45 protein-coding genes (1 of these 45 cut by a window edge) are annotated in these 57,671 nt (G+C 58.5%); 31 read left to right on the top strand and 14 right to left on the bottom strand.

Annotated elements, in window-relative coordinates:
- The first annotated feature begins 46 nt into the window (after window positions 1–46).
- A complete protein-coding gene (locus AO242_RS04510) occupies window positions 47–820 on the top strand; it encodes a response regulator transcription factor (protein ID WP_099267839.1) in 774 nt (257 codons plus the stop codon).
- A gap of 10 nt (window positions 821–830) precedes the next feature.
- Here AO242_RS04510 and pbpC read toward each other — a convergent pair whose 3' ends face one another.
- Window positions 831–3,155 (bottom strand): peptidoglycan glycosyltransferase PbpC, encoded by a 2,325-nt coding sequence (gene pbpC, locus AO242_RS04505; RefSeq protein WP_099267847.1) that lies wholly within the window; start codon window positions 3,153–3,155, stop codon window positions 831–833.
- Window positions 3,156–3,388: 233 nt separating this feature from the next.
- Between pbpC and AO242_RS04500 the strand changes: the two genes are divergently transcribed.
- Entirely contained in the window at window positions 3,389–3,682 is a 294-nt protein-coding gene (locus tag AO242_RS04500; RefSeq protein WP_027898425.1) for a hypothetical protein, read from the top strand.
- 109 nt (window positions 3,683–3,791) lie between these two features.
- On the opposite strand, the gene AO242_RS04495 is transcribed toward AO242_RS04500, so the two are convergent.
- On the bottom strand, window positions 3,792–8,732 hold the full coding sequence (locus AO242_RS04495) for an alpha-2-macroglobulin family protein (RefSeq protein WP_099267838.1): 4,941 nt from the start codon (window positions 8,730–8,732) through the stop codon (window positions 3,792–3,794).
- An 832-nt stretch (window positions 8,733–9,564) separates the two neighbouring features.
- Here AO242_RS04495 and AO242_RS04490 point away from each other — a divergent pair.
- Window positions 9,565–10,923: an MATE family efflux transporter gene (locus tag AO242_RS04490; RefSeq protein WP_099267837.1), complete on the top strand. Its 1,359-nt coding sequence runs from the start codon at window positions 9,565–9,567 to the stop codon at window positions 10,921–10,923.
- Here AO242_RS04490 and AO242_RS04485 read toward each other — a convergent pair.
- The 5 genes from AO242_RS04485 to AO242_RS04465 form a co-directional block, all read right to left on the bottom strand.
- Window positions 10,895–12,304 (bottom strand): contractile injection system protein, VgrG/Pvc8 family, encoded by a 1,410-nt coding sequence (locus AO242_RS04485; protein ID WP_099267836.1) that lies wholly within the window; start codon window positions 12,302–12,304, stop codon window positions 10,895–10,897. The two genes, AO242_RS04490 and AO242_RS04485, sit on opposite strands and share 29 nt — an antisense overlap.
- Window positions 12,305–12,666: 362 nt before the next feature.
- Window positions 12,667–14,580, bottom strand: a complete 1,914-nt coding sequence (gene speA / locus AO242_RS04480; protein ID WP_027901374.1) for an arginine decarboxylase — start codon at window positions 14,578–14,580, stop codon at window positions 12,667–12,669.
- Window positions 14,581–14,726: 146 nt separating this feature from the next.
- Entirely contained in the window at window positions 14,727–15,098 is a 372-nt protein-coding gene (locus AO242_RS04475; RefSeq protein ID WP_027901373.1) for a translation initiation factor Sui1, read from the bottom strand.
- A gap of 380 nt (window positions 15,099–15,478) precedes the next feature.
- The gene (locus AO242_RS04470) at window positions 15,479–16,015 is read right to left on the bottom strand and encodes an NUDIX hydrolase (RefSeq protein WP_099267835.1); all 537 of its coding nucleotides are present in this window, start codon (window positions 16,013–16,015) and stop codon (window positions 15,479–15,481) included.
- 3 nt (window positions 16,016–16,018) lie between these two features.
- The gene (locus tag AO242_RS04465; protein ID WP_099267834.1) at window positions 16,019–17,098 is read right to left on the bottom strand and encodes a DUF2333 family protein; all 1,080 of its coding nucleotides are present in this window, start codon (window positions 17,096–17,098) and stop codon (window positions 16,019–16,021) included.
- Window positions 17,099–17,607: 509 nt separating this feature from the next.
- Between AO242_RS04465 and AO242_RS04460 the strand changes: the two genes are divergently transcribed.
- From AO242_RS04460 to AO242_RS04390, 15 genes are all read left to right on the top strand, one after another.
- Window positions 17,608–18,108 carry a BRO-N domain-containing protein gene (locus AO242_RS04460; protein WP_099267833.1) on the top strand — a complete coding sequence of 167 codons (501 nt, stop codon included), beginning with the start codon at window positions 17,608–17,610 and terminating at the stop codon, window positions 18,106–18,108.
- Window positions 18,109–18,233: 125 nt separating this feature from the next.
- Window positions 18,234–19,892, top strand: coding sequence for a diguanylate cyclase (locus AO242_RS04455; protein WP_099267832.1), 1,659 nt, complete (start codon window positions 18,234–18,236; stop codon window positions 19,890–19,892).
- 247 nt (window positions 19,893–20,139) lie between these two features.
- Window positions 20,140–21,927, top strand: coding sequence for a protein-disulfide reductase DsbD (locus tag AO242_RS04450; protein ID WP_257153371.1), 1,788 nt, complete (start codon window positions 20,140–20,142; stop codon window positions 21,925–21,927).
- 129 nt (window positions 21,928–22,056) lie between these two features.
- Window positions 22,057–22,509 (top strand): type II 3-dehydroquinate dehydratase, encoded by a 453-nt coding sequence (aroQ, locus tag AO242_RS04445; protein WP_095101818.1) that lies wholly within the window; start codon window positions 22,057–22,059, stop codon window positions 22,507–22,509.
- 81 nt (window positions 22,510–22,590) lie between these two features.
- Window positions 22,591–23,043: an acetyl-CoA carboxylase biotin carboxyl carrier protein gene (accB, locus tag AO242_RS04440; protein WP_099267830.1), complete on the top strand. Its 453-nt coding sequence runs from the start codon at window positions 22,591–22,593 to the stop codon at window positions 23,041–23,043.
- 17 nt (window positions 23,044–23,060) lie between these two features.
- Entirely contained in the window at window positions 23,061–24,407 is a 1,347-nt protein-coding gene (gene accC / locus AO242_RS04435) for an acetyl-CoA carboxylase biotin carboxylase subunit (protein ID WP_095101822.1), read from the top strand.
- A 155-nt stretch (window positions 24,408–24,562) separates the two neighbouring features.
- Window positions 24,563–25,024, top strand: coding sequence for a hypothetical protein (locus AO242_RS04430; RefSeq protein ID WP_099267829.1), 462 nt, complete (start codon window positions 24,563–24,565; stop codon window positions 25,022–25,024).
- 115 nt (window positions 25,025–25,139) lie between these two features.
- Complete coding sequence (prmA, locus tag AO242_RS04425) at window positions 25,140–26,018, top strand: 50S ribosomal protein L11 methyltransferase (RefSeq protein WP_027901365.1); 879 nt, start codon at window positions 25,140–25,142, stop codon at window positions 26,016–26,018.
- Between the two features lie 28 nt (window positions 26,019–26,046).
- Window positions 26,047–27,369, top strand: a complete 1,323-nt coding sequence (locus AO242_RS04420) for a DUF3426 domain-containing protein (protein ID WP_099267828.1) — start codon at window positions 26,047–26,049, stop codon at window positions 27,367–27,369.
- Window positions 27,370–27,680: 311 nt separating this feature from the next.
- A complete protein-coding gene (gene dusB, locus AO242_RS04415) occupies window positions 27,681–28,694 on the top strand; it encodes a tRNA dihydrouridine synthase DusB (protein WP_027901363.1) in 1,014 nt (337 codons plus the stop codon).
- The gene (fis, locus tag AO242_RS04410) at window positions 28,691–29,011 is read left to right on the top strand and encodes a DNA-binding transcriptional regulator Fis (RefSeq protein WP_027901362.1); all 321 of its coding nucleotides are present in this window, start codon (window positions 28,691–28,693) and stop codon (window positions 29,009–29,011) included. Before dusB ends, fis begins: the two co-directional genes overlap by 4 nt.
- Window positions 29,012–29,093: 82 nt before the next feature.
- Complete coding sequence (gene purH / locus AO242_RS04405) at window positions 29,094–30,701, top strand: bifunctional phosphoribosylaminoimidazolecarboxamide formyltransferase/IMP cyclohydrolase (RefSeq protein WP_027901361.1); 1,608 nt, start codon at window positions 29,094–29,096, stop codon at window positions 30,699–30,701.
- Between the two features lie 169 nt (window positions 30,702–30,870).
- Window positions 30,871–32,163, top strand: a complete 1,293-nt coding sequence (gene purD, locus AO242_RS04400) for a phosphoribosylamine--glycine ligase (protein WP_099267827.1) — start codon at window positions 30,871–30,873, stop codon at window positions 32,161–32,163.
- Between the two features lie 150 nt (window positions 32,164–32,313).
- Window positions 32,314–35,103 carry a hybrid sensor histidine kinase/response regulator gene (locus AO242_RS04395; protein ID WP_099267826.1) on the top strand — a complete coding sequence of 930 codons (2,790 nt, stop codon included), beginning with the start codon at window positions 32,314–32,316 and terminating at the stop codon, window positions 35,101–35,103.
- Window positions 35,104–35,173: 70 nt separating this feature from the next.
- Entirely contained in the window at window positions 35,174–35,770 is a 597-nt protein-coding gene (locus AO242_RS04390; protein WP_087269679.1) for a MarC family protein, read from the top strand.
- A gap of 10 nt (window positions 35,771–35,780) precedes the next feature.
- Here AO242_RS04390 and AO242_RS04385 read toward each other — a convergent pair whose 3' ends face one another.
- From AO242_RS04385 to cobG, 7 genes are all read right to left on the bottom strand, one after another.
- Window positions 35,781–36,422, bottom strand: a complete 642-nt coding sequence (locus AO242_RS04385; RefSeq protein ID WP_099267825.1) for a hypothetical protein — start codon at window positions 36,420–36,422, stop codon at window positions 35,781–35,783.
- The gene (locus AO242_RS04380; RefSeq protein WP_099267824.1) at window positions 36,419–37,096 is read right to left on the bottom strand and encodes a hypothetical protein; all 678 of its coding nucleotides are present in this window, start codon (window positions 37,094–37,096) and stop codon (window positions 36,419–36,421) included. The genes AO242_RS04385 and AO242_RS04380 overlap by 4 nt, the downstream gene beginning before the upstream one ends.
- A gap of 53 nt (window positions 37,097–37,149) precedes the next feature.
- Window positions 37,150–37,947 (bottom strand): hypothetical protein, encoded by a 798-nt coding sequence (locus AO242_RS04375; RefSeq protein ID WP_099267823.1) that lies wholly within the window; start codon window positions 37,945–37,947, stop codon window positions 37,150–37,152.
- Window positions 37,948–38,444: 497 nt separating this feature from the next.
- Window positions 38,445–40,148 (bottom strand): precorrin-3B C(17)-methyltransferase, encoded by a 1,704-nt coding sequence (cobJ, locus tag AO242_RS04370; RefSeq protein ID WP_099267822.1) that lies wholly within the window; start codon window positions 40,146–40,148, stop codon window positions 38,445–38,447.
- Window positions 40,148–40,882 carry a precorrin-2 C(20)-methyltransferase gene (locus tag AO242_RS04365; protein ID WP_373562190.1) on the bottom strand — a complete coding sequence of 245 codons (735 nt, stop codon included), beginning with the start codon at window positions 40,880–40,882 and terminating at the stop codon, window positions 40,148–40,150. The genes cobJ and AO242_RS04365 overlap by 1 nt, the downstream gene beginning before the upstream one ends.
- The gene (locus tag AO242_RS04360; RefSeq protein WP_027901353.1) at window positions 40,879–41,505 is read right to left on the bottom strand and encodes a precorrin-8X methylmutase; all 627 of its coding nucleotides are present in this window, start codon (window positions 41,503–41,505) and stop codon (window positions 40,879–40,881) included. The genes AO242_RS04365 and AO242_RS04360 overlap by 4 nt, the downstream gene beginning before the upstream one ends.
- Window positions 41,498–42,850, bottom strand: coding sequence for a precorrin-3B synthase (gene cobG / locus AO242_RS04355; protein WP_099267821.1), 1,353 nt, complete (start codon window positions 42,848–42,850; stop codon window positions 41,498–41,500). Before cobG ends, AO242_RS04360 begins: the two co-directional genes overlap by 8 nt.
- Window positions 42,851–42,967: 117 nt before the next feature.
- Here cobG and cbiE point away from each other — a divergent pair, with 117 nt between their 5' ends.
- The 13 genes from cbiE to AO242_RS04290 form a co-directional block, all read left to right on the top strand.
- A complete protein-coding gene (cbiE, locus tag AO242_RS04350; protein WP_099267820.1) occupies window positions 42,968–44,170 on the top strand; it encodes a precorrin-6y C5,15-methyltransferase (decarboxylating) subunit CbiE in 1,203 nt (400 codons plus the stop codon).
- Window positions 44,170–45,267: a cobalt-precorrin-5B (C(1))-methyltransferase gene (locus AO242_RS04345; protein WP_099267819.1), complete on the top strand. Its 1,098-nt coding sequence runs from the start codon at window positions 44,170–44,172 to the stop codon at window positions 45,265–45,267. The genes cbiE and AO242_RS04345 overlap by 1 nt, the downstream gene beginning before the upstream one ends.
- Window positions 45,264–46,001, top strand: coding sequence for a cobalt-precorrin-6A reductase (locus tag AO242_RS04340; RefSeq protein WP_099267818.1), 738 nt, complete (start codon window positions 45,264–45,266; stop codon window positions 45,999–46,001). The genes AO242_RS04345 and AO242_RS04340 overlap by 4 nt, the downstream gene beginning before the upstream one ends.
- Window positions 46,002–46,361: 360 nt before the next feature.
- Window positions 46,362–46,832, top strand: a complete 471-nt coding sequence (locus AO242_RS04335) for a copper chaperone PCu(A)C (RefSeq protein WP_099267817.1) — start codon at window positions 46,362–46,364, stop codon at window positions 46,830–46,832.
- A gap of 359 nt (window positions 46,833–47,191) precedes the next feature.
- Window positions 47,192–50,299 (top strand): hypothetical protein, encoded by a 3,108-nt coding sequence (locus AO242_RS04330; RefSeq protein ID WP_099267816.1) that lies wholly within the window; start codon window positions 47,192–47,194, stop codon window positions 50,297–50,299.
- 199 nt (window positions 50,300–50,498) lie between these two features.
- Window positions 50,499–51,764 carry an urea ABC transporter substrate-binding protein gene (gene urtA / locus AO242_RS04325; protein ID WP_099267815.1) on the top strand — a complete coding sequence of 422 codons (1,266 nt, stop codon included), beginning with the start codon at window positions 50,499–50,501 and terminating at the stop codon, window positions 51,762–51,764.
- 166 nt (window positions 51,765–51,930) lie between these two features.
- Window positions 51,931–53,502, top strand: coding sequence for an urea ABC transporter permease subunit UrtB (gene urtB, locus AO242_RS04320; protein WP_099267814.1), 1,572 nt, complete (start codon window positions 51,931–51,933; stop codon window positions 53,500–53,502).
- The gene (gene urtC / locus AO242_RS04315) at window positions 53,502–54,581 is read left to right on the top strand and encodes an urea ABC transporter permease subunit UrtC (RefSeq protein ID WP_099267813.1); all 1,080 of its coding nucleotides are present in this window, start codon (window positions 53,502–53,504) and stop codon (window positions 54,579–54,581) included. Before urtB ends, urtC begins: the two co-directional genes overlap by 1 nt.
- On the top strand, window positions 54,578–55,438 hold the full coding sequence (urtD, locus tag AO242_RS04310) for an urea ABC transporter ATP-binding protein UrtD (RefSeq protein ID WP_027901343.1): 861 nt from the start codon (window positions 54,578–54,580) through the stop codon (window positions 55,436–55,438). Before urtC ends, urtD begins: the two co-directional genes overlap by 4 nt.
- 119 nt (window positions 55,439–55,557) lie before the next feature.
- Complete coding sequence (urtE, locus tag AO242_RS04305) at window positions 55,558–56,256, top strand: urea ABC transporter ATP-binding subunit UrtE (RefSeq protein WP_099267812.1); 699 nt, start codon at window positions 55,558–55,560, stop codon at window positions 56,254–56,256.
- 64 nt (window positions 56,257–56,320) lie between these two features.
- The gene (locus AO242_RS04300; protein WP_099267811.1) at window positions 56,321–57,160 is read left to right on the top strand and encodes an urease accessory protein UreD; all 840 of its coding nucleotides are present in this window, start codon (window positions 56,321–56,323) and stop codon (window positions 57,158–57,160) included.
- 147 nt (window positions 57,161–57,307) lie between these two features.
- Window positions 57,308–57,610, top strand: coding sequence for an urease subunit gamma (locus AO242_RS04295; RefSeq protein ID WP_027902525.1), 303 nt, complete (start codon window positions 57,308–57,310; stop codon window positions 57,608–57,610).
- Window positions 57,611–57,636: 26 nt separating this feature from the next.
- Window positions 57,637–57,671, top strand: the 5' portion of a protein-coding gene (locus AO242_RS04290; protein WP_099267810.1) for a GNAT family N-acetyltransferase. Its footprint extends 508 nt past the window's final position; only the first 35 of its 543 coding nucleotides appear in the window; its start codon is at window positions 57,637–57,639; the stop codon falls past the right edge of the window.

The following is a 57,671-nucleotide window of genomic DNA, read 5'->3' as shown; positions in this document are numbered from 1 at the left end:
TTTTGACTCTGACAACGCTTTGTATTTCGCAGACAGGGAGTAGCGCGTGAACATAAATTCTTCAGTGAAAGTACTAGTCGTCGACGACCAGCCTTCCGTTGTAAACGAGCTAAGCGGTTTTCTACAAAGCAACGGCTACGAATGCACTGGCAGTTATTCAAGCAAAGAAGCACTCGAACAATTTCGCAACGATCCTGCAATCGGCATCGTCCTTTGCGAGCTGAATATGCAAGCACCCGACGGCCTTGAGCTGGTTCAGGCACTCAAGCTGGCCGCCGGTAAAAAGCGGGTATTCGAAACCATCGTCCTGACCGTCAACGACGATAAGCAGGATGTGATCAAAGCGCTGCGTGCCGGCGTTGCTGATTACTTTCAGAAACCGGTGAATCTCCGGGAGGTGCTCGAAGGCGTCCAGCGCCAGGAAGCCGTGTTGCATGAGCGGCAAAAGAGCTACCGCCAACTGGGTGAACTCAACGAAAAGCTGCGGTTTCTTGCCGCTTCCATTGATGGTCTATACGAAGATCTGGACCAGCTCCGTCGTCCGCTACTGACCACTGCCAGTGCCGAGGAAGACGCCGAGAGCGAGATGGACCTGTCGATGCTCTTCGCGCCCCTCTCCCCTCGCCAGCAAGACGTAGCCAAGCTGGTCGCCAAAGGTCATACCAACTATCAGATCGGCTGCAAGCTGGGCATCACTGAGAACACCGTCAAACTGTACGTATCGCAGGTGCTGCGCCTGACCCACATGCATAACCGCACGCAACTGGCATTGGCCATGTCGCCGAGCGGGGCAAGTCGGCAACGGGACACGGCTCATTGATGTCTGTCGCTCAATCGACGGTATCAAACACAACCCGTGCAGTCTGACCGCTTTCATCCAGCACGCTTAGCTCATAACGACCGAGGCGTGTGAGGGTCGGGCTGAAATGGGCCTGATTGTCGGTGTCGGCCATCGGCACGCCATCGACAAACCACCAGCGACGACCACTGCCGCCCAAGGCGGAAAGATTCAGGCGCAGCGCCTGCCGACTGCCCGCCGGCAAACGTAGATGATCGCCCTCGCGAACGCCGACGATCGACAGGGGCGGTGCCAGATTCAGACCTTGAGGCGGGCATGTGGGATCGACTGCGGGCAAGCGCGCTTCCCTGCGTTCGTCACGCGCCAGCCAGGGTTCGAGGGCGGCGGGCCATAGAACCAGATCCTGCGCCTTCGCCTCTGGACAACCCGCCCCAACCCGCAGGCCCTGAGCATTGACCCAGATTTTTTCCTGCAGCCCCAATCCTAATGGTTGATCAATGGCCTGCAACGTTGGCGGCGTGGTGCCTTCCAGCGTCCAGGCAAACCGCTGCCTGCGACAGTTCGGATCGTTCTTGTTCATGGGCTGGCCCAACGGCCAACAGATCGCTGCCACGCCCACGCTCGACGGGACAGGCTGAATCGGCGCGGAGATACCTCGCTGACTGTCTCTATTGGCCAGCACGTCATGAACCTGCAACATCAAAGGTGCGGCCGAAGCCAGGCCAAACTGCCCCGGCACCGGCGTGCCGTCGGGACGACCGATCCACACCCCGACCAGAAAACGCGGCCCGACACCAATGGCCCAGGCATCACGAAAACCGTAACTGGTGCCGGTCTTCCAGGCCAGCTGTGGCCGCTGCACCAGTTCAGCGTGAGGATCAAGATCCGGGCGCGACTGGCCACTGAGTATCTTGCGAATAATCCACGCCGCGCCCGGTGACATCATGCGTCGTTCCCGCAGCGGAGCATCGGGTTGCAAGCGGATATCAGCGCTGCGCCCGCCCCGCGCGAATGCGCTGTAACCACCGACCAAGTCTTCCAGACGGCTACCAACGCCGCCGAGGATCATCGCCAGATTGGGTTCGGCCAGCGGCGGCAGGGTCAACGGCACGCCGCCGTTGCGCAACTCGGCGGCAAAGCGTTTCGGTCCGTAGGCTTCCAGTAGTTGTACCGCGGGCAAGTTGAGGGACATCGACAACGCTGAACTGGCCGCCACCGCCCCGCTGAACCCCGCCGCAAAGTTACCCGGCCGATAATCACCGTAATGGCGTGGCACGTCCTGCATCAGGGATTCGGAATGGATCAGCCCCGCATCCATCGACAGCCCGTACAGAAACGGTTTGAGAGTCGAACCTGGCGAACGCAGGGCGCTGATCATGTCCACATGGCCAAAACGTTTGGCATCGTTAATGTCCACCGAACCAACGTATGCGCGTACCGCCATGTTTTGCGCCTCGACCACGAGGATCGCCGCCGAGGTGCGCTCCGGCAATCGGGCACGCCAGCCCAGCAGTAAATCCTCAAGACGACGCTGTAGTCCGGCATCCAGCGTGGTGCGAATCAACGGCGGGCTGTCCGGACGGTTCAAACGCCGCGCCAGCAGTGGAGCGAGGCTTGGCTCCTGACGCGGGGCCAGCAGTAACGGCTCCTCCAGAGCCTCGTCGACTGCCCGTTGCGGCCAGACCTGAAATTGCGCCAGACGTTTGAGTACCTTGTCCCGTGCAACCTGCGCCCGTTGTGGATGACGATCAGGCCGCAGCCGACTCGGCGCTTGGGGCAACACCGCCAGCATCGCCGCTTCGGAGCGGGTCAATTGTTGCGGCGACTTGCCCAGATAGGCCCAACTGGCAGCGGCAACACCCTGCAAGGTGCCGCCAAACGGTGCGCGATTGAGGTAAATGGCCAGAATCTCATCCTTGGACAGGTGCCATTCCAGCTGCATCGTACGCCACAGTTGTCGCACCTTGCCGGGCAGGGTTCGCGCATGCGGGTCGAGCAACCGCGCGACCTGCATCGACAACGTGCTGCCGCCCGACACCACCCGCGCGCCCTTGAGGTTCTGCCACGTCGCCCGCACCAGCGAGAGCGGGTTGACCCCGGGATGGCTGTAAAACCAGCGATCTTCGTAAGTCAGCAATGCTTCGATGTAATACGGCGATACCTGGTTGATCGACACCGGATACCGCCACACACCGTCAGCATCGGCGAAACGCCAAAGCGGCGTCCCGTCTTCGGCCAGCACCACACGCGCCAGATCGTCCTTCGGTAATGGCAGCGGCCAGAGGCGGTCGGCGAGCCAGAGCAGGGTGATGATCAGCAGCACGGTGCACAGCAGCCAGCGCCCGGCACGACAGATCCCTGGTAGGAGCGAACTTGTTCGCGAGGGCGGTGAGTCAGTCGACGGAGATGTCGAACCCAACCACAGCTTCGCGAACAAGTTCGCTCCTACCGGAGCAGGTCTCTTTAGAAATCGTGACAATATTCCCGGTTTCAAGGCAAAACGCCCTTACACTCCACGGAACTCGCCGCGCCAATTGATAGCCAAAGCGAACAGTCGCCTTTTCCCATGACCTTCATCAGGACGCACATATGCAGGTAGAAAGCTTTTTCGAATGGCTGGGCCAGGCGCTCGGCGCGGTCATCCGCTTTATCGTCGATGGACTGGAATGGTTCTTCAATCTCTTCGCCAGCGCGGGCGGAAATTTTGTTGATGGGTTGTCCCGCACTTTGGGCATGGACACTTCACTGGTCAGCATCCTGGCGTTAATCGTCGGTTTACTGTTCCTGTACTCGGCGATCCGCGCCTTTATGCGCGCTTCAATCATCATGGGCATCATCTGGCTGGTGCTGGGCTTGTGGTTGCTGAGCTGGATTATTCATTGACAGAAAATTTGTTGGAGCGAGGCTTGCCCGCGAAGGCATTCCGCCAAACACCCAATTGGGTGCATGACACAACGCCTTCGCGGGCAAGCCTCGCTCCAACAGAAACCTCTTACTTACCCTTCACCACCATCTGCGCCGCCGCTTCACCCAGCGCCTGCCAGTTCGGCCGATACATCGACTCCACTTGCGGCGGCGGTACACGGTAGATACCCGGCGTTACGGCACGAGCCAGGTACAACAAGTGCACCGTGTTGTAGCCGTTCAAATCCAGCGCAGCAACGAAGCGGTCACCGCGGTATTCCTGATGTTTGATACCGGCATTCTCCATCGACTGACGCCACTCTTTCACGGACTCGCTGGCGTCTTCCAGGCTGGCAGCGCTTTGCGCCAGATTCTGGTTTTCCAGCTCAAGCCCGGCCGGGAGCAAATCCACAACCAGTGCGTCCGGCACCCGTTGCTGAGCTTTGACCTCGATGTGCACCAGCAATAGCTGGCCGCTTTTCAACGCGTTGAGGTTGGCAGGTTCGCCATCAAGGCCAAGGTACTCGCGACGAATACTGAGGTTCTCGCCTCCAGCCACCGGTGCCTGAGTCGGATAACCCGACAGCGTCAGTTGCTGATAAAGCGTCGCACTGCCCTGATTCTGTACCGACATCGGAGAAGCCAGCAGTGGCCCGTCAAGCTTCAAGCCCGGCTGCTCGTTACTCAGCTCGCGACTTTCAGCGCCCGCATGAAGCGTCGCAGTCCATTTACTTTCCGGCTTACCCAACAGATCGCGTCCCGCAAGGAACAGCGCATTGCGCTCCTGGGTGGACAGATAGCGGCTTGCGGCCACTTCATCGGCCAGGGCAAACAGGCGATGGTCGCGCTTGTCGGCAGCCAGATTGTTTTCCTCAAGCAGCGCCAGGATCAACGCCTGATCACGCAACGGACTGCCGTAATCAGCCAGCCATTCGTTGCCTTTGCGGCCTGCTGCCAGACCGGCCAGCATCGCTTGATCGGCACGCGGCTTGTCGCCCATCTTCTCCAGCGCTACCGACAGCTGCACCAGCGGTAAACCAGAGCGGGCATCGGTTCGACGATCAAACAGACTGCGCAAGGCGCCCAGAGGAGCTTGCTGACTGCGGGACAACACCAGTCCCGCGTAGGCCTGCACGGCAAAACGTGTGTGCTCGGCGTTCTGGCTGTAGCTGACTTCGATCTGATTGCGCTCTTGCAGATAACGCAGCAAGCGCTCGTTGGCTTTTTTCAGCGCATCAGGCGGCACCGCAAAACCCTGATCACGGGCACGCAGCAGGAAGTCGGTGACGTAAGCCGTCAGCCAGTATTCTTCCTCACCATCAGCGTTCCACAACCCGAAGCTGCCGTTATGGCGCTGCATGCCAAGCAGCCGCTCGATGCCCAGCTCGACTTTGCGCTTGCGCACTGGATCGGTTTCGCCTTTGATGCCCAGGCGCTTGAGGGTGGCTGCATCCGCATACAGCGATGGATAAAGCCCGCTGGCGGTCTGTTCGAGGCAGCCATAAGGGTAGGCTTCCAGGGCGCGAATCTGCTCACCCAGATTGAGCGGCGGACGGCTCGACACTGACAGCATAGCTTCGCGACCGGCAGGTTCGAACGCATCAAGCGCGCCTTCAGGCAGGTTCCACGGCTGCTCGTTCAGCGTTGTTCGGTAATGCTTGAGCATCGCCGGGTAAACCGGACGCACGCCGATAGTCCACTCGCGAGAGAACGGCGGCAGATTTTCGCCCGGTAACACCAAGCCGTTTACCACGACTTTGAACTTGCCCTGCCCCAGCCCGCCCTCGGCGCGCACCGGAATGCGTAACGTTGTACGTTGACCCTGGGCCAGTTGCACGCTCTGGCTGAGCGCGCCATTGGCGAGGCTCAACTGACCTTCAGCGGTGGCTTGCACCGTGAGCTTCTGCGCCTGACCGGACAGATTCGAGAGGTCCAGCGCTACCGTAGTCTGATCACCACCGGCAAGGAAACGCGGTGCCGACAGCTCGGCAATAATCGGTGCGGCCACCACGGTTTTCGCTTCGGCCATGCCATAGCGCTCACCGGTCCAGGCCTGCGCCATGATGCGCAACTCACCGTTGAAGTCCGGGATGTCGACGCTGACTTCACCTTCGCCCTGCTCGTTGAGCGTCACTGGCGCGCTTTGCAGAGCCACGATCGTCACCGAGGTATCAGGACGCTTGCCGCCCTTCGCCAGGGCGTCACCACCGAAGGCCAGACTTGCCAGGCGGTTGCGACCGGCTTCGATCAGTTGCCCGTAAACATCCAGTTGATCCGCACCGTACTCTTTGCGACCAAACAGACTGGCGAATGGATCCGGCGTGGCGTAACGGGTGATATTGAGGATGCCCACGTCCACCGCAGACACCAGCACGTGGACTTCTTTCGGCACGCTGCCATCGGCATTTTTCGCCGCAACCTTGAGTTTCAATGGCTGTTTGGGACGCATTTTTTCCGGAGCAGTCACGGTCAGCGCCAGCTTGCGTGGCGAGCGATCCAGCGGCAGATGCAGCACGCCGACGGCACGTTTAGGCGTGACGTTGGCCTTGCGCTCACCGGGACGAACCACCAGTGCACTCACGTACAAATCATGCCGCGCCCATTGCTTGTCCAGCGGCACTTCGAAAGTCTTGCCCTCGGCAGGCACCTCTATCTCCTGCCACCACAACGGCCCGTCGCTGGACTCAACCAACAAGTAGCCTTTGCCTGCTGCAGGCGGCGTGACCGTTACTTTGGCCGTATCGCCATCGTTGTAACCCGGTTTATCCAGCGCCAGCTTGACCTGATCGGGACGCACCGCACCGCCTTCAGCGTTATCCTGCCAGCGATAACCCGCCCAGAAACGCAGGCTGCTGATCAAGCCGGTTTGAGGATCTTCGACTTCAACCCGGTACGGGCCCCATTCCACCGGGAACGTGACCTTTGCGGTTGAGCCCTGCTTGATGTTGATGGTTTCTTCGTTGAGGTTGAGGAATTTCTCGTTGAAGTGATAACTCCAGCCTTCGCTGTCCGAGTAGTTCCAGTAGTAGTCGCGACGCTCACGAACCAGCCGGACTTTGACGTTCTCGGCGGCCAGCTTGTTACCTGCGTAGTCGGCGACCAGTACTTCGAACTCAACCGGGCCATCGCCATCGGTCTGGGGCATGCCGCTGGCTTCATCGTATTCATCGTCGCTGCCCGGATTGCTGCCGAACAATGGGCGCAGGCCTGGCATCTGCTCCGCAGGCCACACCGGCTGCACCAGACGCCGAGTGATCGGGCGTCCACCGGACTCTTGCAGGCTGGCTTGCAGGATCAACTGCACCGGCGATTTCGCGTTCGACCATGTGCTTTCAACATCCAGGCTCAGCTTGCCCTGTGCGTCCAGGGTGCTGGCTTCGATCTCCAGATCCTGCTTGAGCTCCGGCTCGGTAATCGAACCAAACTGATAACCCGGCAAGCCCGGCACCGCGTCACGCAACGGCCTCACATAGAGCAAACCGGTCAGGTTATTGCCAGACGCCGGAGCGCCGTAGAGGTAACGACCAGTGATATCGAAAACCGCGTTGTCGGTCGTTGCGATGGGTGTTTCACTGCCTTTGATTTCCAGCGCCAGTCGTTCAGGCAGGAAATCTTCGACCTGAAACTCATACAGCTGGGGCTTGCCGTCACCCAGGTCGAACACCAGCTGCCAGCGCCCTGTAGGTGCCTCGTCTGCCAGTTGCAGCTGATATTGATACAGGCCGGACTTGTCTGCTTCCCAGACAAACTTGCGACTGACTTGCTCATCCGGTCGACGCACTTCGACGGTAATCGGTTGAGGTTTTACGTCTTTGCCGTCGTTATCGCGCAGCAAGCCGTTAAGCAGCACGGTTTCCCCCGGGCGATACAGGTCCCGTGGGCCAAAGATGAAAAACTGCAACGGGTGGGCTTGCGGCCCGGTGATGTCGAACTCGGCCAGATCCAGCGCCGAGCTGTCCAGACGCAACATGCTGGTCTGCTCGTCTTTATGCGCCAGCAGCACGGCAGCCTTGGCCGGCAGCGGTAATTCGGCATGGCCGGCGGAGTCGGTTTTCGCCTGACCCACAACTTTGCCATTGCTGTCGTAAAGCTCCAGCTCTACTCCGCTCAGGGCTTTGCCGCCCTCCAGCGCTTGGGTGAACGCATCCAGACGGTTGGCGTAGCGATGCACCGACAAACCGATGTCGCTGAGGGTGAACAGGGTGGCGGGGTTGGCGTAGGTGTAAGTGCCAGAAGCGCGCATCACCGCCAGATAAACCCCTGGGCCTTGCAGCGCTTTGATCCCGGCAATCGGCAACAACAGGGTTTCCCGGGTGTTGCGCGCCGGGTTAAGGTCGAAGCGGCCTTCGTAAACCAGATCGGCCTTGTCCAATAGCTCTTTGGATTCGTAATACTCGATGCTCGACCCGCCGCGCCAGCTACTGAGAAAGGCTGGCAACGCATCGGGCTTGACCCGGAAGAACTCGACATTGACCTTGTCGACGTTCAGCGCGATGACCGGCAAACCCTCAGCCAGGCGAGTCGGCAACAGGCTGCCACGGCTGGCGAAACCGACGGTCGGTTGCAGGTCGGCGGTCTCCAGGCGGCTGATGAATTCCGCTGCGAGTTTCGCCTTGTTGACGCCGACGAGACCGGCATCAATGGTCAGAACCAGTTTGCGCTTGGGTTCCAGATGCCGCAGACGCAGTTCCATGAGGTTGTCGGACAGCTCCCATGCGCCGTCGACCTTGCCATTCTTGCTGTCCACCAGATGCAGTTTTTCAGCGAACTTCTGCTCTGGGTCCAGTGGCACGGAAAAGCTCACCGACAAGGTGCTCGCTCCGTCCACCTGAATCTCCGAAACGTCCACGACGGTCAGGTCGCGGCCCTCGTAACGTTTGCTCAACGCGGGAAGGTCCACCGCTGGCTTGGGCTTACTCGACTCCACCGCGACAGGCTGTGAAGCCGGGGCAGGTTTGTCCGGAGCAGAAGAATCACAGGCGCTCAGCAGCACAAGCGCGCAAGCCAGAAACAGTCCTTTGTTAAACATGGGGCACTCATCGGGGCAGGTTGAGAGAGGGTAACTATATAGCAGGCAAATGACCGCAGAGGTCAGAGCGCGAGAATAGACAGCCGGTTTGAGACTTTGTTCTCAGGGGCTGCGTAGGAAAAGAGCATAGAGATTGTAGGGCCGCAGGCTTAAGTGTGGGACGGTACTTGCCTGCGAGAGGGTTGGTGCCGTGTCAGGCAGGAGGCAACTTGTTGGCGAGAGGGTTTACGCGGTGAATCAGGCATGACGCCGTGTCAGGTAGGAGGCAACTTGTTGGCGAGAGGGCTTACGCGGTGAATCAGGCATGACGCCGTGTCAGGTAGGAGGCAACTTGTTGGCGAAAGGGTTTACGCAGTGAATCAGGCATGACGCTGTGTCAGGTAGGAGGCAACTTGTTGGCGAAGGGTTTACGCGGTGAATCAGGCATGACGCCGTGTCAGGCAGGAGGCAACTTGTTGCCGAAGGGTTTACGCAGTGAATCAGGCATGACGCCGTGTCAGGTAGGAGGCAACTTGTTCGCGAAGGGTTTACGCGGTGAATCAGGCATGACGCTGTGTCAGGTAGGAGGCAACTTGTTGGCGAAGGGTTTACGCGGTGAATCAGGCATGACGCCGTGTCAGGCAGGAGGCAACTTGTTGGCGAAAGGGCTTACGCGGTGAATCAGGCATGACGCCGTGTCAGGTAGGAGGCAACTTGTTGCCGAAGGGTTTACGCAGTGAATCAGGCATGACGCCTCGCGAACAAGTTCGCTCCTACCGGTTGGTGCTGTGTCACTCAACCACCTTTTGGGGTTCGGTTCACTCTACAATGCCCGCCTTGTCCGGGAGCTTTCATGTCAAACCTGCTCAACGACTGGCGCGACCGCGCGACCCATCGCAACGTCTGGGCGCTGGCCGCACCGATGATTCTGTCGAATATCTCCGTACCGCTGGTGGCGCTTGTCGACAGCGCGGTAATTGGCCATCTGCCCCATGCCCATCAACTGGGTGCCGTGGCCGTGGGTGCGACGCTGTACACCTTTCTCGCCTGGAGCATGGGCTTCCTGCGCATGGGCACTACCGGCTTTGCCTCCCAGGCTGCCGGGCGCAATGACGGTTCGGCGTTACGTCAGATCCTGCTGCAAGGCCTGTTGCTGGCGATGGGGCTGGCGCTATTGCTCGGCGTGATTGGCCTGCCGTTCAGCCACCTGGCTCTGAGCCTGATGCAGCCATCCGCCGACCTGCAACAACTGACTGAAGCGTTCTTCCACACCCGGCTTCTGGGCTTGCCCGCCGCCCTGGCTGGTTACGCACTGGTCGGCTGGTTTCTAGGCACACAGAATGCTCGCGCACCATTGATGATTCTGTTGACCACCAACCTGGTCAACATCGCCCTGAACCTGTGGTTCGTACTTGGGCTGGACTGGGGCGTAGTCGGTTCGGCCCGTGCTTCGGTCGTAGCCGAGTGGACCGGCGCGCTGCTCGGCCTGGCACTGACCCGGAAAACCCTGCTCGCCTGGCCGGGCCAGGTGCTGTGGCCCGCCCTCAAGCGCTGGGAAAACTGGCGGCCATTACTGTCCGTGAACCGCGATATCTTCATCCGCAGCCTGGTGCTGCAATCGGTGTTTTTTCTGATTACTGTCCAGGGCGCACGGCTTGGCGATGCCACGGTGGCCGCCAATGCGCTGCTGCTCAACGGCCTGCTGCTGACCGCACACGCGCTGGACGGGCTGGCCCATGCAGTTGAGGCGCTGTGCGGGCACGCCATCGGGGCCAAAAACAAGCTCGCATTGCGCCGCTCGCTGACGGTCGCCGGAGGTTGGTCGTTGATCGCCAGCGTGGCGTTCGCGTTGCTGTTCATGGTCGCAGGCCATCTGTTCATAAGCCTGCAGACCGACATCGTTGAAGTACGCGAGACAGCGTTTATCTACTTGCCCTATCTGGCCGCGCTGCCACTGCTGGCGGTCTGGAGCTACCTGCTCGACGGCTTGTTCATTGGTGCGACCCGCGCCCGTGAAATGCGCAACACCATGCTGGTCAATATGCTGCTGGTTGCACCTTTTGCCTATGGGCTGCAAAGCTTCGGCAACCATGGCCTGTGGCTGACCCTGCTGCTCTTCATGCTGCTGCGGACGCTGACCCTGGGGTTCGTGACTTGGCAATTGAGCAAGCGCGGGGCCTGGTTCAGCGCTCCGGATCAGCATCAGGCCTGACCCCGGCGGTCAGCAGAATTTGCGGGCTGCTCAGCTTTACCCCTGCGCCGTCGATGCTCAGCGTACTGTCGCCGACGGTGAAGGACAATTCGCAGCCTTGCTGATAGCTGATCCGCGAGCCGCCTTCGATCTGGATCCATGACCTGTCACCTACAGTGGTCATGGGCCCCAGATTCACCTCAAGCTTTTCAGGCGGCGATGACGCTTGCGGTGGATCGGCGATGGCATCCGTGGATTGCCACACGCAGGCGCTGATCAGTGGCCGATCCATATCACCCTCGATAAAACTCACCACCACCGGCATGCCGCCACGCAAGGTCTTGCTCAGATGCGCAGCCACCGGCAACCAACAGTCACCGCCCTCACCGCCCTGCCCTGGATAGCTCCAGTCAAATTGCACATTGACCCGTCCTTTGGAGTCAGCGCTGACAAGCTCATCTGCCGCGCCGATGACATAAGCGCACTGGACCGCCGCAACACAGGCTCGCGGCAGAGGCGGCGGTTTGAAACCCGACTCCCACGGCGCGACCTGAAAATGATTGATGTACATCCCCTTCTGGACGGTGGTCACGCTGCTCAGTTGCCGGGGATCAAAGCCGCGGTGCACCACGCCCGTCACCAGCCACAGATGATTCAGTTCTTCCTGCGGCAGCCCCATGAGCGGTAGCAAGTGTCCTGCCGAAACAAAGGGCAGCGTGCTTTCACCTTCGCCCTTCTGGCGCGTGCGATCCGATTGCTCGCCACCTTCCGTCACTGCAAAACGGATAACGCCAGCCTGCATTGGCACCTGCTGATAGTTGGCTGTCGAGGTACGACGAAACACCCGCAAGCCATCGCCAAAGACCAGCTCATGGCCTTTTCTGGAATGGTGAAAATGGTAGTGAATGCCCTCTTCCGCGCATAACCGCTGCAGCAGTTGCAAATCGGATTCCCGGTACTGCGCGCAGAAGTCGCGTTTTCGGTACTCGGCCCGCAGATCAAAGCGATAGCTGTCTTCGCGCATGCCATGTTCCATCAGCAAACGACTGATGATCTGTGGGGTACTCATTTGCTGAAACACCCGCGGCGTATAACGCTGGCCCAGACACGCAAGGCGAGGCCCGATGGACAGGCGGTAACACGCGGGACCCGGTTTGAAGTGGCTGCGCATGACACTGTGAATCTGCCCGTGCACACCGGTTTTGTCGTCTTGAAAACTCAAGAAGGCGGCGCGATACATCAGGCTCTGCTGATCCAGATACGGTTCGTCGATCAGCACTTCCAGCTCAAAGACAAAGGGCTCGCTGATAGCCTCCGTACCGGTGAACGACAGCACCTGCAACCGCCGAAACAGAGGGGCGATATCCAGATTGAAGTGATGGGCGACAGCGGGGCCAGACATGGACGGGTTCTCTACAGGGACGCGGCCGTGGATTCTGGCCGAGAAGACACCCTGGGTAGAGAGCGAAAAGAAGAATAGGACGTTGCCTACAGAAGAATAGGAAAGTGGAGCAGATGGCGGAGACGTCGTAGGACCGGCTTTAGCCGGGAGGGCATTATTTCTGGCGAAGATAACCGTGCGAATGTAACGGCCCCCTCCCGGCTAAAGCCGGTCCTACGGATGAACGCAAAATCCAGCCCCGTAGGAGCGGCTTCAGCCGCGAGAGCGCCGATGTATACACCGCATAGCCTTCGTCAGGAACATCGCCCTCCCGGCTAAAGCCGGTCCTACGGTTATGCCCGTAGGACCATCGCTTTACACCATCAAGAAGATAGGTAAGAAGACCGCGTCAGCCCCAACCGCAAAGCATCCAGGAAGTACGTGCGTTCACGCGGGGTGATTTTGGCGCTGGCGACTTTGTCCCGGTAATGGGTCATCAGTTCTTCCGGCGACAAGTGCACGTAGCGCAGCATGTCTTCGATGGTGTCGTGAGTCTCGATGCCAGCGGAATACACACTGCCATCCGGATTCTGATAGATGTTCACCGAGTCGGTATCACCGAACAGGTTGTGCATGTCGCCCAGGATTTCCTGATACGCGCCGACCAGGAACACACCCAGCAAATAGTCTTCGCCTTCGTTCAGGCCATGCACCGGCAGGCTGGTTTCGATGCTCTGTTCGTCCACGTACTGATTGATCTTGCCATCAGAGTCGCAGGTCAGGTCTTGCAGCACAGCACGACGCAGCGGTTCTTCGTTCAGGCGGTGCAGCGGAATAATCGGCAGCACCTGATCGATGGCCCAGGTATCCGGCAGACTCTGGAATACCGAGAAGTTACAGATGTACTTGTCGGCCAGCTTGTCGTTGAGTTCGTCCAGCACCTGACGATGGGAGCGTTGACGCGCTTTCAGCGAGTTGTGCAGGCGACGGCAAACGGCGAAGTAGCACTGCTCACCCAAAGCTTTTTGCGGCAGGGATATCTTGCCATCGGCGTACTGGGTCGCGATGTCACTCATGTAGTGAGTGGCGCGCCAGTAGGTTTCGGTGACCATTTCGATATCGGTCGGGCCGAGCAGATCGACCAGCCATTGCAGGGTTTCCGGCAGGCTTTCCTTGTCTTCGATCACCGGGACTTCGTCGTTGTGTTTCTCGACGTCGGTGACCTGAATGACCAGCATGGCGTGGTGTGCAGTCAGCGAGCGGCCGCTTTCCGAGAAGATGTGCGGGTGCGGCAGGCCCTGCGCGTCGCAGAACTCTTTAAGCATGCCCACGACAACACCGGCGTAATCGTCCATGTCGTAGTTGATGGAACTGGCGTTGCGCGAGTGAGTACCGTCGTAATCGACGCCCAGACCGCCGCCCACGTCGATGTGATCCACCGGCAGGCCGAGGTTGCGCAGTTCGCCATAGTAGCGAATCGCTTCCTTGAAACCGTGCTGATAGTCAGCAAGGTTGGCGATCTGCGAACCCATATGGAAGTGCAGCAACCGGATGCCCTGATCCAGACCCGCTTTGCGGAAGCGATCAACGACCGACAGCAACTGTGCAGCGGACAGACCGAACTTGGATTTTTCACCACCGGTATCGGCCCATTTGCTGGAAGCCAGGGACGACAGACGAACACGCAAGCCCACCTGCGGCGCGACTTTTAGCTCGGCGGCTTCCTCGATCACCAGTTCAACTTCGGATTCTTTCTCAATCACGATGAACACGTTGTGGCCCAGCTTCTGGCCCATCAGCGCCAGACGGATGAACTCACGGTCCTTATAACCGTTGCAGACGATGGTGCCGCCTTTCGGAGCCAGTGCCAGCACCGCCATCAGCTCCGGCTTGGAACCGGCTTCCAGACCGATGGACACGTTCTGGGTGGCGATGATGTTTTCAACCACTGCCTCCTGCTGGTTCACCTTGATCGGGTACAGCGCGGTGTACTGGCTCTGGTACTCCAGACGCGCAATATTGGCGTCGAACGCGCCGGTCAGCTGACGTACGCGGTCTTGCAGAATATCGGGAAAACGCACCAGCAACGGCAGGCTCAGCCCGCTCTTGCGCAAGTGGTCGACCTGCTCGTAAAGATCGATAGGCGAACTGCCCGGCCCGTTCGGACGAACTTCTACACGACCCGCTTCATTGATCGCGAAATAACCAGCGCCCCAATGGCGGATCCCGTAGACGCTGCGGCTGTCCGCAACGGTCCATTGGCTGCCATCGTCTTTACGTGTGCGTCGTACGGACATCGAAGTCCCCTATAAAAAAGTCAGGTAGCGCCAGCCATAGACAGGCTGGGCGCAGTGTAAAGAGTGCAAGTGACGGTTTGGTGCCAGGCACTGATGGAGAATAGACCCGCGATGCAAGCCAGAGTTTGCATGCGTCCGCCGTGCCATCAGCCGCCGGATTTCTTCGCCTTGAAGCCCTGCTTGATCAGCTCGGCCAGCAGCAGTTCGACGTGATCGCCCTGAATCTCGATCACCCCGTCCTTGAGCGCTCCGCCGGTGCCGCATCGTTGCTTGAGGGTTTTGGCCAGATCCTTGAGGCCGTCTTCAGGCAATGGCACGCCGGTGATAGTCGTCACTGTTTTACCGCCACGGCCTTTGCTTTCGCGGCGCACACGGGCGATACCATCCCCTTCGGGAATAAGCGTCTGTTTGCAGATGCAGGCATCAACGGGCTGACGACAGTCGGGACAATGCCGTCCCGCGTCGGTGGAAAATACCAGGCCACCCAGGGCGGCGAAGGATGAGGCTTTTTTAGCCACCGCAAATCCTCTTGTTGAGGACTGAAGATTGGTCGACATCCATAAAGGGTCGGCCGCGAAGCCCCACTCAGGCAGGGGCAGCGCAGCTGGACGGAAAACCCCGGCCAGCTTGAAAAGGTCGCGCAGTGTAACGGCAAAAAGCCCCGTTGCTAAGGGCCAATGTGCGCCAATTCACTCAACATTTGCGACGTGGCCGTCAACTCGCCGCCTTGGAAATGACTGTGTTTTGTCTGAGATTCTATGTGACATGAGCCGACGTTATCGCGAGCAAGCTCACTCCTACAGGTGTTTGTGGTCGTCTGTAGGAGTGAGCTTGCTCGCGATAGCGTTGGTTCAAGCACAAAGAAATATCCAGGCAGACATAGAATCTTGCGCAGGAACTACAGACCACTCTCGAGATACCGCTTCAACGCCGCCACCGAGTCCGGGCAATACGGCTTTTGTTCGGCTTCGCGCAGGGCTTCATCCACAGGAATGAAATGCGCCTCCAGCACCTCTTCGGGCTGCAACGTCAAAGGCCCGTCCCAGACCGCCGAGAACACCGCGCACCAGAGCCGGTTGCCCGGTTGGTCGAAGAAAAAATGCTCATGTTCGGTAAGAGGCACGCCACTGACGCCCAATTCCTCGGCCAGCTCCCGTGCAGCTGACTCGGCGTAGCTCTCGTCTGCTTGCACCATACCGCCTGCCGCCACATCCCAGTAGCCGGGATAAATGGCCTTGCTCAGGGTACGGCGATGCACGCACAACTCGCCTGCGGAATTGAACAGCAGAATATAAGTGCCACGCCCGATCAGACCGGCTTCACGCAAATGCGAGCGGACCATGCCCCCGAGCGGCTGATCCAGCTCGTCAACCCAGGCGATCAGCTCAGCGTCCGAGGCGGCGCGGTGCGCAGCCTCGGTGGATGAGAACGACATCGATCAGCCCTGCGACAGCAGTTGACGAAGGTCGATCACAGCGGCGTTAGCGCGGGAAATATAGTTGGCCATGACCAGCGAGTGGTTAGACAACACACCGAACGCGCTCCCGTTGAGCACCATCGGACTCCACAGCGGTTCTTGGGAAGCTTCCAGCTCACGAATGATCTGACGCACGCTGACGGTGGCGTTCTTTTTGGCCAGCACATCGGCAAAATCAACTTCGATGGCGCGCAGCAAGTGCGACAGCGCCCAAGCCTGACCGCGTGCTTCGTAGAACACGTCGTCGATTTTCAGCCATGGCGTCTCAACGATTTCTTCGTCAACCTGCGGCACTTCGCCCGGCTTCACGGCAACCATTGCTTCGGTCTTCAAGGTGCTGTTGAGTTTCACACGGCCAACGCTGGCCGAAAGACGCTGCGACAGCGAACCCAGACGGGTGTTGACGTCGCCCAGCCAGTTGCTGAGGTTGTCAGCGCGCGCATAAAACAGCGCAGTTTTTGAATTAGGGTCGGACAGACGCGCTTCGTAACGATTCAGTGCCGCAATACCTTCGCGGTACTGAGACTCACTGGAAGGCAGAATCCAGCTGTTGTTGCTGAAGTTGAACAGCGGCTCAGCGCGGGCCAGATCACCGTCTTCAGCGGATTGCGACTGCGAACGAGAAAAATCCTTACGCATGGCACGGCTCAAGTCCCGCACCTGGAACATCACGCCGTATTCCCAGCTAGGAATATTGTCCAGCCACAGACCAGGTGGGAAGCGGTCGTTGGACAGGTAACCGCCACGCTTTTCAAGCAGAGTGTTTACAACGGTTTTAAGGGTTTCGACAGTGGTGTAGCCAATCACCATCTGCTTGCCTTCACGCTCGGCCGCAGCCTGAGCATTTTGCTGGACGGGGAACAACGCCGGTTCACTGCTCCAGTACCAACCGATCAGCAACGTGACCACCAGGTAAATCGCAACCAAGGCACCCAGCGCACGGCTGTAAAACAGCCCGCCCAGGTAACCACGGCGCTTGACCGAAGCCGGTTCATCGACGCGCTCTTTCGCGCTGCCTGCGCGGTTCTTCCAATCCAGCATGGCTATGTCCTTTCAATCACGGGGTTCAGTGCTCTGACCGCAACCTTACAGCAAGGTGCCTTTTGCAGGTATGTCAGGGTGGGAGGTTTTGTTGAGGATGGTCACCCAGCAAATGCAAAATCTGTAGGAGCTGCCGAAGGCTGCGAACGCAATCCTCCTGAAACACCGCCATCGCAGCCTTCGGCAGCTCCTACAGGGGTTGGTGTTGTTGCCTATGAAACAACCACAACAAAAGCAGAAATGTCCTACAGCATCGGCCATTGACCCAAAACGGCTGCTCTTTGATCATTCCGGCCCTGAGCCTAAGAACTCACAATCCGTACACCCGCCACGATAGACAGCGGTTTTTTTGCGCCTGCGCTAAGGTCACTTAGCGCAGCCGTTTAATGCGTCTGTTCGTCTGTCATGTCGGGAGTCGGCTAATAAAAGACCCTCCGGGGGAATATGCCGGCACTAGATTGGGTGTTCTTAGCTCCCGACGCCTTCAGCTAATAACAAGGACAGACAGCATGGACACGCCTTTCGAACCCCTACGCTTCACCCATCAGAAACGTCACCTGCATGCCCTGATCATGGAGCAGCAAGCCTGGTTCTGCGCCCGTGACCTGGGCCGCTTGATGGGCCTGTTTCTTGAGAACCGTCTGGTTCGCAAGCTCGACCCCGACCAGCGCTGCACCCTGAACCTGAATTACTACGATGAGGCCCAAGAAATGCTCATGGTCAGCGAGTCTGCCGCGTATGCCTTGCTGGTCCACCACCATCACCCGGCCAACAGCCAGTTGCGCCAGTGGATCACCCACGAAGTCATGCCCGCCCTGTTCGTCGCGCGCCTTCATTCACACCACAACAGCCCGACACCCGCGCGACTGGAATGGCAAGATGGCGAGCTAAGCGTTATTCATTGGCAGAATGAGCCGTGGATCAGGCTGCGGGATATGCCAAGTCTGCTGCCGGGGCGAGAAGCATTGCCTGCAAAAACCGAGAAATGGAGCGCCACAACCGGGCGTTGAGGGGCAAAAACCGTCCAGTCATCTAAATGTTGCCAACTATTTGACTTGGGGTACGTGCTAGGCGGAAAGTAGGTGGTAGCATAGCGCCAGCAGTGATCTATCAGAGAACACACACGTAGCCCGATATGACCGAGCCAGCAGATCCAAATCGCGATCGTCTCAAACATCACTTCGCTCAGCGCGTCATTCATCAGGCACGTCAGATTCTTGAGGCTTGGCAGCGACTGCAGCAGGGCGAGTGGTCTGCGACAGATATGGCGGAATTTCAGGATGCCAATCAGCGTCTGCTGCGTTTTGCCGAGCGTTTTGAGCAAATCGAGCATATCGAGCTGGCGCAAGCCATCAATGCGTCGCTGGAAGCGGTCGAAGCGAATCGTGGACGGTTAACCAGCAACCTGATTACTGAACTCAACAGTTTGATGCAGCGGCTGTCCCGCACAGGTCTGCGTCATGGCGATCGTTTCGAGCAAACCTCGCTACCGCCGTTGCGCAAGCCTATCTATATTGCCTTGCAGGATTTCGAACGAGCCGAGCGCTTGAGCAAGCAGTTGGACTTTTTTGGGCTGTACGCTCAGGCGCTGGACGGTCTAAGTGATTTCCAGACAGCCATGGCTCATCGTCATCCCTCTGCCATCGTGATCGATGTGGATTTCTGCGGCCCAGGCGAAGGCCTGAAACTGGCGGCAGGTGTGCAGCAGGGGCTTGAACAGAAACTGCCGCTGATTTTTTTCAGTCATCACGAAACGGATACCCCGACACGTCTGGCCGCTGTGCGTGCGGGTGGCGAGGAGTTTCTGACCGGTACGCTGGAAGCTTCTAGCCTGCTGGAGAAAATCGAAATCCTCACCTGCGTGGCGCAGTACGAGCCTTACAAGGTGCTGATTATTGATGACTCCCGCGCCCAGGCTTTGCATACCGAGCGCCTGCTCAACAGTGCCGGGATCGTGACCCGTACATTGCTTGACCCGATCCAGGCCATGGCTGAACTCGCTGACTTCCAGCCGGACCTGATCATCCTCGATATGTACATGCCGGGCTGTACGGGTACCGAACTGGCCAAAGTGATCCGCCATAACGACCGCTATGTCAGTGTGCCAATCATTTATCTGTCTGCTGAAGATGATCTGGACAAGCAGCTGGATGCCATGAGCGAAGGCGGCGATGACTTCCTGACCAAGCCAATCAAGCCGCGCCACCTGATTACCACCGTGCGCAACCGTGCTGCGCGGGCGCGCAATCTCAAGGCACGCATGGTTCGGGACAGCCTGACCGGCCTGTATAACCACACCCATATTCTGCAATTGCTGGAAGACTGCTGCTTCCGTGCCCGTCGGGAAAATCAGCGGCTGTGCTTCGCGATGCTGGATATTGACCACTTCAAAAAGGTCAACGACAGCCATGGGCATCCCATGGGCGACCGGGTGATCAAGAGCCTGGCGTTGTTCCTCAAACAGCGACTGCGCAAGACCGACTACATTGGCCGTTATGGCGGAGAAGAATTCGCCATCGTGATGCCTGACACGGATATCCAGAGCGCCCACTTCACGCTGGATGAAATCCGCCGTCGCTTTGCCGAAATCCATTACCCCGCGCAACCGGCTGATCTGTTCTGCACCTTCAGCGCTGGCGTTGTGGAAATGGGCGACAAGGACGACAGCCTGCTGCTGGCCTCTCGCGCCGACGAAGCGCTGTACCGGGCCAAGCATGCCGGCCGTAATCACGTGTTCCTGGAATATGACGCGAAGCAGAGCTCGATGCTGCTGAGCGTGGCTGACAAGGCCTGAGTTCTTTAACGGGCGAGCGCAAGACTGGTAGGACCGAATTCATTCGGGAAGACGGTATTCCTGACGACAAACTTTATGCGGATGTACCGACCCTTCGCGAATGAATTCGCTCCCGCAGAACCCAGCGTGCCCAGTCAGTTATGCGTTGATTGCCGGGCGCGTCGGAAACCCTCTCTTACAAACCCCATCCCTGCACACCTTGAAACACTCCGCTATCATGCGCGGACTTTTGCGATTCGAGACTGCCATGCGCCGTTTGCTCTGCCTGATGCTGTTGATCCTCGCCCTGCCCGCTACGGGGGCTGGCCTGCTGGACAGCCGTCCGAATGCCACGCTGGGTGGTGCAGCGCTGGATAACAGCAAGGATTTCCTGCCCGTCCGTCAGGCATTTCAGTTAAATCTGATCGACACCACTCCCGAGTCGATCAAGCTGCGTTTCGTCGCCACCGAAGGCTATTACCTTTATCGCCATCGTTTTCAGTTCCGCACCGAACCCGCAGACATCGGCCTGGGCGCTGCGCAGTTGCCGGCTGGCGAGAAGAAGCACGACGAATATTTCGGCGACGTTGAGGTTTACCACGGCATTCTCGACATCGACCTGCCACGCAAACCGGGTGACAACCGACCGTTCACGCTGGTGGTGACCTATCAGGGCTGCGCAGACAAAGGCCTGTGTTATCCACCTGAAACCGAGCGACTGAGTATCGGTGACCCTGCCGTAGCGGCTGACAGCACCGTCCCTGCCCCGTCTGCGGCTACCGCCTGGAGCTGGAAAGAGCTGGCGTTGTTCTTCCTCGCAGGCATAGGCCTGACCTTCACCCCCTGCGTATTGCCTATGCTGCCGATTCTGTCCGGCGTGGTCTTGCGTGGTCAGGTGGGTGGGCTGCGCGGCTTGAGCCTGTCGCTGGCGTACGTGTTGCCAATGGCGATCAGTTTTGCCGCCCTTGGCGCATTGATGGGTATGTTCGGTGCAGGCCTTAACTTACAGGCGCGACTGCAATCTGCCTGGGTGCTTGTGCCGTTCTCGTTGTTCTTCGTGATCTTTGCGATCGCGATGTTCGGCGCTTTCGAGTTGCGTCTGCCCCAAGCTCTCAGTAACCGACTCGATCGCATTGCTGGCAAGACCGAAGGCGGCTCGTTGTGGGGCGCGGCGGTGCTGGGTGTGGTTTCCAGCCTGCTGGTTTCACCTTGCGTGTCTGCACCGCTGGCCGGTGCGCTGCTTTATATAAGCGCCAGCGGCGACGCGCTGGGTGGAGCAATGAAGCTGTTCGCGCTGGGCCTGGGCATGGGTGCTCCGTTACTGCTGGTCGCAACCGGCGGCGCGACCTGGCTACCGAAAAGCGGCCCATGGCTGGTGACAGTTAAAAACGCCATCGGCGTGTTGCTGCTGGGCCTGGCTATCGCCTTGCTCAGTCGCGTATTGCCGGGCCAGATCACGTTGCTGCTGACCGGCCTGCTGGCGGCGGGCGTCGCGCTGTTTCTGGGCACGCTGGAGTTTGGTCCGAAAAGCACTCGCCAACGTCTGGCGCAACTGCTGGGGCTTTTTTTGCTGGTTTATGCCCTGACCTGCTGGTTCGGCGCGTGGAGCGGTCAGACCGACCCAACCCGCCCATTGGGCCGACCACAGGCAACACTGAGCAACAACGGTCCCGCGACCGCTAATACCTCCAACTGGCAGACCATCACCAGTGCAGCCGAACTGGACCGGGTGTTGAGCGAAGCAAAAAATGCAGGTCAGCCTTTGTTGCTCGATTGGTACGCGGACTGGTGTATCAGCTGCAAGGTCATCGAGCATGAAGTATTACCGGATCCCGATGTCATCGCCCAGCTTGAGGGATATCGTCTGATCCGCTTTGACATGACTGACAGCAACGCCGAACAACGCGCCCTGCTGGATCGATACAAGCTGTTTGGCCCGCCTGCGTTGCTGATCTTCGGCAAAAATGGCGAGGAGCGCGGCGATGTTCGCGTCGTCGGCGAAATCGACGCGAAAGGCCTTGTAGAGCGGCTGATTAGAGCAAATGACCAAATCTAATCGTTGAGTCACAAACTTTTCGCGAACTTCGGTAATCGTGCCAGCTATTGCAGTTAACTGGACAGTACATGGATGTTTGCGGCATAGTCGCCGGGCTTTGATGCTCGTAACCATAACAAGGATCATCCGATGGCGACTCTTCTGGTACTGCATGGCCCCAACCTGAACCTGCTTGGAACCCGTGAACCGGGGATCTACGGCGCAGTCACTCTGCCCCAGATCAACCAGGACCTGGAAAAAAGGGCACGTGAAGCCGGCCACCATCTGATGTATCTGCAAAGCAATGCCGAGTACGAATTGATTGATCGTATCCACGCTGCTCGTGATGAAGGCGTGGATTTCATTGTGATCAATCCGGCCGCTTTTACGCACACCAGTGTTGCAATACGTGACGCGTTGCTGGGAGTGAGCATCCCATTCATCGAAGTGCACCTTTCGAACGTGCACAAACGTGAAGCTTTCCGTCATCACTCCTACTTTTCAGATGTTGCTGTAGGGGTGATTTGCGGCCTTGGCGCCAGCGGATACCGAATGGCCCTTGAAGCCGCCCTGGAACAATTGGCCGTCAGTTCGAAGCCATGACCGCACAGCCACAGGCTGCGCTGCATGACCCGAACCACTAACAACTTTTACCCCTGACCGACCTTTGGGAGTTGATGATTAATGGATATCCGTAAAGTCAAGAAACTGATCGAACTGCTGGAAGAGTCCGGCATCGACGAACTGGAGATTCGTGAAGGCGAAGAATCCGTACGGATCAGCCGTCACAGCAAGACTCCAGCACAACCGTACTACGCGCCTGCCCCGGTAGCCGCGCCAGTCGCAGCGCCTGCTGCTCCGGTTGCTGCCGTTGCTGAAGCACCTTCGGCACCGAAACTGAACGGCACCGTTGTCAAATCGCCAATGGTAGGTACGTTCTACCGCACTCCAGCGCCTGGCTCGCCAGCGTTCGTTGAAGTCGGCAAGACCGTCAAGAAAGGCGACACCATCTGCATCGTTGAAGCGATGAAAATGATGAACCACATCGAAGCTGAAGTCAGCGGTGTGATCGAGTCGATCCTGGTAGAAAACGGTCAGCCGGTTGAGTATGACCAGCCGCTGTTCACCATCGTTTGAACCGGGGAGAGCCTGCGATGTTGGAAAAAGTCCTGATCGCCAACCGCGGCGAAATCGCCTTGCGCATCTTGCGTGCCTGTAAAGAACTGGGCATCAAGACCGTCGCGGTCCATTCCACGGCAGACCGTGAGCTGATGCACCTGGGCCTGGCGGACGAAACTGTCTGCATCGGTCCGGCGCCAGCCAACCTGTCGTACCTGAACATCCCGGCCATCATTTCTGCCGCAGAACTGACTGGCGCTACAGCGATTCACCCAGGCTATGGTTTCCTAGCGGAAAACGCCGACTTTGCCGAACAGGTAGAGAAATCCGGCTTCGCGTTCATTGGCCCGAAAGCTGAAACCATCCGCCTGATGGGCGACAAGGTTTCCGCCAAGGACGCCATGAAGCGCGCCAACGTACCGACTGTTCCTGGTTCCGACGGCCCGTTGCCGGAAGACGAAGAAACCGCGCTGCGTATTGGCCGCGAAGTGGGCTATCCGGTGATCATCAAAGCCGCTGGCGGCGGCGGTGGTCGCGGCATGCGCGTTGTGCACAAGGAAGAAGACCTGATCGAAGCGGCCAAGCAGACTCGCGCTGAAGCGGCTGCCTGGTTCAGCAACCCGATGGTCTACCTGGAAAAATACCTGACCAACCCACGTCACGTGGAAGTCCAGGTTATTTCCGACGGTCAGGGCCATGCGATCCACCTGGGCGACCGCGACTGCTCCCTGCAGCGTCGTCACCAGAAGGTTCTGGAAGAAGCCCCGGCACCGTTCATCGATGAGCAAGCCCGTAAAGACGTGTTCGCAGCCTGCGTAAAAGCATGCATCGACATCGGCTACCGTGGCGCTGGCACGTTCGAGTTCCTCTACGAAAACGGTCGTTTCTACTTCATCGAGATGAACACCCGCGTTCAGGTAGAGCACCCGGTTTCGGAAATGGTCACCGGTATCGACATCGTCAAGGAGATGCTCAGCATCGCCGCTGGCAACAAACTGTCGTTTACCCAGGATGACGTTGTCATTCACGGGCACTCGCTGGAATGCCGGATCAACGCTGAAGATCCGAAAACCTTCATTCCAAGCCCAGGCATGGTCAAGCACTTCCACGCGCCAGGCGGCAACGGCGTGCGGGTCGATTCGCACCTGTACAGCGGCTACAAGGTTCCGTCGAACTACGACTCGTTGATCGGCAAGCTGATCACCTGGGGCGCAACCCGCGATGAGGCCATGGCCCGCATGCGCAACGCTCTGGACGAAATCGTGGTCGACGGCATCAAGACCAACATCCCGCTGCACCGTGATCTGACCCGTGATGAAGGCTTCTGCGAAGGCGGCGTCAACATTCACTACCTGGAACACAAGCTGGCTGAACAGAAATAACGTTCATCAGCAAATGTTCTAAGCCTGAAGGCCCCGACTTGTCGGGGCCTTCTCGTTTCCGGGCGTGCAACTGTCATTTCTGACAGTTGTTCCATTGGCCGCAATGGGGCAACCCTGCATCTGCGCATAACGCGCTCATTCATGGAAACCCCATCATGGACAACCAAAGTAAAGACCCGACTCCAGCCTCAGAGAATGGACTGAAAGCAGTGGGTGATTTTCAGTGGAGCCACGTTCACGGCCAGATCGTGGCCGACTCTATCACTGCCGAGTGGCAAGACGGCGCCTGGCTAATCTACGCCAGCAAAGGCAATCCACAGCGCCGCGATTACCAACAATTTCAGCTGCGCATACCCGCTGCAACTGCCGAAACTCCTATTCAGCATCAATTCATTTCCCAGCCAGGGACGCCCGAGCCGGGATTTGTGTACACCTACATCTGGAACAAGCCGACCGGGCCTGATGACTTTGAGGCGATTCGAGTCGGCATGGAGGGCTATGTACATGTAGATTTCGCGCCTGAAGGCCTGCGATTTTCAGGGCGGTTCTTCTACATAACGCCCCTACAAACCAATCTGAATCTTGAAGGAGACGGCACCTACGATTTCAAGGCGTAATGAACACCAGGCCAAATGGCGGACTGGCTGATCCAGATACGTTTGCCAACGAGCAATTACAGCAAACCTGAAGTAAACTTCGCGGCTTTCCTGCTATTTCCATAGGTAACCCGCCATGCCCTGGCTGCAAGTCCGTCTCGCCATCAGTCCTGAACAAGCCGAAACCTACGAAGACGCCCTTCTCGAAGTCGGCGCCGTATCGGTCACGTTCATGGACGCTGAAGATCAACCGATCTTCGAGCCGGAACTCAACACCACGCCGCTGTGGTCGCACACGCATCTGCTGGCATTGTTTGAAGCCGACACTGACGCCGAGCACGTTCTGGCGCACCTGCGCTTGCTGACCGACGCCGAGCTGCCGGAGCACATGAGCGAAGTCATCGAAGATCAGGACTGGGAGCGTAGCTGGATGGATAACTTCCAGCCGATGCGCTTCGGTCAACGTCTGTGGATCGTGCCAAGCTGGCACGCCGCGCCGGAACCGGAAGCGGTCAATCTGCTGCTCGATCCAGGTCTGGCGTTTGGTACTGGAACGCACCCGACCACCGCACTTTGCCTGGAATGGCTCGACGGTCAGGACCTGAACGGTTGCGACCTGCTGGACTTCGGTTGCGGCTCGGGGATTCTGGCCATCGCCGCTCTGCTGCTGGGCGCGAAGCAGGCGGTGGGCACCGACATCGACGTGCAGGCACTGGAAGCATCACGCGATAACGCCGGTCGCAACAATATTGCGCCGGAGCGCTTCGAGCTGTATCTGCCTGAAGACATGCCGCCACAACAGGCCGACGTGCTGGTCGCCAACATTCTTGCCGGTCCGCTGGTCGCCCTGGCGCCGCAACTGGCAACACTGGTTAAAACCGGTGGTCGCCTGGCGCTTTCCGGCATTCTTGCCGAACAGGGCGAAGAAGTTGCCGCTGCCTATGCCGACACCTTCGAGCTGGATCCGATCGCCAACCGTGATGGCTGGGTTCGCATCACTGGCCGTCGCCGTTAGTTAATAGCCGCTTTAACCGGATAGCCGCATGACCGACAGTTTTGTCACCCAGTGCCCGCACTGCCAGACCAGTTTCCGAGTCAGCCACGCACAGTTGAGCGTGGCACGCGGCGTGGTGCGCTGCGGTGCCTGCCTGCAGGTTTTCAATGCTGCAAAGCAACTGCTGGAACAGCGCAGCAATCAGCAGCCAGCTCCGCAACAGGCAGAATTGCCGGTAACGCCCGCGCCCTCTGCTCCGGTAGTCGTTGAAACACTGCCGATTGTGCAAAGCGAGGTGGTTGCAACTCAGCCACCAGCATCCGAGCCCGCTCAGGCTCCGCAGTCATGGCGCGGCAACGCCATGGATCTGGACAATCTGGATCTGGACGAAGAACTCGCCCGTCTTGAACAGCGTGAAATCCAGTTACCCGAGACGTTTGGCAGGGAGTCGTCCCGTAACGATGACTCGGCACTGTCTGCGCGTCGCGATGGCGCACAGACCGATTCTGATGACTGGGTCGACAGCCTGCACAATGACGACGTCAGTCAACTGCCCGAATTGCACGCTGAAGTGATTCCGGAACCCGAAATCCTCTCGGAGACAGAATCCGATTCCCGCGATGGCAGGACCGAACCGTCGTTTTCGCTCATCGACAGCCATCTGGATGACGACGAACCGACGGTCCCCGCTCCGGCTCCACGCAAGACACCGGGCAATGAAAAGCCGCAACGCTTTTCGGCGCTGGATAACGACAGTGACGAGGAGCTGGACGAGCCGCAACCGGAAACTCGTTCACGCCGCGATCGCACCGAGCCCGGCGTGCGGGATCAGGCGCTGCTGGACCTGACCGACGATCCGTTGCAACTGGACTGGCAGCCTCCCAAATCCCGATGGGGCCGCAAACTGGTCTGGACCCTGCTCACCTTGATCGCCCTGGTCGGACTGGCCGGGCAATACGTGTGGTATCACTTCGACGAACTGGCACGTCAGGATCAGTACCGGCCATGGTTCCAGATGATCTGCCCGCAGATCGACTGCAAAGTCCCGTCCAAGGTCGATATCAAACAGCTCAAGAGCAGCAATCTGGTAGTGCGCAGCCATCCCGAGTTCAAAGGCGCGCTGGTTGTCGATGCAATCATCTACAACCGCGCGCCATTTTCTCAGCCATTCCCGCTGCTGGAATTGCGCTTCGCCGACACCAGCGGGCAGTTGATCGCCAGTCGTCGCTTCAAACCCGCTGAATACCTGAGCGGTGAAATCGCCGGGAAAGAAGAGATGCCACCGCAGACGCCGATTCATATCGCGCTGGACATCCTCGATCCGGGCGCCAAAGCCGTGAACTACAGCCTCAGCTTCCGCTCCCCCGAGTAATCGTCCGGCAACAACGAACGACGAAATGAACAGCCGCTGATCGGACGCTATTCACCCCAAAAAACGCCAGCAGCACGTAACGGCAGTGCAGTCGACCGAAAAACCGTGATCTGCCCGGCAACAACTGTTCAGATTTTATCCAATTCAGCCTTTATCCAGTCATCGAGAGCGGGTATCATGCCAACCCTTTTTCTTACTCTGGATTCGGTCTGAAAGGCGCGCAAGCACTTGTCAGGCCGGGCTCGAACGGACCGTGTAGATAACACATTACACACGGTTTGCCATGATTCGGCCCCACAACAGGCACACCTATGTCGGCGGTACGCATCGGTCCGTATACATTGCAGAACGGCTTGATTCTCGCTCCTATGGCGGGCGTCACTGACCAGCCTTTCCGTCAGCTTTGTCGCCAGCTTGGCGCAGGTCTGGTGGTGTCGGAAATGGTCACCAGTGACATGAGCCTGTGGAACAGTCGCAAATCGCGCCTGCGCATGATCCACGAAGGTGATCCCGAGCCACGCTCGGTACAGATCGCCGGTGGTGATCCGCAGATGCTTGCCGATGCAGCGCGCGCCAATGTCGAACTGGGCGCACAGATCATCGACATCAACATGGGCTGCCCGGCCAAGAAGGTCTGTAACAAGGCGGCCGGTTCAGCGTTATTGAAAGACGAACAACTGGTGAGCGAGATCCTGCAGGCCGTTGTCGCCGCAGTCGATGTGCCGGTCACCCTGAAGATTCGTACCGGCTGGGACCGGGACAACAAGAACGGCCTGACAGTGGCGAAAATCGCCGAACAGGCAGGCATTCAGGCCTTGGCCGTTCATGGACGGACCCGCGCCGACCTGTACACCGGTGAAGCCGAATACGACACGATTGCCGCGATCAAGCAGGCCATTTCGATTCCGGTATTTGCCAATGGCGACATTGATTCACCCCAGAAAGCCCGGCATGTGCTGCAAGCCACCGGTGCCGACGGGCTGTTGATTGGACGGGCTGCTCAAGGGCGTCCGTGGATTTTTCGCGAAATAGAACACTACCTGCGCACTGGCGAAATATTGCCGGCGCTGCAGTTGGAGGAAGTGGAACGCATTCTGCTAGAGCATCTGGCAGCGCTTCACGTTTTCTACGGCGATGTGCTGGGCGTGCGAATAGCGCGCAAGCATGTTGGCTGGTATCTCGCAACCTTGCCGGGCGCCAGGGAGTTTCGCGCCCACTTCAATCGTTTGCAAGATACAGAAGCACAGTGCGCCAACGTTCGCGAGTTCTTCAGCGAACGCTACAAAAGCCCGAAAACAGGGCAAGAAGAAGAGGTGGCCGCATGACGATGATGACTGAGACTTTAGTGAGTGGAACGACACCCGTGAGCGACAACGTCAATTTGAAACAGCACCTCAACACGCCGAGCGAAGAGGGCCAGACCCTGCGCGGCAACGTTGAGAAGGCGCTGCACAATTATTTCGCCCACCTTGAAGGTGCTTCCGTCACTGATGTCTACAACCTGGTGTTGTCGGAAGTCGAGGCGCCGCTGCTCGAGTGCGTGATGAACTACGTCAAGGGTAACCAGACGAAAGCGTCAGAGCTGCTGGGCCTGAATCGCGGCACCTTGCGCAAGAAACTCAAGCAGTACGACCTGCTTTAAGCATTCCATACAAAAAAGGCGACCCTTATCGAGGTCGCCTTTTTTGCTGAATCCATTTGCTTTTGCCTTGATGGAAATTGAAATGACCGACCAGACTACCCGCCTGCCGATTCGCCGCGCCTTGATCAGTGTTTCCGACAAGACCGGTATCCTTGAATTTGCCCGTGAACTGGAAGCCCTTGGCGTTGAGATCCTGTCCACTGGCGGCACCTTCAAGCTGTTGCAGGACAATGGCGTCGCAGCGGTAGAAGTCGCTGATTACACCGGCTTCGCAGAAATGATGGACGGCCGGGTCAAAACCCTGCACCCGAAAATCCACGGCGGCATCCTGGGCCGTCGCGGCATCGACGACGCCATCATGAGCGAGCACGGCATCAATCCGATCGATCTGGTTGCGGTGAACCTCTACCCGTTCCAGGCCACGGTTGCCAAACCGGGTTGCGACCTGCCGACTGCCATCGAGAACATCGACATCGGCGGCCCGACCATGGTCCGTTCTGCGGCAAAAAACCATAAAGATGTGGCTATCGTGGTCAATGCCAGCGATTACGGTCAGGTACTGGAAAGCCTCAAGGCTGGCGGTCTGACTTACGCACAGCGTTTCGACCTGATGCTCAAGGCGTTCGAGCACACCGCGGCTTACGACGGCATGATCGCCAACTATCTGGGCAGCATTGACCAGAAGGCCGAGACCCTGAGCACCGAAGGCCGCAGCGAATTCCCGCGCACCTTCAACAGCCAGTTCGTCAAAGCCCAGGAAATGCGCTACGGCGAGAACCCGCACCAGAGCGCGGCGTTCTACGTTGAAGCCAACCCGGCTGAAATCGGTATCGCCACTGCAACCCAATTGCAGGGCAAAGAACTGTCATTCAACAATGTGGCCGACACTGACGCCGCACTGGAATGCGTGAAAAGCTTCGTCAAACCAGCCTGCGTTATCGTCAAGCACGCCAACCCTTGTGGCGTTGCAGTCGCGCTGGACAACGAAGGCGGCATCCGTCAGGCCTACGAACTGGCCTACGCGACCGACACCGAATCTGCATTTGGCGGCATCATTGCCTTCAACCGTGAGCTGGACGCCGAAACGGCCAAGGCCATCGTCGAGCGTCAGTTCGTTGAAGTGATCATTGCCCCGAGCGTCAGCGCCGAAGCACAGGCCATTGTTGCCAGCAAAGCCAACGTGCGCCTGCTAAGCACCGGTCAATGGGCTGCTGAACGTGGCGCCGCGTGGGACTACAAGCGCGTCAATGGCGGCTTGCTGGTTCAGAGCCGTGATATCGGCATGATCACCGCTGATGACCTGAAAGTGGTCACCAAGCGCGCGCCAAGCGAGAAAGAAATCCACGACCTGATCTTCGCCTGGAAAGTGGCCAAGTACGTCAAGTCCAACGCCATCGTCTATGCCAAGAATCGCCAGACCATCGGTGTCGGCGCAGGTCAGATGAGCCGCGTAAACTCGGCCCGCATCGCAGCAATCAAAGCTGAACACGCCGGTTTGCAGGTAGCAGGTGCGGTCATGGCTTCCGACGCATTCTTCCCGTTCCGTGACGGCATCGACAACGCCGCCAAGGTGGGCATCACTGCGGTGATCCAGCCGGGCGGTTCGATGCGTGACAACGAAGTGATTGCGGCGGCTGATGAAGCCGGTATCGCCATGGTATTCACCGGGATGCGGCATTTCAGACACTAAAGTGTCAGCGGCAAGTTTCTAGCTGCAAGCGGCAAGCAAAAGCAGATTTTCGATCCTCTTGCCCGCCCTTGCAGCCTTACTAATTCAAAGCCATGAGCCATGTTAAAAGCCGCACAATCTGCTTTTACTTGCCGCTTTTAGCTTGCAGCTTCTCCGAAGGAGTCTTTCTTTGAACGTATTAATCATTGGCAGTGGTGGCCGCGAACACGCTCTGGCGTGGAAAGTCGCTCAGGACCCACGCGTCGTGAAGGTTTTTGTTGCACCGGGCAATGCCGGGACCGCCATAGAAGCCAAGTGCGAGAACGTCGCTATCGACGTGCTGGCCCTTGAACAACTGGCGGATTTCGCTGAAAAGAACGTCTCCTTGACCATCGTCGGCCCCGAAGTGCCACTGGTTGCCGGTGTGGTTGATCTGTTCCGCAGCCGCAATCTGGACTGCTTCGGCCCTACTGCTGGCGCTGCCCAGCTGGAAGGCTCGAAAGCGTTCACCAAGGATTTCCTGGCACGTCACAAGATCCCGACTGCCGACTATCAGAACTTCACTGAAATCGAGCCAGCGCTGGCCTACCTGCGCGAAAAAGGTGCTCCGATTGTCATCAAGGCCGACGGCCTGGCTGCTGGCAAAGGCGTAATCGTCGCCATGACCCTGGCCGAAGCCGAAGACGCCGTGCGCGACATGCTGGCTGGTAACGCGTTCGGCGAAGCCGGTTCGCGGGTTGTCATCGAAGAGTTCCTTGATGGCGAAGAAGCCAGCTTCATCGTGATGGTCGACGGCAAGAACGTTTTGCCGATGGCCACCAGCCAGGATCACAAACGCGTCGGCGACGGCGACAGTGGCCCGAACACGGGCGGCATGGGTGCTTACTCCCCTGCCCCGGTCGTCACCGCCGAGGTTCACCAGCGCGTGATGGATCTGGTCATCTGGCCGACCGTGCGTGGCATGGCTGACGAAGGTAATGTCTACACCGGCTTCCTGTACGCCGGGCTGATGATCGACAAGGCGGGTAACCCGAAGGTTATCGAGTTCAACTGCCGCTTCGGCGATCCGGAAACCCAACCGGTGATGCTGCGTCTGCAATCGAGTCTGGTCTTGCTGGTGGAAGCTGCTCTGGCCCAGGCGCTGGATAAAGTGGAAGCTCAGTGGGATCCACGCCCGAGTCTGGGCATCGTCCTCGCCGCTGGCGGCTACCCTGGCGATTACGCCAAAGGCGCAGCGATCAAAGGCCTGAATGACGCCGCACAACTGCCGGGTAAAGTGTTCCACGCAGGCACAGCACTGCAAGATGGTCAGGTAGTCACGAGTGGTGGTCGCGTGCTTTGTGCGACTGCATTGGGCGAAACAGTGGGCGATGCACAAAAACACGCCTATGCTCTGGCCGCAAAGGTTGATTGGGAAGGTTGCTTCTATCGCAGTGACATCGGCTATCGCGCCATTGCCCGCGAGCGTGGTGAAGACCTGTAATAAGCCTTCAGCCAGGCTTCGACAGGCCGGGACGAGCGCAACAGCGTTCTCCCGGCCTGTCGGGTCCGGCCGGCCCTCACAGGACTACACGCAAAGATTAAAAATAGAGTTTAGAGTGATCGGGCATTCATCTTACGAAGGGATCTCACCGTGCGCTGGCTCAGGATTGCCAAAGGTTTAACTGTAGGGCTGTTGACCCTGCTCTTCGTGCTGTCGGCGCATGCCCAGCCAAGTGCGGGCTGGTCAACATTGCTCGACACGCAGGCAAACCTGCAATTGAGCGACGTCCGTTCGGCCCGTTATCAGAACCAGCTCAGCCCGACTGACCTCGATCAGGTCACCGCAGCCGATCGCAATAGCGCTCTGTGGCTGCACTATCAGTTGCAACCCGGCGATCACGAACAGCTCCTGCGCATCTTCGCGCCAGACCTTGCCAGCCTGGACCTCTATGTCCTTGAAGGCGACAAACTGCTCAACCATACGCGCACCGGCAACAACGTCGCGCCGCAGAGCGATGTCCTGCGGGCCAGCGACTTCATGCTGCCCATCCCGCAAAGTAACGCCCCTGTGGATATCTATCTACGGCTGGTCTCAACCCAGCAACTTCGGCCGAATATCAGCCTGCAACCGGCAATCAACAGCGCCGCCGATGAGCGCGAGCCGTTTCTGTTTGGCCTGTTGTTCGGCTCGCTGGCGATGCTGATTCTGCAAAATCTGACGCGTTACGCCCACACCCGCTCACGCAGCAACCTGTGGCTCGCGAGCTGTGAAGGATTATTGGCGCTCAGCGCGGCCCTGCTGCTAAACCTGCTGACCCCATGGCTCAAGACCTGGCACATCGCCCAGACACCCGCGGCGCACCTGACCCTGCTGTTCGCTGCACTCGCAGGCCTGATGTACGCGCACTCCTTCTTTGCCCATCGCAATGTCGTCGCACTCAATCGCCTGTTGATGGGCAGTCTGGTGGTCATAGCTCTGGGCTGCCTGCTGATACTGTTCGTCGACACGCTGCCACTCAACGTGATCACGTTTGGACTGGTGACACTCGCGACCGTGGGCATTCTGTTCGTCTCTGCTTACCACTGGCAAAAAGGCTACTGGCCCGCCCGCCTGTTCGTGCTATCGATGGTGACCTTCAACATTGGCTGCCTGGTCATTCTGCCCGCGCTGCTGTGGTTGACCTGGATTTCCCCGCAATGGCTGATCCTCACACTGCTGGCGGTGTTCTGCTTCAGCGGCCTGTTGATGAGCGTGGCAATCAGCGAGCGTCACCGCAGCTTCACCGAAGACAACTTCAGCATCAGCCGTGACAAGGCCGCCAGTACTGCAGAAATCAACGCCAAAGCAGAGTTTCTGGCCAAGATCAGCCATGAAATCCGCACGCCTATGAACGGTGTGCTGGGCATGACCGAACTGCTACTGGGCACTCCGCTGTCGGTCAAACAGCGCGACTACGTGCAGACGATTCACAGCGCAGGCAACGAGCTGCTCAGCCTGATCAACGAAATTCTCGACATCACCAAACTCGAATCGGGTCAGATCGAGCTGGATGATGTGCAATTCGACCTCAGCGCACTGATCGAAGATTGCCTGAATATCTTCCGCGCCAAGGCCGAGCAGCAGGAGGTGGAGCTGATCAGTCTGATTCAGCCACAAGTGCCTCGTGTCATCAGCGGTGACCCGACACGCTTGCGCCAGACCGTCTTGAGCCTGCTGGAAAACGCCCTGAAGAAAACCGACGAGGGCGAAATTCTGGTGGTGGTCGCACTCGACTCACGCGCCGGTAAACCTCGCCTGCGCATTGCCGTGCAGGACAGCGGCGAAGCGCTCTCCAGCGATGAGCGCGAAGCGCTGCTACACGCAGAACTGCACAGCAAGAACTTCCTGGCATCGAGCAAACTGGGCGGGCATCTGGGGCTGGTCATTGCCCGCCAGTTGATCGTACTGATGGGCGGCGAATTCGGTATTCAATCCGGCGGCACTCACGGCAGCACGCTGTGGCTGAGTCTGCCATTGGATGCTAATCGTCTGGAGCAGCCGCCACTGGATCTCGACAGCCCGCTCAAGGGCGCTCGGGTACTGGTGGTCGATGACAACGAAACCTGCCGCAAGGTACTGGTCCAGCAATGCAGCGCCTGGGGCTTGAACGTCAGTGCCGTGTCGTCCGGCAAAGAAGCGCTGGCGCTGTTGCGAACCAAGGCACATTTACGCGATTACTTTGATGTGGTGCTGCTGGACCAGAACATGCCCGGCATGACGGGCATGCAACTGGCCGCCAAGATCAAGGAAGATCCGAGCCTGAACCACGACATCCTGCTGATCATGCTGACCGGCATCAGCAACGCGCCGAGCAAGGTTATCGCCCGCAACGCGGGAATCAAAAGAATTCTGGCCAAACCCGTTGCAGGCTATACCCTCAAGACCACGCTGGCGGACGAACTCACCCAACTGAACAAGGGTGCAACGGCGCATCTGGTGACGCCGATCCAAAACATACCGGTCAAGGTACCCAGCGACTTCCGCATTCTGGTCGCAGAAGATAACAACATCTCCACCAAAGTGATTCGCGGCATGCTGGGCAAACTCAACCTGAACCCGGACACCGCCAGCAACGGCGAAGAGGCATTGCGCGCAATGAAGGCCCAGCGCTATGACCTGGTGCTGATGGACTGCGAGATGCCAATTCTGGATGGCTTCTCTGCCACCGAACAGCTAAGGGCCTGGGAAGTCGGCAATCAACGGGTCAGAACACCGGTGGTAGCGTTGACTGCGCACATTCTTACCGAACACAAGGATCGCGCCCGTCAGGCGGGGATGGATGGTCACATGGCCAAACCCGTGGAGTTGTCCCAACTGCGCGAGCTGGTGGAACACTGGGTCGCGCAACGTGAGAAGGTTCGTACGCTGACCTCGGCCGGTGACCTGTACCAACAAAACTGATCTGCTGTCATCGACGTCTATTGCGCCCTGATAGACTCGCCACGCCTTTATCTGCTGTCGAGCCCAAGCCATGCTCCATGTGTTGTTCAGCGTTTATCTGAAGATGCTGGTGCTTTACAGCCCGTTCTTCGTCCTGTCCTGCTTCATCAGCCTGACGCGTGGCCACTCGCGCAAAGAGCAACGGCGTCTGGCGTGGAAGGTCGCGCTGGCTACCCTGATTTCCAGCGTGCTGCTGTATCTGTTCGGACGGGTGATATTCAGCGTGTTCGGCATCACCGTTGATGCCTTCCGGATTGGCGCGGGCAGCGTGTTGTTCATTTCGGCGCTGGGCATGGCGCAAGGCAAGTCAGCGGTACAGACCGACAATGTTCAGCAGGACGTGACCATCGTGCCGCTGACCATCCCCCTCACTGTCGGCCCCGGCACCATCGGTGCACTGCTGGTAATGGGCGTCAGCCAGCCTCATTGGGATGACAAACTGACCGCCATTGTCAGTATTGCCCTGGCAAGCCTCACAGTGGGCGTCGTGCTTTACATGGCCAATAACATTGAACGCATTCTGGGCGAGCAGGGTTTGCAGATCGTCAGTCGGCTGATGGGGCTGTTTGTCTGTGCGCTGGCGGCGCAGATTATCTTTACCGGGGTCCGGGGCTATCTGGTGCCTTGAGCATCAGGCCTCATATGTTCTGAATGACGAGGCGGGTTACATTCCTCAGTTTCGAACTGATGCTGTCCCGTTGCACAGCATACTGCTCACGATGGAATTCATACACTCCGCCAGTGATGCGCAGTACGATGTCGCGCTCGACTCGCTCGGACAGTCCGAAGATATCCACCTCGGTGTAAGCATTGGCGTGCAGCGCACACAGCATGATCAGGATCCGCCCGTCAGGCGTTTTTTCACAGCCAACCACCTGAAACGTGCGAAGACGACCACTGCCCCGGCCATGCTGGAAAAACAATCGCGCATCCCTGTCGATTCTTACTTTCCTCAGGCTTTGCTGCATGAGCCTGCCAAGGCTGGCCGAGCCTATAGTCCCGTTAACACCGGGAGTGATCCGCTCAAGTTCTTCAGCGTCAGTGATCACCATTGGGTCTTTCACGATGCGAGCCCGCACCGTACTGAATCTCTCCAGCCGGTTGCGGTAATACTCCATCCAGCTGGTCCAGAATTCACTTCGGTCGTAGGTCTGGCTTGCGAAGTAATCGGCGTATCTCAGCAAATCCGATAGATCTTTCTTTTCTTCGCGAGTGATCCCGGCCATGAAGGAAATAAGGTTACTGCCGGCGATGACGGCGTTCGATGTTATCTCGCTCATTGCTCTTGCCCCACTCGAACGGTCAACGTCTTCTTTCGTTCAGCCAAAGCCGATTCGAAAGCGTCCCGGTACAACTCGTAGTGGATATCCAGCAGTTCTGCGGAAAAGAACATGGCGTCAATGTCACCGACAATGAGCGTCGGATCGAGCGACGTCAGTAGCGGATCGTCATCCAGAGGTTGCGCTGTATTGAACGATACCAACGCCGAGTACAGGATATGCTCTGCAGACACAAGGCTGACCTGAAACTGTCGGCTGGACAACGCTATCGATGTTGCATGAGAGATGGGAGCAGTCCCCTCCCTTTGCCTCATCTGTGCCAGCAACGGGCTGGCCAGCGCAGCCAGACCAGGCGCGGCGTCAGGTAACCTGGCCACGTCTGACCGTATAAAAATATCGGTGATCAGCGCCCAGACGTTAAGCCCGGCGGACGTATCCGGCGCAAGGTTATAATTATTCTTAGTGCGCAACCGCCAGCCGAAGGTGGTCATTGCGTCCAGATAGGTTTGCCGCCACCTGGAGTAATCGGTCATGCTCGGCACTTTGTTATCGGCTGCCAGCTGCGTATAAAGTGTCGACTCAAGAATATCCGACTTCACTGTCGACTCAACCCGCCGGTCCAACAGTATAAAATCGTGGGCATTAATATAGGCATCCAGTGCGACATCACACATGGCATTCCTCCTGAATATAAAATAGACGGGGGGCTCACGCCCCCCAGACAACTTCAAATCTTATAGCTGGCTATATCGCGCGATGCTTTTTCACGCAACAAGTTAACAATCTCCGGGCGATGAAAACTGTACTCCTCCTGATCGAGAAACCAGGCAGCCTCTCCACGAGAGATATGGACAGTGGAGCTGTGCCACTCCGTAAACAACACATCCACGGTATTAATCCGCGCGTTGCAACGCAGCGCACCTAATGCAAAATAAACTTCCCCTCGGGACTCAATACACGAACCGATGCAGAAGTTACCTTTGTCGTAGTCGCGAGTATGCCTTTTGAACAGTTCTACTGGCTCATTGTTGACTTGAAGAGCCTCGATGGCGTCCTTTGCAACCTTGGCCAATATCATCGCAGCGGGACCCGGGCCTGCCATTGCCGCAATCGCCGAACCGAGGATTTTCAGCCCGACCTGTTCCATCGTGAAGCGTTGATCGGTGGTCCGGTATTGAGCGTAATCCCAGTGTTCCGGAACCCAGCCCAACCCATTCATGACGCTGTAAAACTTGTTGAACCAGTTTTCGCCCCCTCGCTCCAGACCAAATGCGTTGTCGGCAACGAGCACGGCCAGCAGTACGGTCTTTTTCACGGCATCCTTGTTTTCTCGCGACATCCCCGCGACGAACCCCAGAATAGTGTTGGCAACCACGGCCCCCTCATCGTTCTTCGGGTCCAGGTCCAGCGCCCGCGTCATTCGTGCACGGTTCATGACGACCGGTGAAGCCGTATCGAGGTCCAGGCCTCGTACAAAACTGATCCGTTCAGCTGGAGTTTGACGAAAGTCCAATGCATCATTCATAAAAAATTCCTTTTAATTAACGACTCGTCCACGAGTTCGCATTCAGTTCATACGGACTGACAAGGCAAAACTTCACCTCGCCTGCCTAAGGCCAAAATATAATGGGAAGTCTGTTCAGAAGCGGTAACAACCAAGTAGTCAAACTTATAACAACCGCAACATCGAGACTGCACACCCAGCCTAGATAAGTCATTTACCGATAGCAACCGGCGATGATCCATGACAAATAATTTATTACACTGGCAACTGGCAGCAAACAGGGCTTGATGCCCAAGCACTTACTTACTCACAAGAACTTTCAGACAGGACAAGTTATAGAAAGCCAGTCAGAAGTCGTATATTCCTACAGAGAATGAATACATAAAGGAAATGGAAAATAGTGGTCCGGACACTGGAACATAGCGCCTGCCTCTTAAGGAAGTGATTTGGCGAACAGGAAGCTGCTGTCGGCAGCCCCCGATCTAGTGTCGGGATGCTGCCACACTCGACTGCCTGAGTTAGCTCGTCGGCTTTCCGCCATACCAACGCGGCGTGTAAACCCACTGACCGCCATCTGCCCGGGCAAATGTGCAGGTCGTCGAAGAGCCAATCAGCACCATGGTGCGCATGTCCACCTGATCAGGTGTCAGCTCGCCCAGCGTAATAATCCGCAAGGTTTGCCCCGGGCGACCTATATCTCGCCCCAGCGTGACGGGCGTTTCAGGCGTGCGGTGCTGGCGGACGATTTCCAGCGCGCGCCCCAGCTGCCAAGGACGGGAGCGGGAAATCGGGTTGTAGAAGGCCAGCGCCAGATCAGCCTGAGAGGCCAGATCCAGACGCTTTTCGATGATATCCCACGGCTTGAGATTGTCCGAGAGCGACATCACGCAGAAGTCATGGCCCAACGGCGCCCCTGCCTGAGCGGCGGTTGCCAGCGACGCGGAGACTCCGGGCAGGATTTCCAGCTCAACGTTGTGCCAATCGGCATCGATCGATTCGTGCAGCGCTTCCAGCACCGCTGCGGCCATGGCAAACACACCGGGGTCGCCGGATGACACGACCACGACTGAGCGCCCGGAAGCTGCCAGTTCGAAGGCATGTCGGGCGCGCTGCATTTCTTCACGGTTATCGGTGCAGTGCATGACCTGATCAGCCCGAAACGGCCCGGCCATGCGCACATAGGTTTCGTAACCCAGGATGTCATTGGCCCGCGCCAGTTCGGCCTTGACGGCGGGCACCATCAGCTCTGCGGCACCCGGCCCAAGGCCGATAACGGCAAGCCTGCCGCGACCCTTGCCAATCTTTTCAACATCCACCGGTTGAGGGGCGACAGTAATTGCCAATCCGTCATTGACGCTGATCGGAGGCAACAATTGCGGCACGGCCTGCGCCGCCATATCAACCGCGCAAGCCGCTGGAACAAAGCGCAGTGGCACATCCAGCTCAATGGCAGCCTGATGCAGCAACGGGTCGGCCATCTGTGAATCAGCCGCCAGCAGGCACGCCAGCGACTGGATAGCGATACCCGCATCGTGCAGCGCAGCCCGGATGCCAACAGCCAGCTCAGTGCTGATTACCGTTACAGCCACCGCTACGCTGCGCGGGTAGATCAGCAGTTCATTGGCCGACGGCTCACGCTCGGCGCAACTGACGTGAATTGCCAATTGCGCCTGCTCGTCCTCCGGCAGTTTTGCATCGGCCAGCCAGGGCGCAGAACCTTCAATGCGTACGCTTTCTCCGGAGAGCAAATCGGAGACAAAACGCTTGCCCAGTTCCAGGTCACCCAGCGCATAGCCGATTGGGGGATTGAGCAGACACGTGCCGAAACGCAATTCGCCACTGGTGGTGATTGCAGGAGCAATGCCCAGACCTGCGGCAATTTCCCGTGCCATGACATTCACGCCGCCAAGGCCACCCAGCAAAGGCACGACGGCGCTGCCGTCTTCAGCGATGGCAAGCACGCCGGGTTCAGCGCCTTTTTCCAGCAGCAACGGTGCGAGCGTGCGAATCACGATACCCGCCGCACACAGGGCAATGATCGGCGTGTTCTGTTGATAGAACTGACGCAAGGTTGCGCCAAATTCACTGTAGGTCCGGTCCGCGCCCTGTACTCGATCAATCAAGCCGTAAATCAGCGAGTCCGGATAGAGCTGCTGAATGCGTCGGGCAGTCGCCAGGCTGCCATTGCCCAGAATCACAATGGCTGGAATGTTGTGCGCCATCAGCCCTGCCACCTTTCGCCAGGAACAATGATCAGCGAGAAGTACGGCGAAGACATCGGCACCACTTCATCCAGCGGTACGATTTTCTGATTCGCCATGGTGGCGCGCTCAACGTACAGCGCCCGCTCTGCAAGGCCTAACTCTTCCAGCACCTGGCGGACTTTCGGGAAGTTGCGACCCAGCTTCATGATCACCGCTGCGTCGGCATCCGCCAGTTTGCGCTTGAGTTCTTCATGGGGCAGCACGCCCGACAAGACCGACAGGCTCTGGTTGCGATACACCAGCGGCGCGCCCAACACCGATGCGCCCCCCAGCATCGAACAGACCCCCGGTATGACCTGAGCTTCGTATTTATCGGCAAGGCGATCGTGCAAGTACATGTAGGAACCGTAGAAGAACGGATCGCCTTCGCAGATCACCGCCACGTCACGACCAGCGTCCAGATGGGCCGCCACATCAAAACTGGCCTCATCGTAGAAATCACTGATGACTTTTTCGTAGGACATTGGCGCAGGCAGCGCTTCGGTTGTCACCGGGTAGACCAGCGGCATCAAGGTCTGGGCGTCCTGCAAATGGCCTTCGATGATGCCGAACGCGTTGCCCTTCTTGCCCTTGGCCACGAAGTACGCAACCACTGGCGACTCACGCAACAAGCGCAGGGCTTTGACGGTAATCAGCTCGGGGTCGCCAGGGCCGACGCCCAGGCCAATCAATCGACCGCGTGCCTGCATCATTCGATCTCCGTGGCCAGTGCGTTGAGGGCAGCCACGGCCATGGCACTGCCGCCACGACGCCCCTGCATGATCACGAACGGTACGCCACGACTGTCGGCGGCAAGCATGGCCTTGGATTCGGCCGCCCCGACGAAACCGACCGGGAAGCCGAGAATCAGGGCCGGTTTAGGCGCGCCCGCATCAAGCATTTCCAGCAGATAGAACAAGGCGGTCGGCGCATTGCCGATCACCACGACGCTGCCCTCAAGATGTTCACGCCAGTGCTCCAGCGCTACGGCGGAACGAGTGTTACCCAGCTCCAGAGCCAACTCCCGCACACCCTCATCGTGCAATGTGCAAATGATCTGATTGTTGGCAGGCAGGCGAGTACGCGTGATGCCCTCGGACACCATGCGCGCATCGCACAGGATCGGCGCACCAGCGGCCAGCGCGTCGCGCCCGGCCTTGCCAGCACCTTCCGAGAAACGCAGGTCTTCGATGACCTCAACCATGCCGCAGGCATGGATCACGCGCACGGCGAGTTTTTCCAGGTCGGCAGGGATCGTATCCAGGCGCGCTTCCGCACGAATGATCGCGAAGGAGTTGCGATAAATCTCCTGACCATCGCGGATGTAATCAATCATGGGTACTGCTCCGTGAGTCGGCGATCAACAATGCGCCGGCTGCTTCAATAGTGAGGTCACGCGCTTGCAGGGCACCGAAACCGGGCTGCGCTGCATCGCGAAAATAAAGGTCATAGTGGCCGGGAGAAACCGCCAGTAACGTCACCGAGGCCCGATGCGCCGCTGCACACGAACGCTTGCAGGCCGAAAGATGTACTGGTCGGCTGACTCCGCTGCGTTGCAATTGCCCGGCCAGCAACCTTGCATCGGCCTTGGTGTCAGCCAGTCCCTTGGCGCAATCGGTCGAACCGGTGCAGGCGATGATCTGCGCCAACGGCTGATCGGCGGAGCACAACAGCCCGGCGTCCTGCAACGCCGACAGCACCTGTGCACCCTGTCCGCTCGGGATATTCGGCAACAGCACGCTTTGCCAAGGGGTCAGGCGCAAGCTGCCATCGCCGAACCCGGTCGCCAGTTGCGCAACAGCGTTCAGCATCGCCGGATCAATGCGCCCTAATGGCACAGCACCGCCTACTGCTACCAGGCCGGTTTGCCGCTGTGGATAAATTCCCAAGTGCTGGTTCGGGCTGATTGCAGGACGACGCCAGGTGGTCACTTTTTGATCAGCTCGCAGTTCAACACTCAGACGCAGCTGTAATTGTTCAAGCAATTGCTGCGCCGAAACTTCCTCCAACAGATGTCGCATGCGCACCTGCTCGGGACGCGCCAGATCCAGAAACAGCTCCAGAACCGCCAATACCAGCTCCAGCCCGCTAGCCACCGGAACCGCTGCCAAGGGCGAACTTTGAGCAGGACAACCCGCAAGACCGAAGCCCAGCATGATATCGCCGTCCACGTTGAACGCCGACAGCCACAGATCATGGGGGTGTTCGAGCATCACCATACCTTCGCCGCCGTCCAGAGACAGGGCGAACTTGGGCGACAGGTCATGAAAGCGCGGATTGCTTTCCAGCGCAGCCAGAATCTGCGCGGCCAAAGGTCGCACGTCCAGCAGCATCTGTGGGTCCAGGCCCGCCACGGGGCTGAGCATCAGGTTACGCACGTCATCGCTGTCGGGGTTGTTCGGGCCGAGCCCGGCCCCGAGCAGCGTGTCGATGAGTTGCGCCTGTTGCTCACCAATGCCGCGAATCTGCAGGTTGGCGCGATTAGTGGCTTCGATCACGCCATGGGCGTAGGCGTGCGCCGCCTGTGCAACGGCGTTAGCCTGAGCCGCGTTGAGCGAGCCGCCTGCCAGCTTGATCCGGCAGATGCCGCCATCCAGTGCCGGGACGATACGCAGCAACCCCGGACAAGCCGAGGGGCGTAAGGACGTTAGAGGCGTGCGAGCGAACTTCGGCTCGGTCAATGGATCACCATCAATTGGTTTGAATAGGCACTTGTGTCTATCAGGCGCGGTATTATGCCTGCTTTGTCCGCAGGCATGAAAAGCCGCTCTGTCGGAAGATCGGATTGAGGTACGCAAATGTCGCCCTGGCTGACGGTCGTGGGAATTAGTGAAGACGGCTACAAAGGCCTTGGCAAGAACGCCCGGCACGCTCTATTGCACGCCGATCAGGTGTTCGGCGGGCCGCGTCAGCTGGAGTTGCTGCCGCCTTGCATCAAGGCAGAACGCCGCGCCTGGCCCAGCCCCTTCTCTCTGAATCCAGTGCTTGAACAACGCGGCGCCGAAGTGTGCGTGCTGGCCAGCGGCGATCCGATGCTGTTTGGGGTAGGCGCCAGCCTGACGCGTGTTGTGCCTGTCGAAGAAATGCTGATCCTGCCGGCACCCTCCTCCTATTCACTGGCGGCGGCCCGCTTGGGCTGGCCGTTGCAGGACGTGGTCACGCTGTCCGTGGTGGCCCGACCGCTGGCCGCGTTGAATGCCCGGTTCCATCACGGTGTGCGCCTGCTGATTCTGAGTAATGACGGCACGAGCCCGGCGGCGATTGCCGGTTTGCTGCGTGAACGTGGTTTCGGCCCAAGTCACATGACCGTGCTTGAGCATCTGGGCGGTCCGGCCGAGCGTCGCGTGGACGGGTTGGCCAGTGAATGGGCCAACCCCGAAATCGCCGCCTTGAATGTAGTGGCGATCGATTGCCGTGCCGATGCCAGCGCGTTGCGTCTTTCGCCGTTGGCCGGTTTGCCCGATGAAGCCTTTGAGCATGACGGCCAACTGACTAAACGCGATGTGCGGGCGATCACCCTGGCGCGCCTGGCCCCGGTGCCGGGCGAGTTGTTGTGGGACGTCGGCGCGGGTTGCGGCTCTATCGGCATCGAATGGATGCGCGCCCACCCCACCTGCCGAACCCTGGCCATTGAAGCCGATGAAGGCCGCCAGCAACTGATCGAATTCAATCGCGATGCCCTAGGCGTGCCGGGCCTGCAACTGGTGCGCGGCAGTGCGCCTCAGGCATTGGCCGGGCTAGAGCGTCCCGACGCGATTTTTATCGGCGGCGGCGTAACCCGCCCCGGTGTGCTGGATACCTGCTGGCAGCAACTGCGTTCCGGCGGCCGTCTGGTAGCCAATGCCGTCACATTGCAAAGCGAAGCAACGTTGATGGCCTGGCGTGATCTACATGGCGGTGAACTGACCCGCATCCACATCGCCCACGCCAAACCGCTGGGCGAATTCGACACGTGGCGTCAGGCTCTGCCTATCACTCTGCTGGATGTGGTCAAACCCTGATGCGTAACGAAACCGCAGAACAACCCGCCCCCTTGCGAAGTGGCCTGACCACCGGCAGTTGCGCAACCGCCACCAGTCTGGCGGCGGCGCGGTTGTTGTTGGGCGGTGAAGTCAACGATGCGGTGGAAATCGTCCTGCCCAAGGGCAAGCACGTGCAAATGCGCCTGGAGTTCTGCCGATTGGCGGGGGACGGTGCAGAAGCCGGTACTATCAAGGATGCCGGGGACGACCCCGACGTCACCCATGGCGCACTGGTTTTTTCCCGGGTGCGGCTGCTGGATGTTGCGACGGTAATTTTTATTGCAGGTCAGGGCGTAGGCACTGTCACGCGACCGGGTCTGGTCCTGAAAGTGGGTGAACCGGCCATCAATCCGGTACCGCGGATGATGATCATTGAACACCTGCAAGCGCTGGCCAACGAGCTCAATTACACCGGTGGTTTTGAAATCACGGTGAATGTCGAAGGCGGTGAGGCCCTGGCGCTGAAGACCATGAATCCGCGCCTCGGAATTGTCGGCGGGCTGTCGATTCTGGGCACCAGCGGCATTGTCCGGCCATTCTCCTGCGCAGCCTATATTGCGTCGATCCACCAGGGCATCGACGTCGCCAAAACCAACGGTTATCAACACATCGCTGCCTGTACGGGCAACGCCAGCGAAGACACCATGCGCCGCTTCTATCAGATGCCGGACATCGCCTTGATCGAAATGGGTGACTTCGTCGGGGCTGTGCTCAAACACCTGCGCAAAGTGCCAGTGGCCAAACTGAGTATCTGCGGCGGGTTCGGCAAGATCAGCAAACTGGCTGCAAAACATATGGACCTGCACAGCCGCCATTCCAGCATCGACCTGCCGCAACTGGCGCGCTGGGCGGCGGATGGCGGAGCCGATGAAGCACTGCAGCAGGCCATTCTCGAAGCCAATACCAGCCAGCAGGCTCTGGCGATGTGCTCGGCAGCAGAGGTGCCGCTGGGTGACATCGTTTGCCAGCACGCACTGGACTTCGCCCGTAGCGTGGTGCCATCGCAGGTTGAAGTGGAAGTCTTCGCGATTGATCGTCAGGGCGGTATCGTCGGAACAGCCGGAGTCAGTGTTTGAAGCGCGTGTTATTGCTTGGCGGAGTGACCGACGCACTGGCCATCGCCCGCACGCTGGGGCCGCAGCACATCTACAGCCTTGCAGGCGTAGGCCGGGTACCGACTGATCTTGTCTGCGAAGTGCGAGTCGGTGGTTACGGCGGCGCTGAAGGGCTGGCGCAGTTCATTACCGGGCAAGGCATCGATTTACTGGTCGACGCGACCCATCCTTACGCGGCCCAAATCAGCCAGAACGCGGCCCGCGCCGCCGGGCTCGCCAACGTGCCGTGCTGGGCATTGCGCAGGCCCGCCTGGCAACCGGGACCGGGCGACGATTGGCGCGAAGTGGCGGACTGGGCCGAACTGGTTCGCGCCCTTCAACCTTTCCAGCGTCCCTTGTTCACCCTGGGCCGCGAGCCTTTGCAGCATCTGGATGAAATCCCTGCTCATCAGTTCTGGACGTTACGCGCCCTGGAAAACACCCTGCGCGACTTGCCGCAGCACGAGCGCTGCGAAGTCATCGGTGCACGTGGTCCGTTTCTGCTGGAGGAAGAGCGCGAGCTCTTTCAGCAGCGCACCATTGATGTGCTCATCAGCAAGAACAGCGGTGGCGATGCGACCGAGGCCAAGCTGGAAGTCGCGCGGGAGCTGAGAGTGCCGGTGTTGATACTCAAGCGCCCGGAATTACCGCAGGTGGATCGGGAGTTCGGGTCTGCGGGGGCATTGCTTGAGGCGCTGGATCAGTATCAGCTCTGATGCTGATTCTGTAGGACCCACCGGCCCATGGGAATTGCGTTCGCAGGTCAGCGTAGAATGCGTCTATCAAAAAAATTCAATCATCTGATTTGAAATGCTTTTTCTGTAGGAGTGAGCTTGCTCGCGATTACGTCAGCACAGCCGATGTATTTATTGACTGACATACCGAAATCGCGAGCAAGCTCACTCCTACAGGTCCCATGTTTTGCTGCGCGACAGTGTGGTGTCAGGAACACCGGGGCAGCTCCTACAGGTACTACATTGCTTTGCGACAGCGCGGCACCGCGCCACATTCCGGGCTTTTTTACATCGCCAGGCTGTTCAGGCTAAATGGCAGCTCAATCGACAGGAGTCTCTTTAATGTTGAAGCACCTGCTCATGCTGACCGCATTATTGCTGCCAGTGACTTACGCCAACGCCAATGACTACCGCGCAGCCGAGCTGAATATTGCCAGCCCATGGTCAATGGAGCTGCCGCCGAATGCGCCCAACGTCGCGGCCTATTTTGTCATTCACAACAATGGGCAGAGCACAGACCGCCTGCTCAGCGTAGACACGCCCATCGCAGGCACGGCTCAGCTTCACGAACATGTTCACGCCAACGGTTTGATGAAGATGCAGCAAGTGCCAAACGTGGAAGTCCCGGCGGGTGGCGACGCCGTATTCGCGCCAATGGGTTATCACGTGATGCTGCTGGACCTGAAGGACAAGGCTTCGCTTACGGAGGGTAAAAGCTTCCCGTTGACCCTGCATTTCGAGAAGTCAGGTGCGGTCACGCTAGAGGTCGAAGTACTGAAGCAGCCGCCTGGGGCATCCGCGCACAGTCACTGACAGGGTTTTGATCTTGTAGGACTGGCTTTAGCCGGGAGGGCTGCATCCCTGACGACGAAAATACTGTGAATCTATCGGCCCTTTCGCGAATGAATTCGCTCCCACAAGATATGCCTCAACCTCAAGTTCACCGCTAACCCGGCAGGACTGGCTTTAGCCAGGAGGACTGCATTTTTGGCTCCACAAATGGGGCAGTCAGAAATAGCCCTCCCGGCTAAAGCCAGTCCTACAGGAGCTCACAGACCTGACGCCTACAACCCTTGCAGAATATCCCCAACAAGAAACTCCCTCCAGCCGACAGACACCCTCCCCCAAATCCGATTTCGTGAGCTGCATCTTTCACAAAACGAAACGGAATCATGACAACTCAATCTGCTTCACCCGCTGCCAGCAACGCGGCGTACCCACCCGACTTGCGTACGGTCGCCGAACAGGAGTTTCTGCGCCTGCTCAAACGCGATCACCCTGGCGTCAGCATCGACATCAACCACACCTGGCTGACGTCCTACACACTGAAAACCCTGACGATCCCGCCTTTCACCCAGCTGCCCGCGCAAGGCCACCCCACCATCGAACGCTCGCTGCGTCAGTTCCGGCACTCCGAGCCCGTTCGAGGCACGCTCCTCGATCATGTTCTGGGGCGCAAGAGTTTCGATTTGTCGGTCCACGCAGGTTTCTACAAAGCCGCGAACACAGTGGATGAAGCCGACGAAATCGCGCATCTCGAATGCCAGCACATTCTGGATTTGTACAAGGATTTCATCAGCGCGCTTGAGCCTGCTTATCGCCAGCAATTGGCTGACTACTGGAGCTACCTGGACAAGGGCATCAGCCGACGCGAGCGATTCATCACCGAGCGCAAAAAAGCATTACGGCTGGAGTCCGAAGCGGCAGTCGAGCAAAACCTGCTCACAATTAGCCAACACGCCATGCTTGAAGATCAACTCGACAGGCCACGCTCAGCCGGTGACAACACCGTCCAGAAATACGGGGCCTTTCAACTGGCACTTATAGATGGCCAAGGCGAAGTGCACATTTTCCCCGGGGCATTTGTCCTCACGCACACCTATAGTCTGGTCCCACCCGCATTGAATGACAGCAGTCTGGGGGAGGTGTTACTGCGCACTGAACATCAAGGTCTGGAAGGCTTTGCAAACATTGCAGCGATGATCCACTCGCTGGAGATGCGCTTTAGTGACTCCATCCAAAAACAGGTTGTACTGCAAAACCTCAGCGCAGCCTCACGCACTAAAATCCTCACGTTCCCGACCAAAGCGCCGAGGTGGAGCTTGTCAGTCATGCACGGCGATGTATTGCAGGTGTTGTTTGACCAACAATTAGCCAGGCAACAGGCCGACTTCAGCTATTTGTTGAACCAGGCAAGAGCCCTGAGGATCGACGCAGATGAGTTTGCGCGCACCTTACCGCAGCGACTGGCGCGGGCTGCGCATCTGGACAATGCGCTGATGCTTGATCGCAACGACCATCGCCTGATCGCAAGCAACATGCCCCAATGGTGGCAGAGAGTGAGCCACGAGCACCAGCAGCATTGGGTGGCGGCCGCGCAGGATTACAGTAAATCGATCATCCAGTTGCATCATCTGTGCAGGGACATTCCGGACGGCCCGCAACCCCAGGGAACTCATCAGGCAGCCTGGCTTGAGAATGTAAGAAGCCTCGCCATCGCCCAACTGCGCATGGACCAGGTACAGGCTCAGGCTGACCCGCTACCCGACACGGCCAGAGCATGGATGAAGGTCATCATTGATAACCCCTGCGTCGAGACCCGACAGAAGGTCGATGGCAAAACGATCAACCTCGACTTCATGATCCTTGAGCAACACGCGCTGCCTGATGTCATGCGCATCGCGCCGCAAGATTCAACAACCGATCAGCCGATGTTGATCTGTACCCTCAATGCCCCGGACAGTCGGGTATTTCGCTGGTACCCCAACGAGAAGGCCATGCGTGAGCAGTTTCTGGATAATCCCGACTTCACCCGATACCTGCTCCGCCAACTACCCAAGGAAAGTCGCCCGGTTGAATGCAGTGCCGAAGAGTACGAGCAATGGCTCAAGCACTTTCGTGCACGGGAAACGTACAAACACCTGAAAGCGCCAGCCAGGCTGCCCAGCTTTATTTTCGGCGAACCTGATTACGTTGATGAGGGCGAGGACTACCTCATGACCCATCATGATCTGAAACATACGCGCAAGACTGAGCTTCACTTCCGGCCCGAAGTGGTCAAAAAACACGGGGCATTGCTTGGCAGCATCGCGCTGAATATTGCCATGCTGTTCATTCCATCACCGGTACTCATTGCCTTGGCGGCGGGTATAGGCATGTTCAAACTCTGGGAGGCTTTTCAACATCTCAGAGAAGGTGATTACCATGGGGCCGCCTTCGAATTGTTGTGTGCGGTTGGCTACCTTGGCGCTGCTGCACTGGGTCGCTGGGTCATAAATCGCGAGCCTTTCACCCCGCTGGAGGATCTGCGATCAGCCACGCCACTGGTACAGCGCACCACCACTCAAGGTGAGGAGCAGATCGGCTATCTGGAATCATCCAGCCCTACATCGCAACGCACAGACCTTGACGCCGTTGTACCCTACGATGCCAACCAGTTTCATGCTGTCCAGATAGGCGAGCAGCAATACTTCATCAAACGCCAGCCCTGGCTGTTCGGTCACTGTCGGCTCTATCGGGCAGACGTCACCAATCCCGACTTGCTGATTGGAGAACGCGCCTACGCCGTGGAATCCAGCCCGGGCGTCTGGAGCAGAATAGAAACACTGCGCACCCGAATAAGCAGCCTGCTGTTGAGACAGTCAGATCAGGAACTGGGCGATGTGACCAAGGATTGGCCGAGCTCGGCGGAGGAGGTCAGCACAGTGTCCAAACTGGCATTCAATCGTAACTATCTGCGTCTGGCACAAACCTCCAACGCCAGCGAACTGCCTGAAATACTGGATTACTGTGAAGGCGGCTCGCAGGCCATCAACAGCCTGCTGCGCGCCAGAATGCGCACACCGTGGACCCTTCGTTTTCTGAACGAGTTCTATCGCCTGAACGAATATCAGGGGCGGGCTTATCGGGCTGCATTGGTCAGCGCCGCCGGGCTGCGAAGGCTGACCTCTGAGATCGGACAGGTGTTCGTGGATAACGGTATTCAGTCTGCCTCTGTCAGCCGCTGGAGCAGCGAACAGTGGAGCCGCGACGGATTCATTCGCGAGGCGGCCGGCAGTGAGGACAGCACAGTGTTTGTCATTTTCAATGAGTCTGTGCCGAAGAAAAACCTGTTCACCAGCTTTCTGGGAGACCACGTGGCGATTGCGCCCTCCACGCCGCTACAACTGGTGGCCAGTCGTCTTGTAGGCAAGCGTTTCTACGTTTACTTCAAAAGCCCGGCCGCCATTCCGGAAAAAATGTTTGATCTGTACTCCGGCAACACTGAGTTGATGCTTTAAAGCACTAGCACCAATTAAGCGCAGCACTGCGCACCAGTCCGCCAAATAAGTCCCATGCTGGTGCGCCCATTTCTTGTCCACCAGGACAGCTTCCTGTTCTGGTGGGCTATTCCGTGCCTTGGCCCAGCCTTTGCTAAACAGCAATCAGATATGCGTTATCTCGTGTGCCCCATCGAATACCAATAACGGAGCTAGCCCAATGAAGCGTCGCAGTCTGATCAAAGCGTTTACCCTGTCCGCGTCCATCGCGGCCATGGGCCTTACATGGACCGTTCAAGCTGCCGAGACCATCAAGGTCGGCATCCTGCATTCGCTGTCGGGCACCATGGCTATCTCCGAAACATCGCTCAAAGACATGGCGTTGATGACCATCGATGAAATCAACGCCAAGGGCGGCGTCAACGGCAAGATGCTGGAAGCAGTAGTCGTTGACCCGGCGTCCAACTGGCCGTTGTTCGCTGAAAAAGGTCGTCAGTTGCTGACTCAGGACAAGGTTGCCGTGGTGTTCGGTTGCTGGACCTCGGTGTCGCGCAAATCCGTGCTGCCGGTGTTCGAAGAACTCAACGGCCTGCTGTTCTACCCGGTTCAATACGAAGGCGAAGAAATGTCGCCGAACGTGTTCTACACCGGCGCAGCGCCTAACCAGCAGGCGATTCCCGCGGTCGAGTACCTGATGAGCGAAGACGGTGGCGCAGCCAAGCGTTACTTCCTGCTGGGCACCGACTACGTTTACCCACGCACTACCAACAAGATTCTGCGCTCGTTCCTGCACTCCAAAGGTGTAGCGGACAAGGACATCGAAGAGGTCTACACCCCGTTCGGCCACGCTGACTATCAAACCATCGTTGCCAACATCAAGAAGTTCTCTGCGGGCGGCAAGACGGCTGTTATCTCGACCGTCAACGGCGACTCCAACGTGCCGTTCTACAAAGAACTGGCCAACCAGGGCCTGAAGGCTACCGACGTTCCGGTTGTAGCGTTCTCGGTGGGTGAAGAAGAACTGCGCGGTATCGACACCAAACCGCTGGTGGGTCACCTGGCCGCCTGGAACTACTTCCAGTCCGTCGAGAACCCGGTCAACACCAAGTTCGTTGCTGCCTGGAAAGCCTACGCCAAGAAGAAAAACCTGCCGGGTGCAGACAAGGCGGTGACCAACGACCCGATGGAAGCCACTTACGTGGGCATCCACATGTGGGCGCAAGCGGTCGAGAAAGCCAAGTCCACCGACGTGGATAAAGTCCGCGAAGCCATGGCAGGCCAGACTTTCGCCGCGCCGTCGGGCTTCACCCTGACCATGGACAAAACCAATCACCACCTGCACAAGCCAGTGATGATCGGCGAAGTCGAGGACAACGGTCAGTTCAACGTCGTCTGGCAGACCAAAGAGCCGATCCGCGCCCAGCCATGGAGCCCGTACATCCCGGGTAACGACAAGAAGCCGGATCATGTGGTGAAGAGTAATTAACACGCTGGATGTTCGACCGCCGCTATGGTGCGGTCGAACACATCTTCTGTAGGAGCTGCCGAAGGCTGCGATAGGGTTCCCCTGACACACCGCAATCGCAGCCTTCGGCAGCTCCTACAGGGATCACCAGATCCACCCGATCTGGACGCCTTTCAGGACACCCGCCATGCCCAACATTCTGTACCGCTTCATCTTCACCCTCGCCCTGCTGCTGCCCATGGCCGCGCAAGCCAGCGATGCCGGTGATTTCGTGGCGGCCAGTTCCGCACAACAGGCCGAACTCCTTGAGAGCTGGGCCGCCCAACCCGTTCCGGGACGCATTGAACTGATCAATGCCTTGCAGGAAGGCCGCGTCGCTGCCGACAGCAGCAAACGCGCATTCATCGAAACCGGTGACAAATACGTCGCGGTCGATACTGATACGCCAACAACCGATGAGCCGCGCAAACTGCGCCTGAATAACCGCTTGCGTGGTTTGGTAGATACCGCGCTGGCCAGCCACCAACTGCTGTCTGAGGATGCAAAACTTCGTCTGTCAGCGGCGCTGCAATTGCAAAAATCAGCCCGCCCTGCTCAGTTGCCATTCCTGAGCGTGCGACTGGCCGATGAGAAAGACGATGACGTCCATGACGCGCTGACATTGGCGTTGGCCAATCTGCAATTGGTTGACTCCAGCCCGACCGTACGTCTGGCTGCCGTGCGCCTGCTCGGCGAAACCGGTGACCCGCTGGCCCGCACTCGTCTGGAAACTTTATTGGCACCAGGCGTCGAAACTGACGCCAGCGTGCGTATCGCGGCCGAAACCAGCCTGGCTCAAGTCAAACGCAAGCTGATGGTGGGCGAGTTACTCGGTCAGGCATTCAGCGGGATGTCGCTGGGCTCGATTCTGCTGCTGGCAGCGCTCGGTCTGGCAATCACCTTCGGCTTGCTGGGCGTGATCAACATGGCCCACGGCGAAATGCTGATGCTTGGGGCGTACTCCACGTATGTCGTGCAGTTGATGTTCCAGCGCTATGCGCCGGGTGCTATCGAGTATTACCCGCTGATTGCCTTGCCAGTGGCATTTTTCGTTACGGCGGCCATCGGCATGGCACTGGAGCGCACGGTGATCCGCCATCTGTATGGCCGACCACTGGAAACCCTGCTTGCCACCTGGGGTATCAGCCTGATGCTGATACAGGCCGTGCGTCTGGCCTTCGGTGCGCAGAACGTTGAAGTGGCCAACCCTGAATGGCTCTCTGGCGGGCTCCAGGTACTGCCCAATCTCGTACTGCCCTACAACCGCATTGTGATCATTGCGTTTGCGCTATTCGTGGTGGTGTTGACCTGGCTGCTGCTGAACAAAACCCGCTTGGGCCTGAACGTGCGTGCCGTGACCCAGAACCGCAACATGGCCGCCTGCTGCGGTGTGCCGACCGGGCGCATCGACATGATGGCCTTCGGGCTCGGCTCCGGCATTGCCGGGCTGGGCGGCGTAGCCCTGAGTCAGATCGGCAACGTCGGCCCGGACCTGGGCCAGAGCTACATCATTGACTCGTTCCTGGTGGTGGTGCTCGGCGGTGTCGGGCAACTGGCCGGTAGCGTCATGGCGGCCTTCGGTCTGGGCATCGCCAACAAGATTCTCGAACCGCAAATCGGCGCTGTATTGGGCAAGATCCTGATCCTGGCGCTGATCATTCTGTTTATCCAGAAACGTCCGCAAGGCCTCTTCGCATTGAAAGGACGGGTGATCGACTGATGAACCAACCATTGATGGTCACTGCCGCACAAAAAGTCGGCCCCAAAGGTACTGTGGCGGTTGGCGTTGTCGTGCTGGCAATTCTGCTCGCGATGCCACTGCTGTCCTTGCTGCCTGCCGATAACAGCTTTCAGGTGTCGGCCTACACCCTGACGCTGGTAGGCAAGATTCTCTGTTACGCCATTGTCGCGCTGGCACTGGATCTGGTCTGGGGTTACGCCGGTTTGCTCTCCTTGGGCCATGGCCTGTTCTTCGCACTCGGCGGCTATGCCATGGGCATGTACCTGATGCGCGAAGCGGCGGGCGATGGCTTGCCCGCATTCATGACCTTTCTGTCATGGACCGAACTGCCGTGGTATTGGGCAGGTACGGATAACTTCCTGTGGGCCATGTGTCTTGTAGTGTTGGCGCCGGGTCTGCTGGCGCTGGTGTTCGGCTTCTTCGCCTTCCGTTCGCGGATCAAAGGCGTGTATTTCTCGATCATGACCCAGGCCCTGACCTTCGCCGGCATGCTGCTGTTCTTCCGTAACGAAACCGGTTTTGGCGGCAACAACGGCTTCACCAACTTCCGCAGCATTCTGGGTTTCAGCATCAGCTCTCAAGGCACCCGCGCCACGCTGTTTCTGGCGACGGTGATCCTGCTGGTGGCGAGCCTGTATGTGGGTTGGCGTCTGGCGCAGAGCAAGTTTGGCCGGGTATTGACCGCACTACGTGACGCCGAAAACCGCCTGATGTTCTGCGGATACGACCCGCGTGGTTTCAAACTGTTTGTCTGGGTATTGAGCGCAGTGCTGTGTGGTTTGGCTGGCGCGCTGTATGTGCCGCAGGTCGGCATCATCAACCCGAGCGAAATGTCACCGACCAATTCCATTGAAGCCGCCGTCTGGGTCGCGCTCGGCGGACGCGGAACGCTGATCGGCCCGCTGCTGGGCGCAGGTCTCGTGAACGGCATGAAAAGCTGGTTCACCGTAGCCTTCCCGGAGTACTGGCTGTTCTTCCTCGGCGCGCTGTTCATCATCGTCACGCTGTATCTGCCTAAAGGCGTGATCGGTTTGCTCAAGAAGAGGGGCGAACAATGAAAACCACTCCGACACCGGCATTCATGCTCGAACCTATTCTCGACCCCAATGCTGATGCAGGCACCAGCCGCGATGCGATTGGCCTGGGGCAAAGCGTCGGCAAAGGGCTGAACACGCGCCACGGCACGATCCTTACGCTGGAAGACATCAGCGTCAGTTTCGATGGTTTCAAGGCACTCAACGACCTGAATCTGTACATCAGCGTCGGCGAACTGCGCTGCATCATCGGCCCCAATGGCGCGGGCAAGACCACGCTGATGGACGTGATAACCGGCAAGACTCGCCCAAGTCACGGCAAGGCCTGGTTCGGTGAAACCCTGGACCTGACGCAGATGAGCGAAGTGGAAATTGCCCAGGCGGGTATCGGCCGCAAGTTTCAGAAGCCTACCGTTTTCGAAGCCTTGAGCGTATTTGAAAACCTCGAACTGGCTCAGAAGACTGATAAATCGGTGTGGGCCAGCCTGCGGGCAAAACTCAGTGGCGAACAACGCGACCGCATCGACGAAGTACTGGAAACCATACGATTGACATCGTCCATGCAGCGCCCGGCCGGTCTGCTTTCACACGGTCAAAAACAGTTTCTGGAAATCGGCATGTTGCTGGTCCAGGATCCGCAATTGCTGCTGCTCGACGAGCCAGTCGCAGGCATGACCGACGCCGAAACCGAATTCACCGCCGAGCTGTTCAAGAGCCTGGCGGTCAAGCACTCGTTGATGGTGGTGGAACACGACATGGGCTTCGTGGGTTCGATTGCCGACCACGTGACCGTATTGCATCAGGGCAGCGTATTGGCCGAAGGCTCGCTGGCGGATGTGCAGGCGGATGAAAGAGTCATCGAGGTCTACTTGGGGCGCTAGAGCTCCCCGGTAGGAGCGAACTTGTTCGCGAGGCGATTTCAGATCCACAGTCGTTGCCTGATCTGACGCCTCGCGAACAAGTTCGCTCCTACCGTTATCCATTTGCTTGGGAAACGAACATGCTCCAGGTCGAAAAGCTCCATCAGTACTACGGCGGTAGCCACATCCTGCGCGGGCTGTCCTTTGATGTGAAGGTCGGCGAAGTGACGTGCCTGCTGGGTCGTAACGGCGTGGGCAAGACTACGTTGCTCAAGGTGCTCATGGGCCTGCTGCCTGCCAAAGAAGGCACAGTACAGTGGGAAGGCAAGGCCATCACCGGTTTCAAACCCCATCAACGGGTGCACGCCGGGATTGCTTATGTGCCACAGGGCCGCGAGATTTTCGGGCGGCTGACCGTTGAAGAAAATCTGTTGATGGGGCTTTCTCGCTTTCCAGGCTCTGAGGCCAAGGAAGTCCCGGCGTTCATCTACGAGCTGTTCCCGGTTTTGCTGCAGATGAAACATCGACGCGGCGGCGACCTGTCGGGTGGTCAACAGCAGCAACTGGCGATTGGTCGTGCGCTGGCAAGCCGTCCTCGCCTGCTGATTCTCGATGAACCCACCGAAGGCATTCAACCGTCGGTGATCAAGGAAATCGGCGCAGTGATCAAGAAGCTCGCAGAACGAGGCGACATGGCTATTCTGCTGGTTGAACAGTTTTACGACTTTGCTGCCGAACTGGCCGATCAGTATCTGGTGATGTCCCGTGGGGAAATCGTTCAGCAAGGCCGTGGCGAGAATATGGAAGCCGAAGGGGTGCGTGGTCTGGTGACCATCTGAGTGGTATTCCGTTAAGGTGCAGTCTTCCTGAACTGCTGTTTTCCAGAAGCATGAAAGCGATCACATGAATCTTCCCGCCCACACTGCGTTGTTTACCCCCAGCTGGCATGCCGAGCTGGAGCTGGGCTATGGGCGTTTTGGCGACAGTACGCGACCCACCCAGCGCCGACACAAAGGCCCGCTGCGAGTGCAAAAACACCTGTACGCCGAAGGCCCGGAAGTTTGCCAGCACATTATTGTTCATCCACCCGGCGGCATCGCCGGTGGCGACCGACTGGACATCAGCGCCAGCGTCGGCCCTGATGCCTGGGCACAACTGACCAGCCCCGGCGCAGCCAAGTGGTATCGCGCGGCAGGTCCGGCTTATCAGCAACTTGACCTGAATGTTGCGCCCGGTGCGACGCTGGAATGGCTGCCGCAGGAAACCATCGTGTTCAGTGCCGCACAGGCCGAACTGACCACGCGCATCGATCTGCAAGGCGATGCGCGGCTGCTTTACTGGGACGTCGTGGCGCTGGGCAGACCGGCGAGCGGCGAGCGCTTCGAGACCGGGCATTTCCAGGCGCATCTGGATGTGCGCCGCGACGGCAAGTTGCTGTGGCATGAACGGCAACGCATCATCGGTGGCGACGGCTTGCTCCAGTCACCGATTGGGCTGGATGGCAAAACCGTATTTGGCACGTTGCTGGTCACCGGCGACATTGACACCGAATTGCTTGAGGCCTGTCGCTCGGTGCCCAATCTGGTACGCGGGGACCTGACCCAATTGCCAGGCTTGCTGGTAGCTCGCTGCCTGGCAGATGAGGCTCTGCACGCCCGGGCCTGGATGATCGAGTTATGGAAACTGCTGCGCCCGGCGGTGTTGGGCCGCGAAGCGGTAGCGCCGAGGATCTGGAGTACGTGATGCAAATCTGTGGAGCACGGTTTTTTGTGGGAGCTGGGCTTGCCCGCGATAAGGCTGGACGCGATTCACTTTAGAATTGCGGTGACCATATCGCGGGCAAGCCCAGCTCCCACAGGTAAAGCAATCAAACTCACACACGGAACCAACATGGATCTCACCCCACGCGAAAAAGACAAAATGCTGATTTTCACCGCAGGCCTGGTTGCCGAACGGCGGCTGGCCCGTGGCGTGAAGCTCAACTACCCGGAAGCCATGGCTTACATCTCGGCGGCGTTGCTTGAAGGCGCGCGCGACGGGCAGACCGTCGCGGATCTGATGCATTACGGCACAACGCTGCTGACTCGCGAACAGGTCATGGAAGGCATCCCGGAAATGATTCCTGAAATTCAGGTCGAGGCGACTTTCCCGGACGGCACCAAGCTGGTCACCGTGCACCAGCCTATCGCCTGACCCCGAACGAGACTCTGGAACTGATCATGAGCCATACGATTCGCGACGCCCTCCCGGCTGA

It is taken from the genome of Pseudomonas sp. ICMP 561 (genome assembly GCF_002699985.1).
GTDB classification, from domain to species: domain Bacteria; phylum Pseudomonadota; class Gammaproteobacteria; order Pseudomonadales; family Pseudomonadaceae; genus Aquipseudomonas; species Aquipseudomonas quasicaspiana.
This window is presented reverse-complemented; position numbering and strand designations above follow the sequence as displayed.

Bases quoted from the DNA above. Each gene is read 5' to 3' on its own strand.
- AO242_RS04455 (WP_099267832.1), top strand. From the start codon at position 18,234: ATGACCGAGCCAGCAGATCCAAATCGCGATCGTCTCAAACATCACTTC.
- AO242_RS04470 (WP_099267835.1), bottom strand. From the start codon at position 16,015: ATGTCGTTCTCATCCACCGAGGCTGCGCACCGCGCCGCCTCGGACGCT.
- cobJ (WP_099267822.1), bottom strand. From the start codon at position 40,148: ATGGCGCACAACATTCCAGCCATTGTGATTCTGGGCAATGGCAGCCTG.
- AO242_RS04295 (WP_027902525.1), top strand. From the start codon at position 57,308: ATGGATCTCACCCCACGCGAAAAAGACAAAATGCTGATTTTCACCGCA.
- urtB (WP_099267814.1), top strand. From the start codon at position 51,931: ATGCCCAACATTCTGTACCGCTTCATCTTCACCCTCGCCCTGCTGCTG.
- AO242_RS04460 (WP_099267833.1), top strand. From the start codon at position 17,608: ATGGACACGCCTTTCGAACCCCTACGCTTCACCCATCAGAAACGTCAC.
- AO242_RS04335 (WP_099267817.1), top strand. From the start codon at position 46,362: ATGTTGAAGCACCTGCTCATGCTGACCGCATTATTGCTGCCAGTGACT.
- dusB (WP_027901363.1), top strand. From the start codon at position 27,681: ATGTCGGCGGTACGCATCGGTCCGTATACATTGCAGAACGGCTTGATT.
- speA (WP_027901374.1), bottom strand. From the start codon at position 14,580: ATGTCCGTACGACGCACACGTAAAGACGATGGCAGCCAATGGACCGTT.
- cbiE (WP_099267820.1), top strand. From the start codon at position 42,968: ATGTCGCCCTGGCTGACGGTCGTGGGAATTAGTGAAGACGGCTACAAA.
- urtD (WP_027901343.1), top strand. From the start codon at position 54,578: ATGAAAACCACTCCGACACCGGCATTCATGCTCGAACCTATTCTCGAC.
- AO242_RS04485 (WP_099267836.1), bottom strand. From the start codon at position 12,304: ATGTCTGGCCCCGCTGTCGCCCATCACTTCAATCTGGATATCGCCCCT.
- AO242_RS04385 (WP_099267825.1), bottom strand. From the start codon at position 36,422: ATGAGCGAGATAACATCGAACGCCGTCATCGCCGGCAGTAACCTTATT.
- fis (WP_027901362.1), top strand. From the start codon at position 28,691: ATGACGATGATGACTGAGACTTTAGTGAGTGGAACGACACCCGTGAGC.
- AO242_RS04490 (WP_099267837.1), top strand. From the start codon at position 9,565: ATGTCAAACCTGCTCAACGACTGGCGCGACCGCGCGACCCATCGCAAC.
- accB (WP_099267830.1), top strand. From the start codon at position 22,591: ATGGATATCCGTAAAGTCAAGAAACTGATCGAACTGCTGGAAGAGTCC.
- AO242_RS04365 (WP_373562190.1), bottom strand. From the start codon at position 40,882: ATGATGCAGGCACGCGGTCGATTGATTGGCCTGGGCGTCGGCCCTGGC.
- AO242_RS04430 (WP_099267829.1), top strand. From the start codon at position 24,563: ATGGACAACCAAAGTAAAGACCCGACTCCAGCCTCAGAGAATGGACTG.
- AO242_RS04380 (WP_099267824.1), bottom strand. From the start codon at position 37,096: ATGTGTGATGTCGCACTGGATGCCTATATTAATGCCCACGATTTTATA.
- AO242_RS04375 (WP_099267823.1), bottom strand. From the start codon at position 37,947: ATGAATGATGCATTGGACTTTCGTCAAACTCCAGCTGAACGGATCAGT.
- AO242_RS04360 (WP_027901353.1), bottom strand. From the start codon at position 41,505: ATGATTGATTACATCCGCGATGGTCAGGAGATTTATCGCAACTCCTTC.
- accC (WP_095101822.1), top strand. From the start codon at position 23,061: ATGTTGGAAAAAGTCCTGATCGCCAACCGCGGCGAAATCGCCTTGCGC.
- urtC (WP_099267813.1), top strand. From the start codon at position 53,502: ATGAACCAACCATTGATGGTCACTGCCGCACAAAAAGTCGGCCCCAAA.
- AO242_RS04300 (WP_099267811.1), top strand. From the start codon at position 56,321: ATGAATCTTCCCGCCCACACTGCGTTGTTTACCCCCAGCTGGCATGCC.
- aroQ (WP_095101818.1), top strand. From the start codon at position 22,057: ATGGCGACTCTTCTGGTACTGCATGGCCCCAACCTGAACCTGCTTGGA.
- AO242_RS04420 (WP_099267828.1), top strand. From the start codon at position 26,047: ATGACCGACAGTTTTGTCACCCAGTGCCCGCACTGCCAGACCAGTTTC.
- AO242_RS04390 (WP_087269679.1), top strand. From the start codon at position 35,174: ATGCTCCATGTGTTGTTCAGCGTTTATCTGAAGATGCTGGTGCTTTAC.
- urtA (WP_099267815.1), top strand. From the start codon at position 50,499: ATGAAGCGTCGCAGTCTGATCAAAGCGTTTACCCTGTCCGCGTCCATC.
- AO242_RS04330 (WP_099267816.1), top strand. From the start codon at position 47,192: ATGACAACTCAATCTGCTTCACCCGCTGCCAGCAACGCGGCGTACCCA.
- AO242_RS04450 (WP_257153371.1), top strand. From the start codon at position 20,140: ATGCGCCGTTTGCTCTGCCTGATGCTGTTGATCCTCGCCCTGCCCGCT.
- AO242_RS04465 (WP_099267834.1), bottom strand. From the start codon at position 17,098: ATGCTGGATTGGAAGAACCGCGCAGGCAGCGCGAAAGAGCGCGTCGAT.
- AO242_RS04345 (WP_099267819.1), top strand. From the start codon at position 44,170: ATGCGTAACGAAACCGCAGAACAACCCGCCCCCTTGCGAAGTGGCCTG.
- prmA (WP_027901365.1), top strand. From the start codon at position 25,140: ATGCCCTGGCTGCAAGTCCGTCTCGCCATCAGTCCTGAACAAGCCGAA.
- purH (WP_027901361.1), top strand. From the start codon at position 29,094: ATGACCGACCAGACTACCCGCCTGCCGATTCGCCGCGCCTTGATCAGT.
- urtE (WP_099267812.1), top strand. From the start codon at position 55,558: ATGCTCCAGGTCGAAAAGCTCCATCAGTACTACGGCGGTAGCCACATC.
- AO242_RS04495 (WP_099267838.1), bottom strand. From the start codon at position 8,732: ATGTTTAACAAAGGACTGTTTCTGGCTTGCGCGCTTGTGCTGCTGAGC.
- AO242_RS04500 (WP_027898425.1), top strand. From the start codon at position 3,389: ATGCAGGTAGAAAGCTTTTTCGAATGGCTGGGCCAGGCGCTCGGCGCG.